This window comes from Actinoplanes sp. NPDC048988, from assembly GCF_043197815.1.
Lineage (GTDB): Bacteria > Actinomycetota > Actinomycetes > Mycobacteriales > Micromonosporaceae > Actinoplanes.
Window position 1 is genome coordinate 1 of sequence record NZ_JBICTW010000007.1, and the last position, 55,306, is coordinate 55,306.

Sequence of the window (55,306 nt, forward strand, 5' to 3'; positions counted from 1 at the left end):
CCGGTACTAATAGGCCGAGGGCTTAACCACCTTAAACTTTTTGCTCAACGCGTCCACTGTGTAATTCACAGCAAACGAACAACCACCCCCAAACACGTGTGTTGGGGTTGCTGGTTTGTTCCGCTGATGGTTGTTTCGGTGGTCATAGCGGAGGGGAAACGCCCGGTCTCATTCCGAACCCGGAAGCTAAGCCCTCCAGCGCCGATGGTACTGCACTCGGGAGGGTGTGGGAGAGTAGGACGCCGCCGGACTCAACGTGAAACAGTAGGCCCACCCGGGATCGGGTGGGCCTACTGTCATTTCCGCGCCCTTTTTGAAAGACGGTCGGGGTAAAAGGGTCGTGTGCGGCTCGGTGCCCGAAGGAGCGCAGGGTGGCTGGATGGTCGGGGCTGCTCTGTGATCAGAAAGTGGCGATGGGGTTTGCTGGGCTGCCCGATGTGGCGGCCAGGCGGAGCGGGGCCACGGTCAGGTGGAAGTCCCACTGGTTGAGGACGGCCGCGGTTGTGGCGCAGGCCTCCAGGTCGCAGTTGTCGAGGAGCCACAGGCCCATGGCGACCAGGCCCACGGCGTGGACCGGCATGAGGATGTCCCCGTAACCGGAGGGCTGGACGTCCTGTGGAGTGTCCGCGCCGATCAGGGCGACCTCCCGTTCGTACAGCCAAGGCAAGCAGGAAGCGTGCCAGCCGGCTTGGGTGAAGCCGGCGTTGTCGCCGGTCTCGCGGCGGGCTCGGCCGTAACCGGTTCGCAGGAGCACGGCGTCGCCGGGGCGCACCTGTACGCCCTGGCGGCGTTCGGCCTGCTCCAGGTCGGCGGGGAAAGCGCCCTCGCCCGGTTCCAGCCATGGGACGCCGCGGACCGCCGCGATGTCGAGGAGGACGCCGCGCGTGACGATGCCGTCGGCGGCCGCTGTCACTGCTGCCCACGCCGCGCCGGTGTCAGGGTCCACCGCCGAGTGGGGGCGGCCGTTGTAGAGCCGGCCGTCCCAGAAGAGATGGCTCGGGGCGTCCAAGTGGGTGACTGTATTGCCGTGGTAGGTGACGGCCAGCCGCTCGTTGGTGAAGCCCCAGCGGCGGTCGCTGTGGAACCGGGCCGGCATGTTCTCGGCGCCGGGCATGTCGACGGCGTACGGAATGGTGTTCGTCGACCGTTCCATGTCGCCGGGGGTGGTGATCTGCCAGGCGCAGGACACGCTCCGGCCGTGGCGGACGGACCGGGCGGCGGCCAGGCGGACGCCGTCGGTGATGTGGTTGAGGGTGCCCAGCTGGTCGTCGGCGCCCCAACGGCCCCAGTTCGACAGCGTCTCGAAGTAGCCGAGAGGGATCGTCATTCCAGCAGCGTACGACGGGTTCTACGCCGTCCAGGCACCAAGCTTGGCCGGGTTGCGGATCGCCCAGACCCGGGTGATCCCGCTCGGGGCCAGTTCGAAGGCCAGGACCGTCACGGTGACGCCGGAAAGCTGGACCACGAGGCCGGGGTGGCCGTTCACCGTGCGTTCCAGGATGTCCATGCCGGGCATGACGCGGAACAGACTGGCGGCGTGCCGGGCGATCTGGTCGCGGCCGTGCAGCGGATGCCGCACCGTGCTGACCTGGCCGCCGCCGTCCGCGGTCACGACGGCGTCCGGGTCGAGCAGGGCGATCAGGGCGCCGATGTCCTTCGCCTCCCACGCCTGCTTGAAGGCGCGGACCACGCGGGCCTGACCGGACGGCGGTGTGCGGGGCACCCGGGATTCGCCGACGCGACGGCGGGCTGATGAGGCGAGTTTGCGGCAGGCCACCGGCGTACGGCCGAGGACTGTAGCTATCTCGGCGAACGGGTAACCGAAGACGTCGTGGAGGAGGAACGCCACGCGCTCGGCGGGGGTCATGGCGTCCAGGACGATCAGGAAGGCCATGGTGAGGGACTCGTCCTGGGTGACCCGGTCGGAAAGGTCCGCGTATCCGGCGGGCAGCGGCTCGGGGATCCAGGCGCCCACATAGCGTTCGCGGCGGGAGCGGGCCGAACCCAGCAGGTCCAGGCAGACGCGGCTGGCCACAGTGGTGAGCCAAGCGGCGGGGTTGTCGATGGCGTCCCGCTGGGGGTGGGTGAGCGCATACCACCGGGCGTACGTCTCCTGGACCACATCCTCGGCATCGGCCAGGGAGCCGGTCATGCGGTAGGCCAGGGTGAGCAGTTGACGGCGCTCGACGGTGATCGCGCTCATGTTCGCCATGTCTACCCGACGCACGGCACAATCGCGGAGGCTGCGTCGTCGAGTAGGCATGCGGAAGACTTTCACTTTCCTTGCGGCGGCGCTTCTGCTGATCGTCATCGCTCAGTTCGTGTTCGCCACCACCGGGGGGTTCCACGCGAGCTCGTACCGGCTGCACCACGCCATGGGGTACGTCATCTTCTTCGTACCACTGATCATGGCGATCGTGGCCGCGGCGGGGCGTCTGCCGGCGCGGCTCGTGTGGGTGTCCCTGCTCGTCGTGGGGCTGGACTCGTTGCAGGTGGTGATTGCCGAGATCGGCGGATCGTGGACGGCGCTGCACGGGCTCAACGGGCTGGCGATCCTCGCCTCCTCAGGGTGGCTGCTGAAGAGTGCGGCGCCGCGCGGAACTCCCCACGCGGGGCGTAAGTCCGATAGCGTCGCTCCCCGATGACCGACGTATTGCCGATCGACGATCTGGCCGCCTTCGTCGCCCGCGCCATGCCGACGTTCGCCGAACGGGTTCCGGAGCCGACCGCTCTGCTGCTGGGCCGCCTGGCCGCGCCCGCCGAGGAGAGTGCGAGGCCGCCCCACCCGCGGCACCACGCGGAGCCCGAAGTGGTGGGCACGCTGCGGGTTCTTGGCCCGCTCGCGCCGGAACGGCTGCTGGGTGCCCTCGAACGGGCGATCGCCCGCCACGACTGGACCGCCGCCTCCACGGGCTACCTGCCCAAGCCCGTGGAAGCCCGCTTCGCCTTCGTGGCGTCCGGCGGCGCCGACAGCGAGGCGGTCACCGCGGCCACCCTGCTGGAACGCCTCCGGCCGGGCCTGAGCGCCCGCGTGACCGACCTGGTGCGAACGCTCAGAACGCACCCGGCCGTCGCGCCCCTGATGGACGCGGCCGGTGCTCAGACCGAGGCCGCCATCGCGAGGCGGCACGGGGCCGTCCACACCGGTCTGGCCGTCGCGGTGGCCGGGGCCGTCGTTCACCAGGCCGACCCGCCGGGCCTCGTGTCGAGGCCCGCGGCCGTGGTCGGGCTGGCGCTGGGTGCGGCGGTTCCGGTGCTGCGGGAGATTCCGATGCCTGAGGCGTACGCGGCGGCGCTGCTCGAGAAGGTGAGGGCCGGATACCTCTTGCCGCGCCACATGTTCGGCTCGGTGACGGTGGCGGGACACCGGTTCGGGATGGTCGAGGGGGCGTTTCCCGCTGTCGGCGACTTCTCCGGCAACGGGCTGGCCGTGGCCGCGGGCGGCGGGGTGGTCGTGCGCACCGGCGTCGCCGACGGGCACCTTCGCGTCGAGTTGGCGGTGCTGGCCGAAGCTCCGGCCGAGGTGGAGGACGGCTGGGAGGAGGTCGTCGAGCTCAGCTGGCACGCGGCCGAGGGCCAAGCCTCGATCGTCTCGCCCGACGGCACCGTCGGTGGGCGACTGCGCCACCAGACGCCGCCGTGGCCGGGCGACTACCGGGTACGGGTCCACGCCGTCGACCGGGACAGCGGCGACACCGAGTTCGAGCGGTACAAACTCGTGGTCTGGGCCGCCCCGCCGGCCCCGCAGACCGTGCACAAGCGCACCGACGAGCTCGGATACCGGCTCCGCGGCGAAACCGGGCCGGCCCGCGAGGCCCGCCCCGAGCACGCCTACCGCTGGGTGCGCCGCAGCCGCCTGGCCGTGGCGGCCACGGTCACCGTCGTGACCGGGGCGACGATGGCCGCGGCGCTGCGCGCGTTCGGCGCCGACCCGGACCGGCCGGAACCGATCGACGTCATCGAGCGCGACCTGTCCCTGCGGCGGTCGGTGGATCCGTGGGTGGCGGCGTTCGACGCCGGTGACGCCGTCGTCCTGGTCGAGGACAACGGCTACCGAGGAGCTGACCCCGGCGTGCTGGGCGCCGCGTCGGCCGGTGGGCGGGCGGCGAGCATGTTCTGGAACGTCAACGCCATGACGCGGCTGTCGTTCGCCGAGCGTGGCGAGCTGCTGGCCGCCTTCGAGCCGTTCGGCGGCGAACAGACGCCGCCCGCGGTGACCGAGGCCCTGGCCGGCATCGACTTCGCTGAGCGGGGATACCGCACGGAGAAGGGTCTGGCGGCTGTGGAACGCTTCACCGGCCGGGGGATCACCGCCGCCGACGTGACCCGTGTGTTCGCATCGGGCTCTGGATATCGCATCGAGGAATGAGGGTGGCCGCGTGCCGCACATCGAACTGCCCCCGCTTCCGGGCATGGTGGGCCTGCTGGCCGCCTACCCGGAGACCGCCGGGGCGCTGAACGGGCTGGCCGAGACGCTCTTGCGGGGGCCGTCCCCGCTGACCCCGGCCCAGCGCGAGACCATCGCCGCCCACGTCTCCCGCGGCAACGACTGCACCTTCTGCGCCGAGACGCACGGCGCCGTGGCCCGCCGCTTGGCCGGCGCCGCCGCGGACGGTGAAGGCGCGGACAGTGAAGGCGCGGACAGTGAAGGCGCGGACGGCGCAGGCGGGGGTGGCGTGGGCGGCGGCGGCGCGGACGGCGGTGGCGGCGGGGAGCTGATGGAGGCGCTGCTCGCGCTGGCGGACAAGGTGCGTGTCAGCGGGCGGGCCGTCACCGGCGACGACGTGGAACGGGCCCGGGCGGCCGGGGCCGACGACCGGATGGTCCACGACACGGTGTTGATCGCGGCGGCGTTCAGCATGTTCAACCGCTATGTGGACGGGCTGGGCACGCTGGCGCCCGGGGAGCCGGCGCACTACGAGCGGCACGCCGGCTTCCTCGCCGAGAGGGGATATCTGACTTGATCAGCGGGGCGGCAGCTCCTGCAGCGCCCAGCTGTTGCCGTCGGGGTCCTTGAAGTGCACGAACCGGCCCCACGGCTGCGGATCGACGTCGGTGCACTCCACGCCCACCTCGACGAGGTGTTTGTGGGCCGCGTCGGCGTCGGGGACGACGATCTGGATCTCCTGGGTGCCGGGTGTCTTGTCGGTGATGCCCTCGCCCACGCAGATCGAGCAGGCCGAGCCCGGCGGGGTCAGCTGGACGAACCGCAGGCTGTCGCTGACCCGCTGGTCATGGTCGGCGTTGAAGCCGACCCGCACGTAGAATTCCTTGGCCCGGTCGACATCGGTCACCGGCACGGGGACGAGCTCGATTTTCCAGTCCATGCCCTCACCGTAGGGCGGGGGTACGACAGTTTCCGCCCGGGTGACAGTCGTGCCAGGCCCAGCGGTTGGTTGAGTTCGGCCGGCCGGGGTAATGCCCGCTCATGATCATCCCCCCTGATCTGCCGCTACCCGGGCACGGTGCCACAGCTGAACGCTTCCGCCTTCTGGCCGAGCTCGGCCGCGAGGATCTGGTCAAGGCCCGCCTCGGTGAGGGCCACGCCGACGCCGTCGCCATCCGCGTCGAGCTGGGCGACCTGGAAAAGCCCGAAACCCCGTCCGGCGAGAGGTGGGGCGTCTGGGCGGCGGCGCCTTCGTCCGTACGGGCTGAGCGCACCTCCGGAGGCTGGCGCCTGACCGGTGAGCGCCCGTGGTGTTCCGGGGCCGCGTGGTGCACCGACGCACTGGTGACGGCCGCCGCCGAGGACGGGATCCGGCTGTTCGCGGTGCGGAACGAGCCCCCGCACGCGGTGCCGGTCGACGGAACGTGGCCCGCGATCGGGATGGCCGGCAGCGACAGCCGCACCGTTCGCTTCGACACCGCCCCCGCCCGGCCCGTGGGAGAACCCGGCCGATATGTGGACCGTCCGGGTTTCTGGCACGGCGGCGTCGGGGTGGCGGCCTGCTGGTACGGCGGTGCCGTCGGCGTGGCCGACCGCCTGCTCGCCGCCACCGACCTCGGCCCGCACGGCCTGGCCCATCTCGGCGCCGTCGACGTGGCCCTGGGCGCGGCCCGCGCGGTCCTGGCCGGGGCCGCCGCTCAGATCGACGCCGACCCGGCGGGCAACGCGCACCGCTTGGCGCTGAGGGCCCGGGCGACCGTCGAGGCCGCCGCCACCGAAGTCCTCGACCGTGTGGGCCGCGCGCTGGGCGCGGGCCCGCTCGGCCGGGACGAGGCGCACGCCCGCCGCGTGGCCGACCTGACCGTCTACCTCCGCCAGAGCCACGCCGAGAAGGATCTCGAACAGCTCGGCGCGGCCCTGTTGTCCGGAAGCGGCAAGCCGTGGTGACCGAGATCAGCGGGGCGGGGACAGCCGAGGCGACCTGGCGCGGCTGGACGGCGATGAACGAATGGCCGGTGCTCACCGGGGAGCCGGGGCCGCTTCCGCCGCTCGTGGTGGCGCCCCATCCGGACGACGAGATCCTGGGTGTGGCCGGGCTCATGGCAACGCTCGGCGACGTCACCCTGGTCGCCGTCACCGACGGGGAGGCGTCCCACCCGGATTCGACCGTCCATACCCGGGAGCGGCTGGCCGGGATCCGCCGGAACGAGACTGCGGAAGCGATGAAGCGGCTGGGACTCGGCACGTCACCGGTCGTACGGCTCGGGCATCCCGACGGCGAGGTCGGCGAAGCGGCCCTCACCGACACACTGACCCGGCTGCTCCGGAAGGACCAGTGGTGCCTGGCCACCTGGCGCGGCGACGGTCATCCCGACCACGAGGCGGTGGGCCGGGCCGCGGCCGAAGCCTGCGCCCGGACCGGTGCCCGGCTGCTCGAGTATCCGATCTGGACCTGGCACTGGGCCGCGCCGGGCGACACCCGTGTGCCGTGGGAGCGGGCTCGCCGCGTACCGCTGAGTCCTGAGGTCCTGGCCGCCAAACAGGCCGCCGTCGAGGCTTTTCCGAGCCAGATCCGTCCACTCGGGCCGGATCCGGCCGACACGGCCATCCTGCCCCCGCACGTTCTCGCGCGGTTCGCGCGCCCGTTCGAAGTGGTACTGACATGACGACACCCATCAACTACTTCGAGCAGATGTACGCGGCCGACGCCGACCCCTGGAGTTTCGAGTCGCGCTGGTACGACGCCCGCAAGCACGCCCTGACCGCCGCGATCGCCCCCGCCCGCCGGTACCGGTCGGCTTTCGAGCCCGGATGCTCCACCGGCCGGCTGACCGCCCGGCTGGCCCCGCGATGCGACAAGCTGCTGGCCGTCGACGCGGTCGAGAGCGCCGTGACGACGGCCGCCGAGAGACTGGCCGGGGCGCCCGGAGTGACGGTGGAGCGCGCGACCATCCCCGCGGAGTGGCCGGGCGGGACGTTCGACCTGATCGTGCTGTCGGAACTCGGCTACTACTTCGACGACGCCGACCTGGACACGCTGCTGACCCGGGCGGTGGACTCGCTCGAACCCGGCGGTGACCTGATAGCCGTGCACTGGCGCTGGTCGGTCGAGGAACACGCCCGCTCCGGCGACGACGTGCACCGGGCCCTCGCCGCCCGGCCCGAACTGGCGCGCCTGTCCCGGCTGGAGGAGGCCGACTTCCTGCTCGAAGTCTTCTCCCGCACCACCGAGGCCCGATCGGTGGCCCAGCGCGAGGGCCTGGCGTGAAGCGCCTCGCGGTGATCGTGCCGGCGCACAACGAGGAGTCCCTGCTGCCGGCCTGCCTGCGGGCGCTGCGGGCGTGCCCGTCCCCGGTCCCGGCCGAACTCATCGTGGTGGCCGACGCCTGCACCGACGGCACCGCCGCGGCGGCCCGGACGGCCGGAGCCCACGTGCTCACCACGAACGCGCGCAACGTCGGCGCGGCCAGGGCGGCCGGCGCCGCGTACGCCATGAGAGCCGGAACCGACGGCCTGTGGCTGGCCACCACAGACGCCGACAGCCGGGTACCACGCCGCTGGCTGAACTGGCAGCTGACGCACGCCCGAGCCGGCGCCGACCTGCTGCTGGGCACGGTCCGCGTCGACGATTGGGGCCGCTGGCCGGAAACGTTGCGCACCGTCTACGAGACCGCCTACGGACGGGCCACCCAGCCCCACGTGCACGGCGCCAACCTGGGCTTCGCCGCCACCACCTACGCCGAGACCGGCGGCTTCCCGCCCGTCCCCGTCAACGAGGACCGCGAGCTGATCGCCCGTTTCCAAGCCGCCGGTGCCCACATAGCAACCGACCCCGCCTGCCCGGTGACGACCAGCGCCCGCCCCATCGCCCGCGCCCCGCACGGTTTCTCAGCCCACCTGGCAACCTTGGCCGCCGGCCTCCAGCCGACATAGCCGCTGGTCGCCTGTTCCGCACCGAGCAGAGGTGTACTGGTTCAATGCCGCCTGGTTTCACCTCTCGACACGAGAGAAGACAGCAGGAACTTGTTCGGGCAGGAAGGCGATCCGGCTGTGGGCGTATACGGGGGTTCTGGCCATGGTGGCGGTAGGAGCCGGAGTGGTCGGGACGACAGCGTCGGCGGCGCCGTCCCAGCCGGCGTATCAGGCCGCGGTGGGGGCGTTCTCCTGTTCGAAGTGCTCCTGCCAGACCGCCCAGCGGGTCTCCGGGCCGAGGGCCTTGGCCCTGTACATGGCCAGGTCGGCTCGGTGCACGATGACGTCGTGGGTCAGTTCGCCGGGGGCCGAGACCGCGATGCCGATGCTGGCCCGCAGCGGGATCAGCTTGCCGTCGATGATGACCGGGGCCAGGGACGAGGCGATGCGGCCGGCCACGTCGTACGCCTGCTCGGGGAAGTCCAGGCCGGGCAGGACCACTGAGAACTCGTCGCCGCCGAGGCGGCAGGGCAGGCCCCAGTCGGGGACGCAGGCGCGCAGGACGCGGGCGAACTCGACCAGCACCAGGTCGCCGGACTTGTGGCCGAGGGTGTCGTTGATGGCCTTGAAGTCGTTCAGGTCGATCACCATGACGGCGCTGTGCTTGCCGGTTCGGGCGTCGCGGTCCAGGGCGCGGTTCGAGGTGGCCCGGAACGGTACCCGGTTGGCCAGGCCGGTCAGGCCGTCGGTGACCGCCCGCTCGTCGCTCTCCCGCTGCACCAGGGTCTGGCGGACCAGCACGATCACGCTGATGAGGGTGCCGCCCAGGGCCAGGCCGCCCCACGGCCACAACGATCCGGACCGGGCCGCGGCCGTCAGCATCAGGCCGTTGGCGACGGCGATCGCGGCGAACGGCATGTAGCGCGCGACCCGGAACCTCCGCCGGTATTCGCGCCGCTCCTCAGCGCCGCGGCTCTGCTCCACCGCGGCCGCCGCCAGCAGGGCGTCGGCGGTCAGCCAGCAGATGAACTGCCACGGCGAGTGCGTGTCGATCAGCTCGTGGCTGCGCAGGTAGCCGTGGACCGCGTCGCCCGCGAACAGCACGAGCGCGCCGGCCGTCAGCATGCGCAGCGCCCGCGGCGTGGAGCCGAGCGTGCCGCGCAGCAGCACCCGGGCCACGCTGAACAGCAGCGCCAGGTCGGCGATCGGGTACACCGCGGCCGGCACGATGACGCCGCCGGAGAAGCCGTGCTGGGAGATGTAGGCGCCGAACGAGAAGTACCAGAGCAGCATGCAGCCGCCGACCAGCACCACCGAGGCGTCGAGCGCGGTCTTCCAGCGCTCGCGGCGTGACGTCGCCGGCAGCGGGAACAGTTGCAGCGCCAGCAGCAGCGAGACGACGAACGCCACGTGCGTCACATCGTCCATCATCGTCGTGCCGGCGAGGGCGAACACGGGCGAGGCCACCAGCACCAGGAAGCTCAGCGCCACCGCCCGCCACGCCGGCCCCGCGGTGCGCGAGGCCTGGACGGCCGCGATCAGCCCGATCAGGCCGAAGACGCTACGGGCGGCCTCGGCCACCTGGTCGTAATGCTGGTGTCCGCTGAACAGCGCGCTCACCGAGAGGGCGAGCACCACCACGTACAGGAGACCCAGGCTGAGATACGCGGCCTTCCAGTTCCTCATGGTCCCCTCACGGATCCGCCACCACCGACCTGCCCAGCATCGGTAGTGGCGGAGCCGACTTGAGGATCCCTCAGTGGTCCCAGACCAGCGCGTCGCCGACCGGGCGCTGCGACCCGCCGCTGGGGGTGTTCACCACGGCGCCGTCGGCGACCATCGTGGTCGAGCCGCCGCCGTCGAGGTTGATGGCGTCGCGCAGCCCGAGCGCCTTGGCCACCTCGGCCGTCTCGTCCATCGTCGTGCCCACGCTGGTGGCCATCCGGCCGTCGATGGTGGCCAGCACCAGGTCGCCCCGCCGGTTGGTGCCGGCGATGGTGCGCGGGTTGCGGTCGAAGAAGCTGCCGGTGCCGTCCGGCACCACGACGGCGCCCTTCTCGACCAGGCGGTAACGCCCGTTCACGGCGTACGTCCCGGGTTCGAGGGCCACCCGGCGCCCGGAAGCGTCGGTCACCCGGTGCTTCACGGTCAGGCATCCCTTGGCCAGCGCGGTCAGCGCCGCCGCCTGCTCGCCGGCGGCCTGCACCGACGTCTGGCCCTTGGCCAGGGCGGTTCCGCGGGTGGCGGCGACGCGTACGACGCAACCCCGCTTGTCGAGCACGACCTCCGTGCCGTCACCGGACGGCGTGCGCGCGCCGAATTCCGGCGTGAACTCGGCGACGGCGGGCGACGGGTCGTTGATCTGCGCGATCGGCAGGGACGCCTTGGTGCGCGGGTTTACGACGGTTCCCTCGTACGACAATCGGCCCACCGCGAAGGTGTTGCGGCGCGAGTCGATGACGAGGTCGGCCTCGGTCCCGTCGGTGGTCGGCTCACTGAGCAGCCGGCCCCCGTACACCCCCAATCCCACCGGCGTGCCCGGGTAGAGCCGGCTCGCCGTGAACGTGAAGAACGAGGCGTTGACCCCGGCCACCGCGTCCTCGGCGGCGACCAGGTCGGTGACCGTCTCGGTGCGGGACAGATCGGCGCCGTACGTCGCCTTGAGGTGCCCCCGCGCCCGGTCCGGGTCGATGGTCAGGACGTTGACCCGCCACGGGCCCTTGGTGGTGGTGTTGATGTCGCCGGCGGCCGCCGGCTCGGTGCCGCGCACGATCCGGGTGAGCGTCACACCGCGCTCGAGCGTCCGCACCGTACGCGTCTCGGCCAGCCCGGAGTCGCCGAGCGGGAGCGAAGGGGCGGGAGGGGCCGGGTGACCGGCCGGGACCAGCGCCGCCACCAACACGCCCGCGACCAAACCAGGAATCATGATCGATATCCTGCGCACCAGATCCGACATCCACCTGACCAACCGATGAAGACCCGGCAAGTCTCCGGCAAGCGCACCGCAAGCGGGCGGCCCGAGGCTGGCCGGCATGAACACACTGCTGGGAATTTGGGCCCACCCGGACGACGAAGCATATCTATCGGGTGGATTGATGGCGCTGGCCGCCCAGCGCGGCGACCGGGTGGTCTGCGTGACCGCCACGCGGGGCGAGCACGGCACGAGTGACCCGCGGCGGTGGCCGCCTGCGCGCCTGGCCGCCGAACGGGCCACGGAGCTGGCGCGCTGCCTGCGGATCCTCGGTGTCACCGAGCACCACTGGCTCGGCTGTCCCGACGGCGGCTGCGCGGACGTCCCGGCCGCCGAGGCGGTCGCGAAGCTGGCCGCCCTGATCGGCGAGATCCGCCCCGACACGGTCGTCACCTTCGGACTCGACGGCAACACCGGCCACGCCGACCACCGCGCGGTCGCCCGGTGGACGGCCGCCGCGTTCGCCCGGGCGGCCGCCCCCGGCGCCCGGCTGCTGCGCAGCGCGGTCGGCGAGCGCTGGCACCGGCGCTGGGCGCCGCTGAACGACGGCCTGGGCATCTTCGAACCGGGCTACCCCGTCGTGGTGCCGGACGGCGCCCTCACCGTGGACCTGGTGCTGGACGACGCGACGGTGCGCCGCAAGGTGCGGGCGCTGGCCGCCCAGCGGACGCAGACGGCGGCCCTCATCGGTGCCGTGGGCGTCGACCGGTACACCGAGTGGGTGCGCGAGGAGTCCTTCGTCGCGTGGGCGCCCCCGAACTCGGGGCACACCCCGTGCCCGTCGTGCTGGTGGGACCTCACGACCGCCCGCTGGCAGTGCGCCTGCTGACCGTCATTCCACGATCCGGGGAACGACCGTACGGACCTCGACCGGAGCGCCCGGGGCGCCGCCGGGACGGGACTTGTACTCGCCGATGCCCACGCAGGTGAACAGCAGGGTGACCAGATCGCCGGGCTCGTGCAGCAGGGCGGGCACCTCCGAGTCGAGGAAGGTCATGCCGGTGGCGGTCGCGCCGGTGGCGTAGGCGGCCAGGTGCAGCCGCCCCTCGACGAGGCCGGAGGCGAGCTGGGCCGCCCGGTAGGACCGGTCGTCCAGCGCGTCGCCGGGCCGGGCGGCGATGACCACGTACGCGGCCTCGGCCGCCAGCGACTGGCCGAGGCAGACCCGTTCGAGCTCGCCGCGAAGGTCGCCCGTGACGACCGGAGTGAGGCTGGGCCACCGGTAGAGGCCGGGGGCCAGGCCGTCGACGCCGTGCGCCACCACCCAGTGCGGCACGTCGACGCCGCGGGTGGCCGCGGACATGGCCCACTCCAGGTCGGCGCGGGGCACCGTTTTCGTGCGGTCCATGCGGCGCTGCGAGCCGCGCCGGCGGATCACCTCGTCCAGCGTCTGCTCGCCCGGGTGGGTGCCGACCGTGACGGCCGCCGGCCAGGGCGCGCCCAGGGTGTCCCGGTCGCCGGCGTGCTGGGCCGCGGTCACCAGGGGGAACTCGACCGGCGGGAGCTCGCCGGCAGTGGCCGGGCCGGTCGGGGCGACCGCCGGCGTACCGTCGCCGAAAGTCAGCAGGGCCACCGGGAACTCGTGGGTGCCGTCGGCGCCGACCAGCTCGCCGACCCGGGTGTCGGGGAACAGCGTGCGCAGGCGCGGTTCCAGGCCGGCCGAGGCGGTCGCGGCGTCCAGCTGGGCCAGCAGGGTCCCGGCGTCCCAGTAGACGTGCCGGAAGCCGCGCTCGGCGTAGCGCCAGCCGGTGCGCCACGGGACACCGGTGACGATCAGGGTGGTGGCGTCGCCGCCGGCCGGCGGGGCGATCTGCAGCAGGGCGTGGGCCATCGGGTCGTACCAGTGCACGCCGTCCGGAACGCCGGCGACGCCGCGCGCGGAGACGTACAGCTCGAGCGGGAAACGGGCGCCGGCCGAGCCGGCGGCGCGGAACACGAAACGGCGGCCGTTGCGCACGGAGGTCCGCACGACACCGGCGCCCAGGAACAGGATGCGGCCGAGCTGCGCGGCGTCGAGCGCCTGGGGCGGGGAAGCCGCGCCGGACAGGACGGCCGTGGCCGGGACGCCGGAGGCGGGCAGGTCGCGGGGAAGCTCGACAGTGGGCAGGCCCGGCCCGTACGTCTTGTAAGGCGGTGGGAAGGTCTCCGGATCGTTCGGGGTGAGGTCGTGACGGACCCGGGGGTCGTCGACCGGGGCGTCCCATTCGCGGTCGGGCTGGTACGAAGTGAGGCGGTGCAGCAGGCCGGCGCCGGAGTCGAAATCCATTCCGACAGACTGCCACCGATCAGCGGAATGGTTGAGCCCGCGTACTCAGGCCCGGGCCGCCTCGATGGCGAAAGGATGACGGGCATGTGGAAAACCCCGTTCGTCGTCGCCGTGCTCACCCTCGCCGCCTGGGCGGCCTGGCTCGGTTGGGAGAGCGGCTACGTGACCGACCCGTCGACCGAGTCGGTGAGCGGGCCGTACGCGTGGTGGCAGGTCGCCGGATGCGTACTGACCCTCATCGTTCTCGCGGCGGTCGCCGCCCGGTGGGCCCACCCGCTGATGGTGGCGGCGGTGATGACGGTGGTGTTCACCGCCGCCTGGTCGGCGAAGGCGGCCACCTCCGACGAATCCGGCCTCTGGCTGGTCGGCGCGATCCTCGTCGCCGTGGGCCTGGCCGCCGGCTCGGTGGCGGTCGCCTTCGCCGGCCGGTGGCTGGCCCGTACCTAGGCCGGCGTGGCCTCGGCCGCGATGAATTGCCGGTCGTGGTAGACGAGCCGCCCGCCGACCGGTCCGAGGAAGACCTCGTGCACGGACGCGACGACGACTGTCGAATCCCCGACCGGGAGGCGGTGCAGGGGCGTCGCCCGCAGCGAGGCCAGGGCGTGGCGCAGCGCCGGCTCGCCCGTGGGCAGAAAGGTCCAGCCCTGCTCCTCGGTGAACCGCGGGCCGCCGCTGCTGGCGAAATGCCGCGCCACCTCGGCGCTCGCGGGCCCGAGCAGGTTGACGACGAAGCTCTCGGCCTCGAGGAGGGCGTGGGCCGACCTGGTACCCATGGCCGAGAACGACAGGGCCGGCGGATCCACCGACACGGAGGCCACACTCGAGGCGGTCAGCCCGACCGGCCCGGACGGCCCGATGGCGGAGATGACCGCGACCCCGGTCGGATAGCGCCGGAAGGCCGCCTTGAACTGCTCCGCTGTCACAGTGTTTCCTTTGTTGTCCGTGCCACCGCCGCAGCAACGTTAAAACCTGAAGTGGGGTTGAAGTCAATGGCGCCCTTGGACGGCATGAAAGCGCTGGTCATCGGCGGTGGAGGGACGGGCATAGGCCGGGCGATCACGCGGGCCTTCGGTGCCGCGGGGGCCTCGGTCGCGGTCGCCGACATCGACGCCGCCCGCGCCGGGGAGGCGGCGGCCGAGCTCGGCGACCGGGGTCTCGCGCTCAGCGGCGACGTGCGCTCCCGCTCCGACGTCGACGATTTCGTGGCGCGTACGGTCTCCTCGTTCGGCCGCCTGGACACCCTCGTCACGGTGGTCGGGGGTCAGGTGGCGTTCGTGCCCGCGGTCAAGCTGCACGAGATGACCGACGAGGACTGGGATGTGGCGTACGAGATGAACCTGCGCTACGTCGCCCGGGCGGCCCGCGCCGCGATCCGCGCCTTCCTGGCCCAGGGCGGCGGCGGCTCGATCGTCAGCGTCGGCTCGGTGGCCGGCATCATGGCCGCCCCCGAACAGGCCGCGTACGGCGCCGCCAAGGCCGGACTGGCCAGCCTCGCCCGAACGGTGGCGGCCGAGTACGCCGCCGACGGCATCCGCATGAACATCGTCGCGTGCGGCGCGTTCGCGACCGCCGTCGCGAACACGAACCAGGCGGCGGAGGACGTGCCGGAAATCCCCATGCGCCGCCTGGGCGCCCCGGCCGACGCCGCCGCGGCCGCCGTCTACCTGGCCTCCCCGGCCGCCTCCTACGTCACCGGCCAGACCCTCGCCGTCGACGGCGGAGTGACCGTACGCGGCCCGTTCCCCAGCTGAGGCCCTGCTGGCACGATGGGCTGGTGTCTGCCGAAGAGGGATCCACGGTTCGCCGTCGCCGCCTCGGCGCGGAGCTCAGGCGCTGCCGCGAGGCCGCCGGGCTGACCCAGGAGCGGGTCTCGCGCGAGTTCGAGTGGCACGCGGCCAAGGTGACCCGCATCGAGGCCGCGCGGGTTGCGGTGACGGCCCGCGATGTCAAGGACCTCCTCGCCCTCTACGGCGTGGAGGACCGGGAGTACCGCGAGTCTTTGATGCAGCTCGCCCGGTCGCCACGGGAGCGGGCGTGGTGGTGGGAGTATCGCGACATCGTGCGGGCCCACCCGTTCGTCCAGCTCGAAGCCGACGCGTCGGTGATGCACAACTGGGAGCCGGTGGCTGTGCCGGGGCTACTGCAGACCGAGGCGTACATGCGGGCGCTGTTCTCCCTGGTGTACGACAGTCAGCCGGCTCGGGCCGACCGCGCGGTCTCGCTTCGTCTCGGCCGCCAGAGGCGGTTGACCGGGGCACGCCCGCTCACCCTGTTCGCGGTGATGGACGAGTCGGTGATTCATCGGAGAATCGGTGACGGGACCGTGATGACCGAGCAGCTGCACCATCTGGTCGCCATGTCGCGGCTGCCGACCGTGGACGTCCGGATCCGGCCTTTCGACGCCGGCGAGCACGCCCTGCTGGGCACCTCCATGGCGATCCTGGAATTCTCCGGGGCACCCGACCTGGACGTCGTCTACATCGAGCAGTATCGGGGCACGCATCGGTTCGTACGGCAAGCGGCCGAGGTGGCGCAGTGCCGGCACACCTTCGCCCGGCTCGTCACCAGTTGTCTCGACCAGCGGCAGACGGTCGAGCTCATCGAGCGTGTCGCCGGGCTCGGCGGCGGGTCGCGGTTCTGATCAGGATGGCCAGGGCGCGGGAGCGGCTGCTGAGCGTGGTCGCGGACCCCGGGCCGGGGCCCGAACGTGGCGACCGGCGTCAACGGTTTCCGCGGCCAGCGCACGCCCGAGCGGGGCGCGGCGACCGCCCTCCGGCTGGCGGCCCCGCCCGACGGCGGCCCGGCCGGCGCGTTCTTCGGCGGCGCGGGGGTGGTGCCGTGGTGAAGTGATGCATGACGATGGAACGCATGAGAGCGGTGGTCTTGCACGAGGGTGAGCTCGGCGTCGCCGACGTTGCCCGTCCGGCGCCCGGGCCGGGCCAGATCCGGCTGCGCGTCACCCGGGCCGGCATCTGCGGTTCCGACCTGCACGTCCGGGTCGACCCGGACGTGAGCGCCGACGTGGCGGCCGAGGTCGGCTACCCCGACTTCATGCGCGCCAAGCAGCGGGTCGTCATGGGTCACGAGTTCACCGGCGCCGTCGACGCCTACGGTCCGGGCTGCCGGCGGCGCTGGCGCCCGGGCCAGGCGGTCGTCGCCCTGCCGCTGATCCGGCACGGCGACGACATCCACATGATCGGTCTGTCGACTCGGGCCCCGGGCGCGTACGCGGAGTACATGCTCGTCGCCGAGGACGCCGCCATGCCGGTGCCGGCGGGCCTGCCGGCGGATCTGGCCGCGCTGACCGAGCCGCTGGCCGTGGCCTACCACGCGGTCCGCCGGGGCCAGGTGTCCCGGCGTGACACCGCGGTGGTCATCGGCTGCGGTCCCATCGGCCTGGCGGTCATCCTGATGCTCAAAGCTTTGGGTGTACGCCACGTCGTGGCCAGCGACTACTCGGCCGGCCGGCGGGAACTCGCGTGGTCGTGCGGCGCCGACGTCGTGGTCGACCCGGCCCTGGAATCCCCGTGGAGCATGCTCGGCACCGGGCCGGTCACATCGGCGCCGGAACTGTACGGCACCGGTTTGGACGCGCTGCACGCCCTGCGTACCGTGCCGGGTCTTCCCTGGTGGTCGGCTCTGAGCGCGGCCCAGCGCCTGGGCGCCGGCCCGCGCGGCGCGGTCGTCTTCGAGTGCGTCGGCGTGCCCGGCGTCATGGAGGAGATCGTGACCCGGGCCCCGTTCCGATCCCGGGTGGTGGTGGTCGGCGTGTGCATGCAACCGGACACGTTCCGCCCCACGATGGCCAGCAACAAGGAGATCGACCTGCGCTTCTCGTTCTGCTACGACCCGGCCGAGTTCCGCGCCACCCTGCACCTGGTCGCCCGCCGCAAACTGGACCCGCGCCCCCTGCTGACCGGCGTGGTCGGCCTCGACGGCGTGGCGGACGCCTTCGACGAGCTGGGCCGGGCCGGCCGGCACGCGAAGATCCTGGTCGACCCGTGGCTGCAATAGGCTGACAGCCATGCGGGTGTCCTTCGGCAGCGACGACGAGAACGACACGAGCCGGGCGGTGCTCCAGGCCCTGACCGACGACGGCCACGAGGTGGTGCGCCCGTCCTTCGCGACCTGGCCGCAACTGGGCCGGGCCGTCGGATCGGACGTCGTCGAGGGCCGAGCCGACTACGGCGTCGTGATGTGCTGGACCGGCACGGGCACGGCCATCGCCGCCAACAAGGTCCCCGGCGTCCGGGCCGCCCTGGCCTGGGACCCGTGGGTGGCCCGGGGCGCCCGCCTCTGGAACGACGCCAACGTCCTGGCCATGAGCCTGAAACGCCTGGCCCCCGACGTGGCCGTCGAGGTCCTGCGCGCTTTCCTGGCCGAGCCCACCCCCGACCCGGACGAGGCCGAGAACATCAAACGGCTCGGTTGATGCTTACCGTGCCGGCGGTGGCGTGACTCCAACCCGGCGGCCGATTCTCAGACCACATAGCCGTTCTCGAGGTAGACGGCTGTTTCGGCTGCGCGGGCTCGGAGGGCGGCCACGATGCGGCGGGCCAGCAGGCCGGAGAGGCGTTCCTCGGCCTCGCGCTCCGTCGACCAGGCCCAGCCGTGCAACTCCTCGGGTGGTACGCGGATCCGGGTGGCCTGGTCCTCGGTGAGGGTGCCGCCGTCGAAGACGAGCATCACGCCTTCGGTGCGGCCCTCGCGGGGTGGCACCCAGTCGGTGACCAGCAGGCGGCCCGGTTTCAGGGTCAGGGCCAGCTCCTCGGCCAGCTCGCGCGCCACGGCCGCGTGCGGGGACTCGTCCGCCTCCACGACTCCGCCCGGGATTTCCCAGTACGGCTTGTAGGTGGGCTCGACCAGCAGGACCCGGCCGGCGGCGTCGGTCAGGAGGGCGGCGGCCCCCATGCGCTTGCGCGGCAACGTGGCGGTGTAGTCGGTCGAAGTCACCGGGTCAACGTATCGGCTACCGGCACGGCGACTTCACCTGTGCGCTGTGCGGCACGGCGCTCCCGGCGTACTGGAACCTCAGCCGTTTCGATGGTGACGCTTGACGAAGGTGTAGCCGGGGGCCAGCTCGCCCGCGCCGATCTGGGCGTTCTCCACGGCCTGCTCGTGGGCGCTCAGCTGCTTCTCCGACGGGTGGGCGCCGGGCGGCAGGCGGCGCACGAAACCGCGTACCCAATGGTCCCGGCGCTCGGCGCCGTCGCCGTGCTCGCCGTCCTCGTCGGCGAACTCGATCGGCTCGACCAGCGGGGCGTAGAACAGCATGTCGGCCGTCTTCTGGCCGTCGGCCGGCGGGTAGGACGGGTAGCCGGACGAGTCGACGCTGCCCTCGACGCGGGTCAGGAAGCCCTCCCGGATCAGCTGGTCGACGGCGTTGCGCAGCAGGAAGGCGGCCTTCGCGCCGCGGCCCAGCCCGCTCAGGGAACTGACCCGCTCCTCGGGCAGGACGGCGCTGCCGTCCTCGAAGACACGGCCCTGACGCCGTACGGCGTTGAGAACGTGACCGCGGTTGGATTTGCCCGGATCGAACTCGCGCGTCACCACCTTCGGGTCGTACTCGTGGAAGTAGTCGACGCCGTCGACCCGCACCGGTTCGTCCAGCGGCGCGGTCCGTACGACGACGGCGTCCTTGGCCTTGTGCCAGGTGACCGTGACCAGCACGCCCGGGCGCACGTCGGGCGGCCAGGAGATGCCGGTGAACTCCCACTCGACGTCCTGCCGCAGCGTCGACGTGAACTCGGCCCGCACGGCCGTGGTCCCGAGCTGGCGGTGCTCCATCACGACCGTGACGGTCTCGCGGTCCCGCAGCTCACGGACACACTCCTCGGGCGCCGCGCAGACGCCTTCGTCGATGTCCGTCCGCCACAGCGCGAACCGCCGCGTCGCCGTCCTCATCCCAGCCCTCCCCACACCCCGGCCGGGTCGAAGATACCCGCACCCAGGCACAATGCGCCGATGGACCCGACGACGCTGTACCGGCGGGCGCGCCGCTACCTGATGCGGCGCCAGGCCGGCAAGCTCCTGGTGGAGATCGAGCGCCTCGACCCGGACGACCTCCCGCCGGCCGATACCCTGGCCGCCGCCCTGCTCGCCTTCCCCGACGAGCTCTTCGTCGCCGAGGTCCGCCACTGGCTGGCCCAACCGGATCTGACCGCCGCGCCGCTTCCGTACCGGCGGGTCCTCACCGCGGAGGAATCAGAGGCTTGGCGTACGGAGGTGCGGCGCCGCTGGGGCGTGAGCGACGCGGGCGTCTGGCACCCCATGCTCGGCGCCGGCGTGCCGCCGGACGTGCTCGTGCTCGACGAGTCGATGTGGGACGGGGAAGGCGCCGCCGAGGTCCGCCGGGTTCTCCGGGAGCTCGGCCGTACGCGCGTGATCGAGCTCCGCGAGGCCGGCGACGTCGACTGCCTGGTCGAGGTGGACGACGACTTCGCCCCTGTCTACACGGGCGCCGAGGGCGTCTGGACCGACCAGCACCACGACTGGATCGCGTACGCCTCCCACGAGTGGACCGTCGCCTTCGGCGGCACGCTGGCCGCCCGCCTCCGCGAATGGCCGGGGGCCGCCGGCCGGAAGTGGCGGATGTGGTCGTGAACGAGCACACGGCGGAGAATGTCATCGCCCGGCTGCTGCAGGCCCTGGCGGAGCAGGTCGCCGCGTCGCCCGGGCTGGCCGAGGCGGCGGCGGAGGCGCTGGCGGACCTCAGCCGAGCCGAATCCGAGACGGTTTTCGGTGAGGCGGGTCTGCTGGTTCACTACGGCGCCGACACGGAGGCGCTCGAGGCCCTGATTCGCGAGATCACGGCCGTGCAGCGCCGCGAGGTCGCGCAGGACGCCCCGCTCCGGCCGGGCGACGAGGTGCGGCTGGTGGGCGAACTGCCGGAGAGCTTGGCCGGGTACGACGGGACGCGGCTCCGGGAGACGACATTCACCGTCCGGTACGTCAGCCGGGCGCCGACCATCGCCATCCAGTCCGACCTGGCCGAGGACTACCTGGTCGCCACCGTCCCGGCCAGCGCGGTGGAACGCCTGCCGAGTCGTCGTCGAGGGCCGGGCTGACGATGCATGGGTCGAGGCGGTCAGGTGATGGCGATCAGGACGGCCTGGTTCTCGGCGGCGGCGGCCCGGTAGAAGTCGCGCAGGGTGGTGAAGTTGGGCTCCAGGTAGTGGCCGAAGTCGGTGGGGTCCCAGGCGTCGGGGTAGATCTCGGCCTCGGACAGCGCCTTGGGGTTCCAGCGGGCGCGCAGAATGTCGGGGGTGATGGGGGTCAGAGCGTCGGCGACCGCCCGGACCTCGGCGGGGCGCAGGAGGCGCGGTGGGCCGTAGCCGTTGTCGTCGCCGACCACCGTGCCGCCGAGAAGGGCCGAGCCGGCGCCCTCGGTGATGTCCCAGGTGGTGCCGGTGAGCAGGAAATGCAGGGCGTGCCAGGACTTGTCGAGGTCGATCTGGCCGGGGCCGTCGCCGTACAGCAAAGCGTCTATGGCCTCGGGGTCGTCCAGGACGGCCTCGACTTCGTCGTTCGGCAGGCGGCGGCCTACGAATATCATTCCCACGCGGAGAAGGTACAGGCAGCGGGGGGATACGGGGTCAGCGGTGAGACGCCTTTCCGGAACGGTGGCGGTGACGGCGGTGCTGGTGGCGGCGATGGCCGGTCCGGCGTACGCGGCGGCGGCGCCCGAGCGGGTGTGCCGGGTCGGGGACGGCCGGCTCAACGAGATCTCGGGGATGGCGGCCACCGAGAACGGTTTCGTGGTCGTCAACGACGGGGCCGACGATCCGGCCGGGCGGCGGATCTTCTTCCTGGACGGGCGCTGCAAGGTGGTGCGGACGGTCGCGTATCCGTCGCGCCCTCGGGACACCGAAGACCTGGCGCTGGGCGCGGACGGCACGGTGTGGGTGGCCGGCATCGGGGACAATTCGGCCGTACGGGAGACTGTCGGTCTGTGGCGGCTGGCGCCGGGTGGGCGTAAACCCGAGCTTTTCCGCCTGAGATATCCGGACGGGGCCCACGACGCGGAGGCGTTGCTGCTCAGCCCGGACGGTACGCCGGTCATCGTGACCAAAACGCCGCTGGGGGCGGGGGCGTACGTGCCGGCGGGGCCGCTGAAGAAGACGACGGCGCTGAAGCGGGCCGGCGACGTCCGGCTGCCGATGACCACGACGAGCAATCCTTTCTCGCTGGCCGGGCGACTGGTGATCACCGGAGGGGCGGTGAGCCGGGACGGGACGAGGGCGGTTCTGAGGACGTACGCCGACGCGTTCGAATTCGACGTACGCGACGGGGACGTGGTCGCGGCGATCACCGGGGGAGTGCCGCGCCAGACGGCGTTGCCGGACGAGCCGCAAGGCGAATCGATCGCCTACAGCCGTGACGGCGATGCCCTGCTGACGATCTCGGAGGGCGCTAAACCCGAGATTCTGCGCTATCGGCTGACAAATCCGGCACCGGCCTCGGAGCCCGCGCCGGCTTCGGCGTCCCCGTCGACTCAAGCCGTGAATTCCGCACCAGCGACGGCGGCGGCTCCGGTCTCAGAATCGTCCGCCCGCGTGCCGGTCGGCATCGTGATCACCGGCGCGGTCCTGGCCCTAACCGCGGTCGGGGTCTTGATCGCCCGGCGCAGAAGCCGCGGAACGGGCTAGCCGCGGTCGGGGTCCTGGTCGCCCGGCGCAGAAGCCGCAGAAGCCGCGGAGCGGGCTAGTCGCCCAGGGCGGCCATGCAGCCCGCTGACAGGAGCAGAAGGACTGTCACGATCACCAGGGCGCGCTCCCACGAGGTCAGGCGGTCCCACAGCCGGGGCCTGGGCTGGCCCGGCCACTCGCGGTCGGAGTGGCGCGGTGTGCGGCGCATCGGGCAAGTCTCCGCGCCTTGATGATCGGCTAGATCGGCATTTCGGACGATGGTGCATCGTCGAAAGAACCAGTTCGGTGCGGTCGGAACCGGGCCGGGGACCGTACCGGACGCCCGAGTAGGGCATTCTGTCCACCATGGATCCCTTGATCGCCACCCTGCACCGCTACCTCCAACAGGCCCGCGAGGCGCTGGTGTGGAAGCTCGACGGCCTTTCCGAGTACGACGCCCGGCGCCCCCTGGTGTCGACCGGCACCAACCTGCTCGGCCTGGTCAAGCACATGGCCGGCGTCGAGGGCGGCTACTTCGGCGAGACGTTCGGCCGCCCGTTCGCCGAGCCGATGCCGTGGATGGACCCGGACGCCGAGTGGAACGCCGACATGTGGGCCACCCCGGAGGAGTCCCGGGAGGCCATCATCGCCCTGTACCGCCGGGTGTGGGCACACTCCGACGAGACCATCGCCGCCCTGCCGGTCGACGGCCCCGGCCGGGTCTCGTGGTGGGGCGACGAGCCGGTGACCCTGCACCAGATCCTGGTCCACGTGACCGCCGAGACCCACCGCCACGCCGGCCACGCCGACATCGTCCGCGAGCTCATCGACGGCGCGGCCGGCGTCCGCGAGGGCCTGTCCAACCTCCCACCGGCCGAGCGCGACTGGTGGCCCGGCTACCGCGACCGCCTGGAGAAGGCCGCGCAGACCTTCCAGCGTTAGGCGGTCGCCACGTAGTAGGCCACCCGAACCTCGCGGGTCGTCAGGCCGCCGGTCTCCTTGCCCGTGCGGACCGTCCAGGACTTGCCGGACTGGTTGATCCCGGTCCGGCTGCTCCGGCCGGCCCACACCACCAGACCGCCGTCGCAGCTGTGGAAGCCGACGAGGTCCGGGTTCTCCTCCTGAACGCCCCAGCTGCCGCCGTTACGGATCCGGCACTTCGCCCCGTTGTCGAGGTCGAGGCGGAGGGGAGCCGGCGTGCCGCTGTGTTCCGCCGGTCCGGTCGGTGACGCCGCGCCGCCGGTTGCGCCCTCCATCCGGTATCGCACCACCCTTCGGCTCATCGGATCGCTCAGGCACAGCATCGAAGCTCGCCCGGTCTCCACCCAGCGGGCGTCGGCCATCGCCGCGCTGGGGCTGCAGAAGTAGATGTCGCCCTTCTTCGCGACCGGGCTGGCGATGTTGTAGCTACAGTCGACGCCGCCCGCGTTCGTGTCGTCCACGACGCTCCATCCCGGGGCCACCTCGCCGCCGGCCGTCACCGGCGTCAGGTCGCGGACCGTCGTGCCCGGCGCCAGCCGGCCGAGGTATTGCTTGAGGGCGGCGGCCGCGTGATCCAGCGCCGGCCCGTGCTCGGTGACCTTGATGTGGCCGCACCCGGCGGTCAGCGTGGCGACACCGAGATAGACGGCCAGCGCCGGGGTCATCGTGCCTTCGATCAGCCCGTCCAGCGCGTTTTCGTCGAACTTCAGCTCGGCGATGGCACCGGCCAGCGGGCCGACGAGGGTGGGGGCGGCGATCCGCAGCATCGCGTCGTTCGTGATGGTGCAGCTTTCGCTGTTCAGTCGCACCTGCTGCCAGACCTTGGCCACGGCGGTATTACCGAACGGGCTTCCGAGGTACGGGGTATCGAACGTGACCAGACCGCCGACGCGATCCCGCACCCGGTCGTTCTGGGCGGCGTACAGCGACGCCAGTCCGCCCATCGAATGCCCGACCAGAATGACCTTGCGGTCACCACCACTCTTCTTGCCGTACGCCTCGGAGACCGCGGCAATGTACTCGGCCAGGCAGCCGGCCACGAGCCGGTCGGCCGCCCAGGTGGTGCTGTTGTCGCCGTAGTCGAAGTAGAACGGCTGGATGCGCTTCCCGGTGCGCTTCTCGAGTTCCCGGCCGGTGCCCCGTCAGCGCGCCCCGGATCCTCATGCGGCCGGCCGCCCGTCCACGAGCATCCACTGCGGCCCGAGATGGGCCAGCGTGAACGTCCACTCCGCATCGGTACCGGCGGGCGGCGTGGCGACCTGTCCCCGTAACCGGGCGGTCCTCCCGTCGAGATAGCGAAAGCTGCCGAGGTCGAATGTGATGGACCCCAGCGAGGCCAGCTGCCCGGCCGCGGCCGGTTCCAGCGCCTGTCCCGGCGGCACGGCCAGCGCGCGGCGGAGTTGCGCTTCGTCACCGGAGGTCAGTTGCTTCGACAACGCCGTCGCACGGGCACTGTCGAGCGGCGCCGCGCTGGCCGCCACGCTCGGGACCGCGACCGGCTTGCCGGCGGTCACGTGGTCGTCGCGCAGAAGCCCTCACCCCACGACGGCGGCCGCCGCGACCACCACCACGCCGCCCCCGGCGAGTCCTTCGGCTCCGAATGCCACCGCGTCTCCGAACTGTCAGACGATCCCGTCCGGTCCGACGCCAACGTTCCGCTTGCTGGCATGAATCGGCCCAACGACCGGCGGCCCACTCCGCCCGCGCTACTCGCCTCTGACGTTCAGTGCTCGCCCGCCGCCCATTCGGCCGAACCCGTTCGGTTCCCGCCCAGCTCGGATCCGCTGCGCGACGAGAAGTCCCACGTCCAGAACCCGAGCGGGAGGTTTTCGGTTTCCTGGGCCGACTGTTCCAGGTTGGCGGCGACAGGGAGGAGGGCGATCGCCGCCGGGTCGCCGGAGTCGGCCAGCTGGCGCATGACCGCGGACTGGCGGCGGGCCCGGGTGACGATGACGGCGCCGAAGGATGAGCGGTCGCCCTCGTAGCCGTAGGCGTCCAGCAGGAGGTGCAGGCGGCGTGAGCGGTCGGCGTCCCCAGGCCGGCCACGGAACCCGGCCGCCGATCACCTCGCCGGGCAGGTACCCGAGGATTTCGCGGCCCTCGCCGTCGAAGCCGAGGGCCCGTGGGGCACCCTCGAAGCCCACGCTTTCCAAGTGGCGCAGCAGCGCGTGCACGGTCGCCGTCCACGGCGACGCTCGCTTGTGGACTGCGTCACCGACGCGGGTCGCGCCGACGGTGTTGCCGCCCGGGAGAACTTCCTCGTTCACCGTTGTTTTCCATCGGATTCCGGGCCGGGGCGACACCGAATTCCGGCCCTTGTGGATCAGTCAGACCACCGTGACAGATCTAGGACAGATCAAGCTTATAGATGCATCTGCATGTTTCGCTCCCGGAGGTCATCTCACGGGGAGGTCATCGAACATGTCGTATGCGCGTCGTTTCGCGCGGGCCCGCTGGCTGGCGGGCTTCAGCGCCTTTCTTCTGGTCGGAACACTGGCGCCGCCGGCGTCGGTGCCGGCCCTCGCCGATCCCGGCGACGTTCCTCAGGTCACCGCGGGACAGGGGCCGCAGCAGCGCGGAGTCCCGGCCGGCGCCGCCGGCGAGGTCGCCCTGGCCGAGAATGAGCGGCCTCCGGTCGTACCGCCGCTGGTCGAAGCCGGCGGCAAAGCCGAGAGAATAGGCAAGGCCGCACTCGCCCGGGCCGCTGCGGCGGCGCCGGGCGAAGCTTTTGTGGATGTGTTGCTGCGGCCCGGATTCGTGGTCGGCGACACCTCGCTCGTCACCTACTTCAACCTCAAGGACCAAGGGTTCGACTCGTGGCGGGTCGACCTGTACGACACCGAGTCGCAGACCAAGCAGGAATCGGCGGTGCTCGGCCGCGACAAGCTCGGCAACGACGGCTGCGGCGAGCTGCGCAGCTACTGCAAGTCGCTGGGCGCCGAGGAGGGCTGGCAGCTCGACGCGACGAAGAGCTACTTCGTCACCATCACGGGGCTCTACCCGGACGGCGAGGTGCCGTCGGCCAACTCGGAGAACGCGCAACCGCGGACGACCATCGACCCGCCCGCCATCCCGGACCGGCAGGCCGCCGGTTGCGGGTGCTCGGCCGCGCTGGGCATGACCAACGCCAGCCAGGCGGTGCGCGCGATCGGCGTCAACACCGGCACCGGCGGGTTCACCCTCACCGAGGGCGACCTGTCGATGGTCTCGTTCGGCGTCCCGTTCGGCTCGACCCGCGGGTACTCGTCCCTCAACACCGGCGCCTCGGCCTTCGGGCCGGGCTGGGCCTGGGTGTACGACCTGAAGGTCACCCCGGTCGACGGTGGTGTCCTGGTCCGCGCCGAGGACGGTTCGGACACGGTGTTCAAGGCCGACGGCGCCGGATACGTACGGCCGCCGGGTGTGCGGTCGACGCTGCGCCGGGCCGGCGACGGCTGGGAGCTGGTGACCCGCGAGAACATCGTGTTCGCCTTCGACGCCCAGGGCCGGCTCACCTCGATCCTCAACCCGCGTCAGGTGGGCCTGCGGTTCGCGCACGCCGACACCGGCATCACGGTCACCGACGCCTCCGGGCGCAAGGCCGTGGCCAAGACGGCCGGCGGGCTGATCCAGTCGATCACGCTGCCGGACGGGCGTAAGACCCAGTACTTCTACACCGACGGCTTGCTGACCAAGGTGATCGACGCCGCCGGCCAGATCTGGCAGTACCGGTACAACGCCGCCCGCCTGCTCACCCAGGCCGTCGACCCGCGCAAGGTGGTGACGTTCACCAACGAGTACGGCGCCACCGGCCGGGTCACCCGGCAGCTGGACGCGCTGGGCGCGGCCACGACGTTCGAGTGGAACGCGGCCAAGCAGGAGGCGAAGACCACCGACGCCGACAACGTGGTCGTCTGGGACGGCTACAAGGGCAACGTGCTGCTGCACTCGCAGCGCGGCAACGGCGACACCAACAATCACCGGTACGACTCGACGCTGAACCGCAACCTGGTCGTCAACGGCAACCAGAACCAGCACGAGTCGCAGTACGACGCGGCCGGCAACCTGATCGAGCAGTTCGCGCCGGGCCGGAAATTCAGCACCAAGACCCAGTACGACGCCCGCAACAACCCGACCACCCACGTCGACGCCGACGGGCAGACGTGGAAGGACGAGTACAACCAGTTCGACGAGCTCATCAAGAGCACCGACCCCGAGAACCACTCGATCACCTACACGTACGACGACCGGGGCCGGCCGCTGACCGTCACCGACCGGCTGGGCAAGGTCTCCAAGCTGGAGAACATCCCGAACGGTGAAGTGAACGCCGGTCTGACCAAGGCCACCGTCTCGCCCGAGGGCCGGCGGATGGAGTACGGCTACGACAAGGTCGGCCGCAAGGTCACGGAGACCGATCCGCGGGGCACCGTGGCCGGCGCCAAGCGGGAGAACTACACCACCCGCTCGGTCTACGACGAGCTCGACCGCATGGTCGCCGTCTACCAGCCGTCCAAGAAGAACCCGGAGATCAGCGAGTACGACGCGGCCGGCCGGCTGAAGAAGTCGACGACGGCGGGCGGGGTGTCCACCTCGTACACCTACTTCGACAACGGCCTGCCCAAGGCGACCTTCGAGGCGCGCCGCACGCTGCTCTACACGTACACGCCGGCCGGCCGGCGGGCCACGGCCGCGATCGACATGAAGCACGAGGCCGACCTGGTCACGAGCTGGACGTACAACGTCAAGGGCCTGGTCGAGTCGGTCACCTCGCCGCGCGGCAACGTGCCCGGGGCGACCAAGGCCGACTTCACCACGAGCTACAAGTACGACCACAACGACAACCTGATCCAGATGCGCCGGCCGTACCCGAACGGCCAGGTGGTCGTGAAGGACTTCAAGGTCGACGACCTCGATCGCAGCGTCGAGACGGTCGACGAGTTCGGCAAGTCCTCGACGTCGCAGCGGGCCAACAGTGGCCTGGTCACCGGCACCAGGGACAGCCTGGGCCGGACCGCGGCGATGGAGTACGACAAGACGGGCCGGCAGACCGGCATCACGGACTCGGGCGGGGCGCGGACCAAGACCGAGTACGACGCGGCCGGCCACAAGATCAAGGAGATCTCGCCGACCGGCGGCATCACCACGTTCACGTACACCGACGACGGTCTGATGGCCTCGGTCACCGAGCCGCGCGGCAACGTCGAGGGGGCCGACAAAGAGCGGTTCACCTCGCATTTCGAGTACGACCTGGCCGGCAACCCGGTCAAGAGCGTCGACGCGCTGGACAACGTCAGCACGACGAAGTTCGACGCGCTGAACCGGACGGTCTCCACCACCGACGCCAACGGTCACGTCACCCGCTACACCTACAACGACGACGACCAGCCGCGGACGGTCACCGCGCCGAACGCCGAGTTCGACTCGGACGATCCGGAAGAGGACTCGACTCTCTACCGGTACGGCGAGGACGGCGCGCTGTCCTCGATCACCGACCCCAAGGGCAACACGACCTCGGTCTACTACGACGAGGCGGGGCGGCTGCTGCGCACCAGCGACCCGATCGGGCGCAGCACGTACGCGAAGTACGACGCCGACGGCAACCGGATCCAGACGCTGACCGTCGGGGACGACGACGACCTCGACGACCTCAGCCCGGCCGAGATCGCCCAGCGGACCATCGTCGACGAGTACGACATCGTCAACCGCCTGGCCAAGCGCACGCTCGGCACCGGCGGCCCGGTCTACCAGTGGGGCTACGACGCCAAGGACCGGACCACCTCCTACGGTGACCCGACCGGCGTCCGCTCGGTCGTCTACGACGACGAGGACCAGATCAAGTCGGTCACCCGCAAGGAGGCCGGCCGCGCCGACGAGACCTTCTCGTACGACTACGACGCGCGCGGCAACATCAAGAGCCGGCAGTACCCGGACGGCACCACGGTGGCGTACGACTACGACGCGGCCAGCCGGATCACCAAGCAGACCGCGGCCGGCGCCACCTGGTCCTTCGGCTACGACGTGGCCGGCCGGCGGACCACCACCACGCTGCCCGGCGCGACCGGCCTGGCCGAGAAGCGGGTCTACGACGACGCGGGCCGGCTCACCTCGATCGGCACCGAGCGCACCGGGGCGGCCGTGCCCGGCGTACAGGACCCGGTCTCCAAGTACGACCTGACGCTGGACAAGGTCGGCAACCCGAGCCGGGTGGTCACCACCCGCGGCGGGGTCGCCGAGTCGGTCGCCTACAGCTACGACGAGGCGGACCAGGTCCTCTCGGCCTGCTACGGCGTGGCGTCCTGCACCGACAAGACGGTCAAGCCGGTCGGCCGGATCGACTACCGGTACGACCTGAACGGCAACCGCACCAAGCAGGTCCGCACCGGCACGGCCGGCAACGACGAGACCGAGTACGAGTACGACGACGCCGACCAGCTCACCGAGGAGGAGGTCGAGGGCCCGTCGCACGAGCGGGAGACCGAGTACCGGTACGACGACCGCGGCAACCAGATCAAGGCCGGTGGCGACAAGTTCGAGTACAACCTCGACAACAGCCTGGCCAAGGCCACACTGGCGTCGGGGCAGTCGACCACGTTCACCTACGACGCGAGCGGGCTGCGGCAGTCCTCGACGTCGGCCTTCAAGCAGCAGACCTCGACGCAGCGCTGGTCGTGGGACGTGGCCGGCACGCTGCCGCAGATCGCCATCGACACCGTCGAGCAGGGCGGCGCGGTCACCGAGAAGCGCGGCTTCACGTACGGGCCCGACGACGAGCCCCTGGCGCTGCTCGACCCGGCGAGCGGGGTCCACGCGTACACCCACGACTGGCTGGGCGGCACGGCGAACCTGCTGGCGCCGAACGGCACGCTGGAGAAGGGATACGACTACGACCCGTTCGGCAAGCCGCGGGTCGGCCCCACCCTGGCCGGGCAGCAGCTGCCGGGCGAGAGCATCGAGAACCCGCTGCAGTACGCCGGCGCCTACCAGGACAACACCTCGGGCGACGGCAACTACTTCCTGCGGGCCCGTAACTACAACCCGGGCACCGGCCGGTTCGACAGCCGGGACCCGATGCCCACCGGGCCGGGCGCCGGCTCGGCCTACACGTACGCCGCGAACAACCCGGTGGCGTACAGCGACCCGACCGGTCTGGTGCCGGACGCCGGGCCCACCACCACGTCGGCGACGCCGGCGGCCGCACAGGGCCCGTCGCCGGAGGATCTGGCCAAGGCCAACCAGCTGCAGTCCAAGAGCACGCTCGACGTGATCCTGGAGGCCGGCGGGCAGATCCTGATGGAGTTCCTCGGGATCAACGACATCCTCAACTGCCTCAAGGGCGACCTGGTCGCCTGCGTCTCGATGGTCGTCGGGGCGCTGCCCTGGGGCAAGATCTTCAAGGCCAAGAAGATCGCCGAGGCGATCTACAAGGCCGGCAAGGCCGTGGTCACCTTCTTCCAGGAACTGAAGTGGGCCAAGGCGATCATCAAGGGCGCCGAGGACGCGGCCAAGGCGGCCAAGGAAGCGGCGGCGGCAGCGGCCAAGGCGGCGGCCGACAAGGCGGCGGCGGCCAAGGCGGCGGCCGAGAGAGCGGCCAAGAAGGCGGCGGCCGAAGCCCAGGCCAAGGCGAAAGCCCTGGCCGCCAAGGCGAAGGCCAAGACGAAGAAGGACGCGGGCGACGGGGCCTCCTGCCCGATCCCGGTCCGGCACAGCTTCGTCGCCGGCACCACGGTGCTGTTGGCCGACGGCACCAGCAAGCCGATCGAGGAGGTGGAGCCGGGCGACACCGTCCAGGCGACCGACCCGGAGACCGGTGAGACGGGTGACCGGCAGGTCACGCACACCATCCGCACCGACGACGACAAGGAGTTCGTCGACGTCACGGTGGCCGACGCCGGCGAGGACGGCGCCGACCACACGATCACCACGACCGAGCACCACCCGTTCTGGTCTCAGACCCGCCAGAAGTGGGTGGACGCGGGCGACCTGCGCGAGGGCGAGCTCCTGCGCACGTCGGCCGGCACGTACGTCCAGGTCTCGGCGGTCCGGTCGTACGAGCACCGGGAGATCACGTACGACCTCACCGTCGACGGCCTGCACACATACTACGCGGTAGCCGGCGAAACCCCCGTACTCGTCCACAACAACAACTGCGGAAACGCCAGCCCCAACGCCCGGGACCACGTCGAATGGGTCGGCGAGGGACCGGACATGCGTACCGGCCCGCGGGCCCGGCCGGCGCAGCAGAGGGCGTACGAATACGAGTCGGGGGTGTCGGGTGCCCGCTCGGACATCGCCACCGGCCGGGCGCAGGTGCCCCGCCTGTCGATGCCCGGACGGGACGGAGACGTCACGGCGAAGTTCGACGGCATCGACGGCAACGAGGTCATCGACCGCAAGAACGGTGTTCTCCCGTGGACGTCGGACTCTATGATCGACGAGGCCAGGCGCCAGGCGGGAACGTCCGCATATCACGGACTGCAGGCGGTCTGGGAAGTTCCCAACGCCAACGTGATGGCTCAGGCCCAGCGATGGCTCAGCGACGCCGGCGTCTCCAACATCAATGTGAGGATAGCCCCGTAATGAACGTCGATCCCATCATTCTGGCCATGGTGAGCTGCGTGCAGATGCTCGACACCGCGGAGCCGGACGAAGTCGATTCGAGCTTCGCCGTGAAGGTGCAAGAGGTGATGGGGGAGTACCTGACGGAGATCGATCGCTCCGACGAGCCGGAGTTGCGGGCCACGCTGCTCCGGCTGGCGGGAGAGGTCTCCGCCCGGGAACCTGAGATCGCGAAGCATCTGACGCGGTGGGCCAGGAACCTCAGCGATTCCTGACGATCCGTGATGGGGGATTTATCGGCGCCCTTCCCGTTCCGGCGGGAAGGGCGCCTCTCGCGCATCGTGAACTGTTAGCACCCACCTCACATCGGCCCCGCGAGACTGACCCGGCGTCGTCCAGCGTGGACCGTGAGTGAGGAAGGTGGTCGCCATGCGCGTACATACTCTGCTGGCCGCCGTCGTGGCCGGGGCGCTGATCGCGCCGGCCGGGGCGCAGGCCGCGATCCGGAAACCGAGTCTCGACACCTCGTTCGCCCTGACCGGGGTGGCCTACGACGACTTCGGGCCGGGGGACGAGATCACCGCCCTGGCGGTGCAGCCGGACGGGAAGATCATCGCGATGTCGCCCGGTAACGCCGACTTCAACCTGCTGCGCCTGACGCCCGACGGCTTTCCCGACCCGTCCTTCGGCGTCTGGGGGCGGGTCAGCACCGATGTCGAGTCCAGCGGTTACTGGAACTATCCGTCGGCGCTCGCCCTGCTGGCGGACGGGCGGATCGTCGTGGGTGGCTCCGTCAGTCCCGAGGGTCATCAGCTTCCCCTGCTGGTGACGTACGCCGGTGACGGCACCGTGCTGAGCACGATCCGGCCCGACCTGGGGCAGGGCGTGACCGATGCCCGGGTGACCGGGCTGTCGGCGCTGGCCGGCGGCAAGCTGCTCGTCGCGTTCGACGCGGCCACCGAGGACGGCAGCGCCCCGCCCGTGCTCACCCGGCTGCTGCCGGACGGCACGCCCGACGCCACGTTCGGCACCGGCGGGGTGGTGCGGGCCGACGTCGGCGAGCGCGACTTCGACCAGGTGAACGGCATGGCTGTCGCCCCGGACGGCCGCATCGTGGTGAGCGGCTCGACCATGTGGTGGAGCACCCTGCCCGAGCCCACCGGCGACATCATGCTGGCCCGGTTCACCCCGAACGGCGCCCTCGACCCCTCCTTCGGCAACGGCGGCCGGGTGACCCGCGACATCACCGGGCCGCAGGGCATCGACGGCGGTGGCGGGCCGACGGTCACCGCCGACGGGCGCGTCCTGGTGACCGCGTGGACGCAGAAGGACGACACCCGGCGTACAGCCCTGCTGCGTTTCCTGCCGAACGGCCGCCCCGACCGCAGCTTCGACCGCGACGGCCTCGTGACCACCGCCTTCGGCCGGCTCAACTCACCGGTCGTCGGCGCCGGCGGCCGCATCACGGTCACCGGTGAACAGAACGACGACGTCCTGCTCGCCGAGTTCCGCGCGGACGGCCGGCTGCTCTGGTCGGACACCACCGACGTCGACGGCGGCCGAGAGCGCGGCAGCACACTGGTGGCCCAGCCCGACGGAAAACTCCTCGTCGGCGGCCTGGGCCAGACGGAGTCGGTGGCGGTCTTCCGCTTCAACCGATGAGTTCCCCCGCTCAGCCTTTCCGGACGGACGCTCTTCATGTGGTGTACGGGGTGTCAGACCGCGGCGGCGAGTGAGAGCCCGAAGCGGCCCTCGGGGTCGGTCCACCACTGGTCGAGGCTGAAGCCGGCCTCGGCCAGTTCCTTCGCGACGCCCTCGCGGCGGAACTTGGCGGAGATCTCGGTGCGGATCTCCTCGCCCGTAGCCAGCTCGACGACCAGGCCGACGGCCGGGATGGTGACCCGCATCGGCCAGCGGGCCCGCAGGCGCATCTCGATCCACTCGTTGCGGTCGTCCCACAGCGCCTGGTGGGAGAAGGCGTCGACGTCGAAGTCGGCCCCGAGCGAACCGTTTATCACCCGCAGCACGTTCCGGTTGAACTCGGCCGTCACACCCTGGGCGTCGTCGTAGGCCGGCACCAGCACCCGCGGGCTCTTGACCAGGTCGGTGCCGAGCAGCAGATGTTCACCGGGACGCAGCACCTCGCGGATCGCGGTCAGGAACTTGGCCCGCTCGGCCGGTTCGAGGTTGCCGATGGTGCCGCCGAGGAAGGCGACCAGCCGGTCGGGGCCGTCCGGCAGATGGCCGAGGTGACGGCCGAAGTCACCGACGACGTTGTGCACCCGCAGCGACGGGTAGTCGGCCCCGATGCGGGTGGCCGCGGCGTCCAGGGCGGAGGCCGAGATGTCCATGGCCACGTACGTCTCGAGCGCGGCGAGCGCGTCGATCAGCAGCCGCGTCTTGGTGGAATAGCCGGAGCCGAGCTCGATCAGGGTCCGTACGGCGGGCAGGTCGCCGCCGTGGGCGGCGAGGATGCCGCGCTCGGCCCGGTACGGGTAGTACTCCGGCAGCTCGGTGATCTGCTCGAAGAGTTCGCTGCCCCGGGCGTCGTAGAACCATTTGGGCGGCAGCCACTTCGGGGCGGCGGTCAGCCCGGCCACCACGTCGGCGCGCAGCGAGCGTTCCACGTAGGCGTCGTCCAGGTACACATCGGTGGTCGTCATGGCGCTCCCAGGGGGGTGAGGACGAGGTCGCCGGCGGTGGCGACGAGCAGGTGACGGTCGGGCACGGCCCGCCATTGCGGCGAGTCGTCGAGCGGCTCCGAGCTGACCAGCACGCCGTCGCCGCGCCGAACGGACAGCGAATGACCGACGGTGGTGGCCACGATGGTCACGCCGTCGGTGAGCAGCAGGTTGAGCCGGGACCCGGGCGCCACCGCCTCGACGTCGGCCACGGTCGCGGCGACCGCCTCGGCCGGGGACGAGGACCGCAGACGGTCGCGCACCAGGGCCCACAGCAGCGCCGCGTCGGTCGGGGCTTCGAGGGTGAGCAGGTCGATGGCCGGCAGCGCGGCGGCGAGCTTGGCCACCGAGCCGGGCCAGCCGGCCACCTTGCCGTTGTGGCTGAACAGCCAGGGTCCGCTGCCGAAGGGCGCCGCCGCCGTCTCCACCACCGGCATGCCCTCGGTCGCGCTGCGCACGGCGGCCAGCATCCCGGTCACCGTCAGCGACGCCGCGAGCGAGGGCAGGGTGGTGTCGCTCCAGAGCGGAGTGGCCCGCCGGTAGCGGACCGGGCCGGGGAACCAGCCGACGCCGAAGCCGTCGGCGTTGATGGTGCCGCCGCCTCGCATGTCGCGGGGGGCCCACGACTGGTGGGCCAGCGAGTGCGGCGGGTCGAAGAGCAGCCGGGCCGGCGGGATCGCCGGCCCGGCGTAGGCCAGGTGACGGCACATCAGGCGTCCCGAGCCGCGTCCGGGGAGGCGTCGCGGGCCAGGCGGAAGCCGCTGAAGATCTGGCGGCGGATGGGGTAGTCCCAGTTGCGGAACGTGCCCCGGATGGCCGACCGGTCGGTGCCGAACGAGCCGCCGCGCAGCGTCTTGTAGTCGGGGCCGAAGAAGACCTCGGAATACTCGCGGTACGGGAACGGGGCGAACCCGGGATAGCCCGCGAAGTCGGTCGAGGTCCACTCCCACACGTCGCCGATGAGCTGGTGGACGCCGAGCGGGGACGCGCCGTCGGGGAACGCGCCGGCCGCCGCCGGCCGCAGGTGCTGCTGGCCGAGGTTGGCGTGCCGGTTGTCCGGGGTCTCGTCGCCCCAGGGGAAGCGCCGGGACCGGCCGGTCGCCGGGTCGTAGCGGGCCGCTTTCTCCCATTCGGCCTCGGTCGGCAGCCGCTTGCCGGCCCACGCCGCGTACGCCTCGGCCTCGTGATAGCAGACGTGCACGACCGGCTCGCCGGCGACGATCGGGGCCGTGCGGCCGAACGACGTGGCCACCCAGCCGTCGCCGTCGCGACGCCAGTGCAGCGGCGCGGTCAGCCCGGCCGCCTGGCGATGGTCCCACCCGGCCGGGCTCCACCAGCGCGGATCGTCGTAGCCGCCGGCCGCGATGAACGCCGCGTACTGGGCGTTGGTCACCGCGGCCCGGTCGATGTAGTAGGCGGGGACGTCGATCCGGTGGGCCGGCCGCTCGTTGTCGAGCGCCCACGCCTCGGTGTCGGTGCCCATGTCGAACGGGCCGCCCGGCACCAGCACCTCACCCGTGACCGGCGAGGAGACGGCCGGCGGCGGGGGAGCGGTCAGGACCGGAGCGCCCACCCGCAGCTGGTGGGTGGCGAGCATGGTCTCGTCGTGCTGCTGCTCGTGCTGCACGATCATGCCGAAGGCGAAGCCGTCGACGGTCAGCCGGCGGCCCTCCAAGCGGGCCGCCTCGAGCACGTCGAGCGCCTTGTCGCGCACCTGCGCCACGTACCGCCGGGCCTCGGCCGGGCTGAGCAGCGGCAGGGCGGGACGGTCGGCCCGGGTGTGCTTGAACGCGTCGTACAGCTCGTCGATGTCGGGGCGCACCGGCTCGCGGCCGCCGACGTCGCGTACGAGCCACAGCTCCTCCTGGCTGCCGACGTGGGCCAGGTCCCAGACCAGGGGCGACATCAGCGCGGAGTGCTGCCGGATCAGGTCGCCGTCGTCGACGGCCTCGGTCAGCAGGGTGGTGCGCTCACGGGCGCGGATCATGTCGGCGGCCACGCGGTCGCGCAGCCGTTCGGTCTCGATGGTCATGTCAAAGCCTCCTGGAGCCGCGAAGCGGACTCGACGACATGCGGGTCCAGGCCCGAGCCGCCGAGACGGCGGCAGGCCCGGTCGAGCAGGGCGGCGGCGGCACGCCGCAGGGCGGGGTCGGCGACGCCGAGACGCGCGGCCTCGGTCCAGCGGCCGGCGGTGGAGGCCGCCAGGTCGAGGGTGTCGCCCGGGTCGTCCATGAGCGCGGCGATGACGGCGACCGGCACGATCCAGTCGCCGCCGGGCTGCGCGTCGAGGTAGCGCACCTCGAGGTAGCCGCGCGGCCGCACGGGCGGGAAGAGCAGGCTGAGGTGGTAGTCGACGTCGTCGTGGGTCGGCTGCCACGGCAGCGCGCCCCGCGCCCAGTCGCGCAGGGTCAGGCCCCGGGGCGCGTCCCAGCAGTCGCCGTCGCGGCGTACGCAGGTCAGCGGCGCGTCGAGAGCGTAGCGGGCCCAGTCGCCGGCCGGGTCGTCGCCGAAGGCCGGTACCGGATGGGTGAGCCGGGGGTCCATCGCCCACCAGGCCGCCATGCGGGCCGAGGCGAGCCCGGTGTCACGCCCGGCGTGCCGCCGGGAGTTGGCGAACGCGGCCACCATCGCCGGGCCGATGGCGGAGACGGCCGCCCACCGCAGGGAGTCCAGACCGGGGTCGAGGCAGACCTGGAGCCCGGCCGTGCCGCACATCATGACCCGCCCGTCCGGGCCGCGGGTGTCGAAGGCCTGCTCCATCGCGTCGTAGCGCGGGGTCCGCACCAGCCGCCGGGGCTCGCGGTAGGGATCGGTGCCGTGCTCTCCGAGGGAGAGGCCGGACTCGGCGAGCAGTTCGGTCAGGAACGCCGTGTCGGTGTTCACCGCGGCGTGCAGCGCGGGAAGGGAGGTGGCGGGGGCGGAGGAGATCTCGACCTGGCCGCCGGGCTCGACGGTCACCGCGCCGCCCGCGGGAAGCGGGTCGGGTGGGACGGACGAGCCGAGGGTTTCCGGCGTGTAGCGGCCCAGGGCGTCGCGGATCTCGGTCGGGGTCAGCGGCGCCGAGGGCGCCACGGTGTGATGCAGGGTCCATTCCAGCTCGGCGCCGATGTAGGTGGGCGGGCCGGTCTTGAAGCAGATGGCGCGGATCCGCGCCTCCACCTCGTCCTGGGTGCGCAGCACGGTTGCTGTCACGGCGCGCGTGGTTTCGGTCATGACCCGACGCTAAGGCCGGGGTCCGACACTTTCCCGCGACGGATCCCACATGACCTTGGATGAACCCGCGCCGACCTGGGCAATCTCCTCGAAGTGATCTGGCTCACAGGTGGAGTTAAGGCGCATTTAAGGCGGTGAGCTGCGAAAACAGAATTTCTGAACCCTTCGATGCCGGTCTTCGTACTGAGGTGCGGCCACCTCTCACGAACAAGGAGCCGTCATGGCGGGGACCGGAATCGACACCTCGATCCTGCACCAGGGCGCGCACAGCGCGTCCTACTTCGATCTCGCGCGCACCGCGGGCGAGGGCGTGGAGATCGTGGACTTCTGCATCCCCTGCAACCCGTACTTCCCGACTCCCGAGATGTTCGACGAGCTCAGCCGCGACCTGAAGAACATCCTGAAGTACTACCCGAGCGACTCCACCAGCATCACCAAGAAGCTGTGCAGCGTCCTCGGCCTCCATCCGCAGACGGTCGCCATGGCCAACGGCTCGACCGAGCTGATCACCTGGATCGACCACCTGCTGATCAAGGAGAGCGTGGCCATTCCGATCCCGACCTTCGGCCGCTGGACCGACCAGCCGCTCGAGACGGGCAAGCGGGTGGACATGTTCCCGCTCCAGGAGCGCGACGGCTTCCGGCTCAACCTCGACGACTACGTGCGCTTCATCCGCGACCGCGGCTCCCGCGTGGCCGTGGTCTGCAACGTCAACAACCCGGACGGCTGCTACCTGCCGCGCCGCGACGTCATCCGCTTCATGGACATGCTGGGCGACCTCGACCTGGTGGTCATCGACGAGTCGTTCATCGACTTCTCCGACATGGAGCAGTACCCGTCGGTCGGTCCCGACGCGGTGATCCGCCCCAACACGGTGGTGCTCAAGAGCCTGGGCAAGAACTTCGGCCTGCACGGCATCCGCTTCGGCTATCTGATGGCCAACCCCTCGATCGCCGGCAAGATCGGCAAGGCGCTGCCCAAGTGGAACCTCAACTCGCTGGCCGAGAAGGTGGTCTCCATGATCCAGGATCATGAGGAGGAGTACGAGGACAGCCTGCGCCTGCTCAGCCGCGACCGCCGGGCCATGGCCGGCGAGCTGGCCCGCGTTCCGGGCCTCACGGTCTTCCCCTCGCAGGGCAACTTCATCCTGGTCAAGTTGCCCACCGAGTGGTCCGGGGTGGCGCTGCGCGACTACCTGGTGGCCAATCACGGCGTCTACACCCGCGAGTGCGGCAACAAGCTCGGCATGACCAGCCAGTTCATGCGCCTGGTGGTCCGCCCGGCCCGCGACGTCGACCGGCTCATCGACGGGATGATGGACTACGGCCGCCAGTTCCGGGTGCGCGACACCAGCTGGTCGAGCGGCCTCGACGACGCCCCCAGCAACCTCATCCAGTACCCGTCGCACCGCTCGGGCGGCGAATACACCGCCCGCCGGGCCGCCAACGCGTAGCGGTCATATATGCGTCACCGGCCTTTCGCCGGGTGGTGACCCTCGTGACAGGGTGGCGGTCGAGATTGGACGCGTCCCACTCGACGTCGAGGAGTCGTATGCTGACCCGCCGCCACGTCCTGTCCGGAGCCGCCGCGGCGGCCGGGCTCGCCGCCCTGCCGCCCGCGTCCGCCGATGCGTCGCGGGCCGCCGACCTGTTCCCGCTCGGCGTGGCCAGCGGCGACCCCTTGCCGAACGCCGTGATCCTCTGGACGCGCCTGGTCCACGCCCGGCTTCACAAGCACGTCGAAGTGGAATGGCAGATCGCCCACGACGAGCGCTTCCGCCGCGTCGCCCGGCAGGGCCGCACGATCGCCCGGCCCGAGCTCGCCCACTCCGTGCACGTCGACGCGCGCGGGCTCGACGCCGGCCGGGAGTACTTCTACCGTTTCCGCGCGCTGGGCCGGATCAGCCCCGTCGGGCGGACCAGGACGGCCGGGCGTGGTCACAGCCTGCGCCTCGGCATCGTGAACTGCCAGGACTTCCAGAACGGCTACTGGCCGGCCTACCTCGGCCTGGCCGCCGAGGACCTCGACGTCGTGGTCCATCTGGGCGACTACATCTACGAGTACGACCCGAGCAGCCGCTTCGCCGACCGCCGGCACACCGCGCCGCAGACCGCCGGCCTCGACCAACTGGTCACGCTCGACGACTACCGGGCCCGGCACGCCCAGTACAAGAGCGACCCGGCCCTGCAAGCCGCGCACGCCGCCTTCCCGTGGATCGTCACCTGGGACGACCACGAGACCGAGAACAACTACGCCGGTCTGATCGACGAGATCGACGACACCGGCGCCGAGCACCAGACCGTGGCCCAGTTCGCCCGGCAGCGTGCCGCCGCCTACCAGGCCTACTACGAGCACATGCCGATCCGGGCCGACCTGCGCCCGGGCAGCACCGACCTGCGCATCTTCCGCCGCTTCGACTTCGGCCGGCTGCTGCGGCTCAACGTGCTCGACACCCGGCAGTACCGCACCGACCAGCCCGGCGGCTTCCCCGGCGACTTCGGCCTGGCCGAGGCCGGCCTGGCCAACGCCACCGGCTCGCTCACCGGCGAGGCCCAGGAGCGCTGGCTGCGGGCCGGGCTCGACCACTCGCCGGCCCGCTGGAACGTGGTCGCCCAGCAGGTCATGATGAGCCGGATCAAGTTCCCCAACCCGACCGGCGCCCCGGTCCCGCCGATCGTGGCCAACCTCGACCAGTGGGACGGCTACGCCCCGCAGCGCACCCGGTTCCTCAAGCACCTGGCCGCCGCGAAGGTCGCCAACCCGGTCATCCTGGCCGGTGACATCCACTCGACCTGGTTCAGCGAGCTGCGCACCGACTTCGACAAGCCGGAGCAGCGGCCGGTCGCCGTCGAGTTCACCGCCACCTCGATCAGCTCGGACTTCCCGATCGCCTTCGACGGCCCGCTCAAGGCGGTCAACCCGGCCCTCAACCCGCACGTCAAGTACTTCGACGGGTCGCGGCGCGGCTATCTGCGCTGCGTGGTCAACCCTTCGGTGTGGCACACCGACGTGCGTACCGTGGAGACGATCGACGTCCCGGACGCGCCGGTGAGCACCAGCGCCTCGTACGCGGTGGAATCGGGGAGCTCGGTGCTGACCCGATAGGGTCGGCCCTGATGCGTACGAAAGAGCAGCTGACCGAGGCCATCCGCGGCGAGCGCCGGGCGGTGCTGGTCGTCAACGCGCACTCCCGGCGTGGGCGGCAGCTCTACGAGGGCGCCCGCTCGCGGCTCACCGAGGCCGGTTTCACGCTGCTCAAGGCCTATCCGGTGGACCGGCCGCGGGAACTGCCGGAGATCCTGGCCGAGGCGATCGGGCTCGGGCCCGACCTGCTGGTGGCGGGCGGCGGCGACGGCACGATCAGCACGGCGGCCCGGCTGCTGGCCCACCGCGACATCGCCCTGGGCCTGCTTCCGCTGGGCACGACGAACAATTTCGCCCGTACGGCGGGGATCCCGCTCGGCCTCGACGACGCGATCGCGGTCCTCGCCGAGGGCAAGGTGATCGACCTCGACCTGGGCCTGGCCGGCGACCAGGCGTTCACCAACCACGTCGGCGTCGGGCTGTCGGCCGAGGTCATGCTCAAGGCGCCGCCGCTGCTCAAGCGGGTGCTGGGCAAGGTCGCCTACCCGTTGACGGCGCTCGGCCTGCTCACCCGGCATCGCCCGTTGCGCATCACCGTGCGTACCGGGGAACGCAGTCATGTCTTCACCAGTCATCAGGTGTACGTGGCCAACGGCGGGCATCACGCCGGCCGCCCGATCACCGGCGACGCCAACGCCGACGACCGGCTGCTCGTCGCGTACCCCGTCGGTGGCCCGGCCAGGATCGAGCTGGTGCGCGAGACGGCGCGCAACGCCGCGACCGGCCAGCGCCGCAGCCTGCGCGAGGAGCCCTTCCTCGCGGTCGACGAGCTGTGGCTCGAGACCGACCGGCCGGCCCGGGTCGAGGTCGACGGCGAGCCCGGCGGCACCACGCCGCTGCGGATCGGGCTGGCCGCGAACGCGCTTCGGGTGATGGCCCCCCTCGGCGTTCCGGACAAATAAAAAATTCTTTGGTGTACGACTGCACAACAGCGGCCCGGGGGACGTCTTAGTGTTCGTGACCTTCGAGCAATTCGCGATGGCCCGGCTTCCCAGCCTGATGCGGTACGCGGTCGTCCTCACCGGCGACAACGATCTCGCACAGGATGTCGTTCAGGAGGTCCTGGCCCGGGCGCAGGTCCGATGGCGGCGCATCAGCGAGGCGGACTCGCCGGAGGCGTACGTGCGGCGCATGGTGCTCAACGAGTACCTGTCGTGGCGGCGCAGCTGGGCGGTTCGGCACGTGCACGCGGTCGGGGAGCGCCTTGTCGAGATCGACGACGCCCGCAGCATGACGAACGACCATGCCCAGGATGTCGTCGAGGCCGACGCGCTGTGGAACAGGCTGGCCACGCTCGGGCGCAAGCAACGAGCGGTGCTGGTGCTGCGCTACTACGAGCAGCTGGACGACGACTCCATCGCCGATCTGCTCGACTGCACACCCGCCACCGTGCGCAGCCACGCGTCGAGGGCATTGAAATCGCTCCGGCTCTCGGAGCACGCGAACCGGATCCCCGTCGAGGAGAAGTCGTGACTGAGCAGCACGAGGACCAGCTCCGTGTGGTCTTCGAGAAGTATTCGCACCAGACCCCCGACCCGGCCGCCGTCTACGCCCGTGTGGAGGAGCTCGCCGGCAAGTACAAGCGCCGTCGCCGGGGTGCCTACGCCGCCGGTGGCGCCGTGCTCGGCGCCGGCCTGATCGCCGGCGTGCTCAACCTGCCGGCCTTCCTGCCGGGCGACCCGGCCAACACCGGCGGCGCCACGCTCCCGGCCGCCGCTCCGGCCGTGTCCCCCTCGTCCTCCAGCGGCCCCAGCGAGGCCGAGCTCCAGAACTACTACAAGGCTTACTTCGAGGCCGGGTACGGCTACGACGACGCCCTCAGGCTGGCCAAGCTCTGGAAGCTGAACACCGACCCGGGCAACGTCAAGGCCGAGGCCGGCCGCCGCCTGCTGCTGGGCGAGACCCTCCCGATCAAGCCCACGCCCCACCCCGAGGTGAGTGAGCCGTCGAGCGAGGTGATCGACAAGAACCAGAAGCAGTTCGACGCCTTCTTCAACGCCGGCTACACCTGGGACGAGGCCGAGAAACTGGCCAAGCTCTGGAAGCTGGCCGACCCGACCGACGCCAAGATCGAGGCCGGCAAGCGGCTGCTCGCGGGCGAGACGCTGCCGGTGAAGCCGACGCCGGCCAACGTCGAGGCGGCCAAGGAGGCGAAGAACGTCAACGCCTTCTTCGCCAAGGGCTACGACTACGACGACGCGGTGAAGCTGGGCAAGCTGTGGAAGATCTCCACGGGCGACGCCAAGGCCGAGGCCGGCAAGCGGATCCTCGCCGGTCAGACGCTGCCGATCCGGCCGTGACGGCGGAGCTGCGCCGGCGTATCGGCTTCGAGATCGAGCTGATGGCGCCGCGCGGTGCCAGCCGGCGCACGCTCGCCGACGACCTGGCCGCCCGGCACGGCGGCCGGGTCCGCCCGGTCTGGCACTCCGACAGCGAACCGTCACTGGTGCCCGGTCTGGGGCGGTTCCTGCACCTTACGCAGGGTTTCGAGGTGGTGCGGGCCGACGGCACGCTCCTGTGCACGCTGGTCGACGACATCACCCTGCTCGACGGGCTCAACCCGCGCTCGCCGGCGCTGCCCGGCTGGTACCGGGTGCTGAGCGACGAGCCGCGCCTGCTGCGGCTGCTGGCCCGCCAGGCCGATCCCGCCGCCCCGCTCGAACGGGTCCTCGACGCGGCCGGCGAGCTGTGGGGCCGTACGCCGGAGCCGATCGCCGACGTCGTCCGCCTGGACGACGAAACGGGGGCGACGATCGCGCTGGCCGCTCCGCAGGGCGCCGAGCGTGAACGGCCCTGCGAGATCGTCACGCCGCCGCTGGCCCGCGACCACGAGCGAGCGCTCGGCGAACTGCTCGGGCCGGCCCGCGAGCTGGGCTTCACCGTGCCGAACGAGGCGGCCGTCCACCTGCACGTCGACGGCGCCCCGTTCCGCCGGCCGCCGGCCCTGGCCAACGTCGTGCGGCTGTTCGCGCACTGGCGCGAGCCGCTCCGCGAGCTCCTGGGAACCAATCCGGCCTGCCGCCGGCTCGCCCCGCTGCCCGCGTCCCTGGTTGCCGCGGCCGACGGCGTGCCCGGCTTCGACGACCTGGCCAAGGCGGCCGCCGAGGGCGGCCTGACCAAGTACTTCGACGTCAACTTGACCCAGCTCTTCGCCGACCAGCCGATCCGCGACACCGTCGAGATCCGGATCCTGCCCGGAATGATCTCGACCGACGAGATCCTGAACCGGGCGGCGCTGGTCGAGCTGCTGCTGGACCGCTGCGAGGACCCCGAGCCGCTGCCGGTCAGCGCGGTCCCGTCGGTCGAGGACCTGCTGCATTTCGCCGCGGAGGCGCTGGCCGCCCACCGGTGAGACCGTGGTCCCGGGAAGTTCGCACAATCGGCGAACCGGGGCGGGGCCGACGGCGAAGATGAGGGCGTGAGGCAGCACGCGTGGTGGTGGCTGCTGGCCGCCGCCGCGGTGATGCTGGGCGGTGCCCAGCTTTTCGGGCCGGCCGGCAAGAGCGTCACCAGCGGGGTGATCGCGCTGGCCGCGAGCGCCGGCGTCATCCTGGGCGTACGCCTGTACCGGCCCGAACGGGCGGTGGCCTGGCGCCTGCTGGCGGGCGCCGCCGTGTGCGCCGGCCTGGCCATGCTGAGCTGGGCCGGCTCGGCGACCTGGAACGTCGTCGACCTGCTGCACCCGGCGACGTTCCTGCTCGCCTTCGGCGGGCTCGCCCTGCTGCCGCCGCGCGATCCGGTCACCGGGCGCTCGGGCGGGCTGGCCGACACCGGCGTCATCGTCTGCACGGGCGTGCTCGTCGCCTGGGTCCTGCTGTACGACCCGTACGTCTTCGACGCGGGCACATTCCCCGCCCCGGAAATCCTCGCCTACCCGCTGGCCGATGTGCTGCTGCTCGCCCTGGCCCTGCGGGTCTTCGCGTTGCAGGAACGGCTGACCCGCCCGCACCTGCTCGTGCTGCTCGCCACGGTGCTGTTCGTCGCCGCGGATGTCCGTCTCTTCCTGGTCGCGGTGGCCGGCACGGTGCGCGGGCCGGACCTGAGCATCACCGGGTGGGGTGCGGCGTTCGCCCTGGTCGCGGCGGCCGCCCTGCACCCGGCGATGGCCTCGCGCCACGCGGTCCCGGTGCCCAAGGCGGGGTCGTGGAAGCTGATGGCGGTGCACCTGGTGCTGGTGCTGATCGGGCCGGCCGCCACGGCGTACGCGCTGATCCGCGACATCGACGAACATGAACTGGACGTGCTGGACATCGGGGTGCCGGTGACCTTCACCGCCGTGATCACCGTGATGCTGCTGGTCCGGACGACGCTCACCCTGCGGCTGGCCCGGCGGCAGGCTTCGGCGATGCGGCACATGGTGCTGCACGACGGGCTCACCGACCTGCCCAACCGGCATCTGCTCACCACCGGGATGGCCTCCTCGCGCGCGCTGATCCTGTTCGACCTGGACGGCTTCAAGGACGTCAACGACCGCCTCGGTCATGCCCTCGGCGACGAGCTGCTGGTCGCGATCGCCGCCCGGCTGCGCCCGCTGCTGCGCCCGGAGGAGGTGCTCGGGCGTACGGGCGGTGACGAATTCGCCCTTCTCCTGCCGTCCCCCGACGTCATCGAGGTGACCGCCCGGGCCGCGGACGTGCTGGCCGCGCTGCGCGGCCCGTTCGAGGTCAGTGGGCACACCCTGCACGTCACCGGCAGCGCCGGCATCCGCCTGGTGGAGCCGGGCGCCGACGCGGCCGAGGCGCTCAGCGACGCCGACCTGGCGCTCTACGCCGCCAAGGCGGCGGGCAAGGACCGGGCCGAGCTCTTCGACCCGCGCTTGCGCCAGGAGCAGATCGACCGGGTACGTATGGTGGAGCACCTGCGGGCGGGCCTGGAGAACGACGAGTTCACGGTCCATTACCAGCCGATCGTGGCCCTGTCGAGCGGCCTCATCGTGGCCGTCGAGGCTCTGGTGCGCTGGACGCCCGCCGGGCGCCCGCCGATCGGCCCGGACTGTTTCATCCCGGTCGCCGAGGACAGCGGCCTCATCGTCGAGCTGGGGGAGCGCGTCCTGCGCCGGGCCTGCGCCGACGCGGCCGTCTGGCACGGCCGCTACGGCGTAGCCGTGACCGTCAACGTCTCCCCACGCCAGCTGACCGACCCGTCGTTCACCGGCAAGGCCAACCGCGCGATCGCCGACAGCGGCCTGCCGCCGGCCGCGCTCACCCTGGAGATCACCGAGGGGGTGCTGATCGGCTCGGGCGTGCAGGCCCTGGCCCACCTGCACGCGCTGAGAGCCGAGGGCGTCCGGGTGGCGATCGACGATTTCGGTACGGGATATTCGTCGCTGGCCTACCTGCGCGACCTCCCCATCGACACTCTCAAGATCGACAAGTCCTTCATGCCGGCCGACCCCACCGACCGCCGCCAGACGGCCCTGGTCCGGGCGGTGGTCGACCTGGCCCGCAGCCTGGACCTGACCACCGTCGCCGAGGGCGTCGAAACCGCACACCACGCCGACCTGCTGCGCTCCCTCGGCTGCGACCGGGGCCAGGGCTACCTGTTCGCCCGCCCCGCCCCCGCCGCCCAGATCACCGACCTGCTGGCACGACCCTCCCACGCGACCGGCCGACAGATATTCCTTTCGGTCGAGCGATGAGTTCGGGGCTCATCGGCGAGGCCAACGCCGTGCAAACCTTCGAAAACATGGGCGCCGCCACCTGGTTCCGCTACTTCATCGGCGTGGTCGAACTGGCCGGCGGCATCGGCCTGCTGATCCCGCGCCTGGCCTTCCCGGCCGCCGCCGGGCTCATGCTCCTGATGGTCGGCGCCTTCATCACGCAGGTCTTCATCCTCCACGGCGGCCCCGTCGCGATCACGCCCGTGGTGCTGTTCGCCCTGTTCCTGTTCATCGCCTGGGGCCGCCGGGGCGCGGCGCGAAAGCTTAGGTAACTGCCGGATGGGGTGGGCGCGACCACCGAGTTCTAGCGGGTGGGGAAGTAGTTGCCGTAGATGTGGAGGCGCTTGTTTTCGTTGCCGACGGTGGTGTCGGCGAAAGCCTCGTACGTGTCCCGGGTGGCGTCGCGGTCGGCGATGGCGCCGTTGTAGCGGGCCGTGAAGACGTACGCGCCGGCTGGGAGGGTTTCGCCCTTGGCCAGCGTGAAGCGGTAGAGCAAGGCGCCGTCGTCGCGGGTCAGGGTGGCGTTGACGCGGGGGTCGGGGGAGGTGACCTGGCCGGTGGTCAGGCCGGTGGCGGGCTCCAGGCGCAGGACCAGATCGAGGGTGGTCAGGGCGGTTCCGGCTTTCAGGGTGACCTGGCTTTGGCCGTCGGCCACGACCGAGCCGTCAGACCACAACGTGCCCTTCTCGATCTGGGTGTCGCCGGGGTGGCCGCGTACCTCCGCCGTGCCGGTGGAAGGGATGACCGGCGGCGAGGTGGGCGGAGGCGACGACTTGGGCGGCCGCGTCGTCGCGGTGGCGGTGGCGGCGGGCGACCGCGTCGCGGACGGGGTGGTGGGCGACGGCGCCGGGGACGGGGTGGTGGGCGCCGGGGACGTGGTGGTGGGCGCGGCGGCCGGTGGCGGAGCGGCCGGTGGGGCCGGGTCGTGTTCGCCGGCCAGGGCCCACTGGGCCACGCCGCCCAGGCCCAGGACCGTGGTCACGGCCGCGGCGGCGCCGGCCAGGTGGAGGCGGCGGCCCCGGGGGGACGAGGTGGCCGCGCGGTTGGCCGCCATGCGGTTCAGCATCGCCGTACGGTCGGGGGTGTGTTCCGCGCCCGCCCGCTGGAGTTCGGAGCGGAGGAAGTCCTCGGTCACCGGGCCACCTCCCATCCGCCGAGCTGGTCGGGCAGCCGCAGGTCGTCCAGCAGCTCGGCGAGCTGCTTGGCGCCGCGTGAGGTCTGGCTCTTGACCGTGCCGACGGCGATGCCGAGGATGTCGGCCACCTCCTGTTCCGGCAGGTCGAACGCGTACCGCAGCACCACGCAGGCCCGCCGCCGGTAGGGCAGCCGGCGCAGGGCGCTGCGCACGTCGAGGACCGTGGGCACGTCCGGCGCGGGCTTCGGGCGCGGGAAGCCGAGCAGGTCGAGGCCGCGGCGGGACCGGCCCTGGCGGCGGATCCAGTTCTTGGCCAGGTTGGCGACGATCCCCTTGGCGTACGCGGCGGGGTCGTCCGCGGCCGCGACCCGTTCCCAATGCCGCCACACCTCGGTGAGCGCGTCCGCCGCGAGGTCGTCGGCGGCGGTGGGGTCGCCGGTCAGCAGGTAGGCCAGGCGGGACAGCTCGACGTGGTGGGCCTCGAAGAAGGCGTGGAAGGCCTGCTCGCGCACGGCACCGCCCTCCCGAAGATCCGAAGGCCCGACGATAGAAGGCCTCGCGAGCGCCGGGCAAGCCGGGTTCCGCTCTTGTGGCCCGTTTCCCTACTTTTCGCCGTTTCGCTGCCGATGGGGCCTGTGGAGGAGGGGTGCATGGGTCGCGATCCGGGCGCGGACGAGGGGTTCACCATCATCGAGACGGTGACGGCGCTGACCCTCGTGATGATCACGATGGCCGCGGCCGTGCCGTTCTTCATCTCCAGCTTCCAGGCCGTCGCGCGGCAGCGGAACCAGCAGAACGCGGTCCAGCTGGCCAACATGGCGATCGAGCAGGTCCGTGGGCTCAAGGGCAGCTCGCTGTTGACCGGCCGCAGCGCGATCAAGGTCAAGCAGCAGTTCAGCGCGGCCCCGGCGATCGTGCAGCCCTATCTGGCGAAGACGTTCGCCTCCTCCGACCCGCTGCTCGGCGCCACCGCCACCTCCGGTGACGACGCCGCCGTACCGACCGAGACCCGGACCCTGCTGTGGGACGGTGTCAACTTCGACCGCACCATCTATGTCGGCTCCTGCGACGTGCGCGTCAGCGGCGACTGCGTCGGCTACGACCCGGACAAGAACCCGCCGTCGTGGCTCAACACCCCGGACGACCTCCAGTTCTTCCGGGTCGTGGTGCTGCTCGAGTGGAACAACAGAGCCTGCGGCTCGGGCCGCTGCCAGTACGTCACCTCGACGCTGGTGGCGCGGGCCGCGGAGCCGACGTTCGACATCTACCGGCCGTCGCCGACGGGGCCGAAGCCGCAACAGACCGCCGTGTTCTACAAGGGCTTCGACCGGTCGGTCGAGCTGAAGGTCGAGGGCGGCCAGCTGCCCAACACCTGGAGTGTGGTCGACCCGCTGCCGGCGGGATTGACCCTGGCCGGGAACGGTTTCGTCACCGGCGCCACGACCGCCGGGCCGCTCATCCAGGACTACCGAGTGAAGGTCACCGAGGCGCCGCCGCAGGAGCGCAACGTCACGTTCCCGGTCACCTTCCAGATCGTGCTGATGCCGACGGTGACGGTGGCGACCACGAGCAGCCGGGCCGGCGATCCGGTCTCCGTGCAGGCGACCGCGGCGAACGGCTGGGGGACGAAGACCTTCACGGCGGACGGCCTGCCCCCGGGGCTCGACATCTCCGACACCGGACTGATCACCGGGACCGCGACGGCGGACGGCACCTATCCGGTCACGGTCACGGTGACTGACGAGAACCAGGTCACCGGGACGACGAAATTCAACTACGTCGTCTATCCCGGCCTCGCCCTGGCCGCGGTGCCCGACCAGACGGTGGCCCTGGGTTCGGCGGTCAGCATCAGTCCGGTGGCCTCCGGCGGCTACGGCACTTACACGTACGCCGTGACCAATCTGCCCGTCGGGGTGACCCCGAATACGAGCACCGGCGTCATCTCCGGTGTCGCCACCGTGCCGGGCCGCTACCTTCCGGCGATCACGGTCACCGACGCTCTCGGCAACAAGGCGACGCAGTCGTTCGTGCTGACCATCACGACGACGACGCTGCTCTCCTTCACCTCGCCCGACCCGCTCGCACCGGACCAGACATCGCCCGCCGGCAAGCAGGTGAACCTCAAGGCCACCGACAACGGATCGGTGCTCGGCCTGAGCCCGCGCATCACGGCGACCGGCCTGCCGCCGGGGCTCGAGCTCAACCCCTCGTCGGGCAACATCAGCGGCAAACCGGACACACCTGGTACGTACGTCGTCACGCTGACCTCGGCGAACCTGCTGCCGCCGCAGACGTCGGTCCTCACCTTCATCTGGACGATCACGTGAACGCTGAGCGGGAAGAGAAGGACGGCGGCTACAGCCTGCTGGAGCTGATCGTCGCCATGGGGATCATGAGCGTGGTCCTGGTGGTGGTCTTCGGGGGCATCATGCAGGTGTACTCGGCCGTCAACCGTACGGAAGGCACGTCCTTCGCCCGTGACCAGGTCGCGGCCGCCTTCCGCCGGCTGGACACCCAGTTGCGGTACGCGAGCTGGGTGTCCCTCAAAGCGGAGGTGCCCGTCGGCGGCCGCTACTACCTGGAGTTCGCCCTGCCCACCGGGTGCCGTCAGCTCGTCTTCGACAAGGACGTGCTCACCCTGGCCAGCTGGACGGCGCCGGGCAGCCCGGGGAAGGCCACGGTCGTCGCCGGCGAGCTGGCGCAGATGCCGGACACGCCGCCCTTCACGGTGATCACCCCGACCCAGCAGCCGTACGCCACGGCCAGCGCCGGCGCCGACGCCATGGGTTCCGGTTACACGCCCGAGTTCTACCAGATCCGGCTGCGTCTCAACGCCACCGTCGGCACGACGACCATCCCGTTCGACACGCTGTTCAGCGCGGAGAACACCACGCGTAACACCAACTCGGAGAACCCGTGCAGCAGCGGGAGGCCGGCGTGATCAGGATCCCCCGGACCGACGAGCGCGGCTCGATGCCGATGGCGCTGCTCATCATCACGATCGTCCTGGCCATGTCGGCCGTGATCGCCCCGGTCGTGCTGCGGCAGATCACCTCGACCCGCAACCTGCAGGACCGCAACAGCGCGCTCAACGCCGCCCAGGCCGGCATGGACATGATGATGGCCAAGGTGCGGGCGGCCGCGAAGATGACGGACAAGGGCGTGAACAGCGGCCTGTTGGAAAACCTCCCCGGTTGTACGCTCTCCGGCGACGCGATGGTGCCCGGCACGACCGAGAGCTTGAAGTACGAGGTGTCGCTGGCCTATTTCGACCAGGAGAGCAAGCCGCTGTCGTGCCCGCCGACCAGCGTGCCGACGACCGCCGCGGTGACGTCGACCGGCACCAGCCGGAAGGTGAGCCGGACGCTGACCGCGACGTATCTCTTCACCACCAGCAACACCAACATTCCCGGTGGTCAGCTGCGCATCGACAGTGTTCCGGCCGGGGTGAAAGGCACCCAGTGCATCGACGCCGGGCCGAGCCGGTCACCGGTCGCCGGCACGAAGCCGACGATGCAGGCTTGCGACGGCAGCAGCCGCCAGCAGTTCGGTTACACCGAGGACCTCTACCTCAAACTGATCAACTCGGAGTCGTCGGACAACAAGGCCAACTACGGAATGTGCCTGGACTCGGGCTCGGCCCATAAGAGCGGCGACCCGGTCGTGTTCGGTCCGTGCCCCGCGAGCCAGGACTCGAAGTTCGCGTATCGGACGTTCCAATGGGCGCTGGACGGCACCAGCCGTTTCACCGTGACCAATCTGACGAAGGGGACGGCGGACTCCTCGCTCTGTATGAACGTGACGACCCCGGCCGCCACGGGCGGTGGCATCTCCATAGGACGATGTATCGAGTCGGACAACAAGACCATTGACTACACCAGGTATATCTGGCGATCGGGCGCGGGCGTCGGCACCGGCATGGCCGGGGACGACACCGCCCAGCTCGTCAACTACGCACAGTTCAGCCGATGCCTCGACGTGACCGATCAGAGTTACGGCTCGACGTACATGATCGCCTGGTTCTGCAAGCAATCGCCGAACGGCGTCGTCGACTGGAACCAGCGGTGGGTCCACCCGGTGCCGACCCCGCCAGCGGTCTACAAGACGGGCCCGATCGTCGTTACGTACCTCCGGAAAGGGTATGAAAGCGACAAGAATTACAACAAGCCTTTCTGTCTCAAGTCGCCCCTCAATACAGCGGCGAACGCCTACACCACTGTGGTGCGCTGCGACCCGGACGCCACGGTGATACCACCCGAGCTGCAGTGGACCGTCTACCACGCCACCGGCGACTACGGGACGAGCTACCGGATCAAGGACTCCGCCGGCTTCTGCCTGACCCCGACCGACCAGAACGCGAAGCCGCGGGACGTGCACGGGGACGGCACGAGCAAGGTGAAGGTGGCCGTCTGCAACAGTTCCGAGCTGCAGAAGTGGAACGCTCCGGCGAACATCAGCAAGCCGACGCCGCTGACCGATCTGATCGAGAAGTAATAAGTCTATTGAACATGTAGGAATGCTGGGTATGCTCCCGGCCATGGACGCATCGACATGTATTCAGCCGTGAGCGCGGTTCCGCTCACGCTGGACGGGGTGGGCAAGGCGTTCACGGCCGACCGGCGGCGGCGACCCGTGCTGGCCGGGGTGTCGCTCGAGGTGGCCGCGGGTGAGGTCGTCGCCCTGCTCGGGCCGTCGGGGTGCGGGAAGTCGACGCTGCTGCGGCTGGCCGGTGGGCTCGACACGCCGAGTGAGGGGTCGGTCCGGGTCGGTGGCCGGGCCGTCGACGGCATCGAGCCGCGGTGTGCGGTGGTGTTCCAGGAGCCGCGGCTGCTGCCGTGGCGCACGGTCGAGAAGAACGTGGCGTACGGGCTTCCGCGCGGGGTGACCGGGGAGCGGGCGCGCCAGGAGGTCGCGCACTGGCTCGAGGTCGTCGGGCTGGCGGCGTTCGCCCGGCACCGGCCCCGGCAGATCAGCGGCGGCATGGCGCAGCGGGCCGCGCTGGCCCGCGCGCTCGCGCGGCGGCCGGGGGTGCTGCTGCTGGACGAGCCGTTCGCGGCGCTCGACGCGCTCACCCGCCTGCGGATGCAGGACCTGCTGGCCGAGGTGCAGAAGGCCGCCGGAACCACCGTCCTGCTGGTCACCCACGACGTGGACGAGGCGCTGCACCTGGCCGACCGCGTGGTCCTGCTCGGCGCGGACGAGAAGGGCGGCGCGAACGAAAGGAGCGGCGGCGCGGCCGGCGTGCGGCTGATCCGGGAGGTGCCGGGGGAGCGGCCGCGGGATCGTGGTGACGCCGACCTGGCCGCGCTGCGGGTCGCGCTTCTCGGTGAGCTCGGCGTCCACACCCCCGTGCGTTTGTGATCGAGAGGATGAGCGAGATGCGGAAGATACGGGCGGCGGCCGCCGCGGTGGCGGTCACGATGCTGCTGGCCGGATGTGTCGAGGGGGAGGACGCGGGCGCCGAGCAGAGCCAGGGGGCGACGCTGCGGCTGGATTACGCGTACTACAACCCGGCCAGCCTCGTGCTGCGGGATCAGAAGTGGCTCGAGACCGAACTGGCCGGCAAGAACGTCACCGTCACGTGGCAGCTGTCGGCCGGCAGCAACAAGGCCAACGAGGCGCTGCGCGGCGACGCGATCGACGTCGGCTCGACGGCCGGGGCGGCCGCGCTGGTGGCCCGGGCCAACGGCTCGCCGATCAAGACGATCGACGTCTTCAGTCAGCCCGAATGGGCGGCCATCGTCGTCGGCCAGAACTCCCCGATCAGCTCGGTGGCCCAGCTCAAGGGCAAGAAGATCGCGGCCACCAAGGGCACCGACCCGTACTTCTTCCTGCTGCGCTCGCTGGAGAGCGCGGGACTGAAGCCGAGCGACGTCACAGTGGTGAACCTGCAGCACGCCGACGGGCGGACCGCGCTCGAGCGCGGCAACGTCGACGCCTGGTCCGGCCTCGACCCGATCATGGCGCAGAGCCAGCTCGACCAGGGCTCCAAGCTGATCTTCCGCAACATCGACTTCAACTCGTACGGAGTGTTGAACGCGACCGAGAGCTTCCTGCGGAAGCAACCCGAGCTCGCGCAGGCGGTCGTCAACGCGTACGAGCGGGCTCGCAAGTGGATCCTCGACAACCCGGACGGCGCCGTCGCGCTCTACGCCCGCGAGGCCAAGATCTCGCCCGAGGTGGCGAAGCTGGTCCTCACCGAGCGCACCGAACTCGACATCGACCCGGTGCCGGGCGCGGCCCAGAAGGCAGTCTTCGAGAAGATCCTGCCGGTCCTGGTGGCGGACGCCACCGTGAAGAGCGAGGCGTCGGCCCGGGAAGCGATCGACTCGCTGTTCGAACCCAAGTTCGCCACGGACGCGTCGTGACGCTGCTGGCCACCAAAAGGAACCTCAGGCCCGGCCGTGGCGCCGTGGGCCTGGTTCTGCCGCTGGCCCTGCTCGGTCTCTGGCAGGTGGTCGCGACCTCCGGTGTCTACTCGACCGCCCAGTTGCCGCCGCCCACCGACGTCGCGACCGCGTTCACCGAGTTGCTCGGGCGGGGCGAGCTCTGGCACCACATCGCCATCAGCACCCAGCGCGTCCTGATCGGCTTCGCGGTGGGTGGCGCCGCGGGGCTCGCCCTGGGTGGGCTGGTGGGTCTTTCCCGTACGGCGTCGGCCGCCCTCTCGCCGACCATCCAGGCCGTCCGGGCCGTGCCGTCGCTCGCGTGGGTGCCGTTGCTGCTTCTCTGGCTCGGTATCGGGGAGACGCCGAAGATCGTGCTGGTGGCGATCGGGGCGTTCTTCCCGGTCTACACGACCGTGTCGGCCGCGCTCGCGCACATCGATCCGCAGCTGGTGGAGGTCGGACGGGCGTACGGAAGGAAGGGCCTCGGTCTTCTCGGCACAGTGCTCTTCCCGGCGGCGACTCCGGCCATTCTGAGCGGCCTGCGGCTCGGTCTCGCTCAGGGGTGGCTCTTCCTGGTCGCGGCCGAGCTGATCGCGTCGTCGATGGGGCTGGGTTTCCTGCTGATCGACAGTCAGAACACCGGGCGCACCGACATCATGCTGCTCGCCATCATTTTGCTGGCGGTGATCGGCAAGCTCTGCGACACGGTGCTCGGCGTGGCCGAAAGCCGCTTGTTGCACAATTCAGGGCGTGGCAAGAGCTCTGGATGACGCGCAACCCCCGCAGGCCTCGGTCTCCGTCGATCATTTCACCAACATGTACCTGGTGAAGGACGACCCTTGGGACCTGGCGACCAAATGGCACGACCGGCGTAAGTACGCGGTGACGATGGCGAGCCTGCCTCGCGAGCGCTACCGGCGCTGCTACGAGCCGGGCGCCTCGATCGGCCTCCTCACCCGGATGCTGGCCGAGCGCTGTGACGAGGTGCTGGCGGTCGACTCGGTCGTCGAAGCCGTGGCCGCGGCCCGGGACAGCCTGGCCGACCTGCCGAACGTCCGCTACGAGCAAGCCAACCTGCCGGCCGGCCTGCCCGAGGGCACGTTCGATCTGATCGTCGTCGGCGACCTGCTCTACTACCTGTCCGCCGAGGACCTCGACCGGCTGCTCGACGGGCTCGTCGAGCGGCTGGAACCGGGCGGCGACCTCGTCTCGGTCCACTTCAGCAACCGGGCCGACGGCGGCAACTACGACGGCTTCAACGTGCACGCGGCGCTGGCCGCGCGGCCCGGGCTCGAGCGGCTCGTGCACCACGACGACGAGTGGTTCCTGCTGGACGCGTTCCGCCGCCGGTGACGCCCGGCCCGTGACGCCCGGCACAGTGTCGAGGTAAGGACCGCGGAGTAGGT

General features: G+C 71.3%; 56 protein-coding genes and 1 rRNA gene. 37 read left to right on the plus strand and 20 right to left on the minus strand.

The window, feature by feature from the left end; all coding sequences use genetic code 11:
• The first annotated feature begins 134 nt into the window (after window positions 1-134).
• Window positions 135-251, plus strand: a 5S ribosomal RNA gene (gene rrf, locus ACGFJ7_RS22860).
• Window positions 252-400: 149 nt separating this feature from the next.
• Here rrf and ACGFJ7_RS22865 read toward each other — a convergent pair.
• Both ACGFJ7_RS22865 and sigJ read right to left on the minus strand, forming a co-directional pair.
• Complete coding sequence (locus ACGFJ7_RS22865) at window positions 401-1,327, minus strand: cyclase family protein (RefSeq protein ID WP_392643642.1); 927 nt, start codon at window positions 1,325-1,327, stop codon at window positions 401-403.
• Between the two features lie 21 nt (window positions 1,328-1,348).
• Window positions 1,349-2,203 (minus strand): RNA polymerase sigma factor SigJ, encoded by an 855-nt coding sequence (sigJ, locus tag ACGFJ7_RS22870; RefSeq protein ID WP_360256085.1) that lies wholly within the window; start codon window positions 2,201-2,203, stop codon window positions 1,349-1,351.
• Between the two features lie 58 nt (window positions 2,204-2,261).
• On the opposite strand from sigJ, the gene ACGFJ7_RS22875 reads away from it, so the two are divergent.
• Genes ACGFJ7_RS22875 through ACGFJ7_RS22885 form a run of 3 tightly spaced genes read left to right on the plus strand, consistent with a single transcriptional unit; the run spans window position 2,262 to window position 4,964 of the window.
• Window positions 2,262-2,645: a DUF6220 domain-containing protein gene (locus tag ACGFJ7_RS22875; protein ID WP_392643644.1), complete on the plus strand. Its 384-nt coding sequence runs from the start codon at window positions 2,262-2,264 to the stop codon at window positions 2,643-2,645.
• Window positions 2,642-4,369 (plus strand): DUF6461 domain-containing protein, encoded by a 1,728-nt coding sequence (locus tag ACGFJ7_RS22880; protein WP_392643646.1) that lies wholly within the window; start codon window positions 2,642-2,644, stop codon window positions 4,367-4,369. The genes ACGFJ7_RS22875 and ACGFJ7_RS22880 overlap by 4 nt, the downstream gene beginning before the upstream one ends.
• Before the next feature lie 10 nt (window positions 4,370-4,379).
• Window positions 4,380-4,964, plus strand: coding sequence for a carboxymuconolactone decarboxylase family protein (locus tag ACGFJ7_RS22885; protein ID WP_392643647.1), 585 nt, complete (start codon window positions 4,380-4,382; stop codon window positions 4,962-4,964).
• Here ACGFJ7_RS22885 and ACGFJ7_RS22890 read toward each other — a convergent pair whose 3' ends face one another.
• Window positions 4,965-5,327, minus strand: coding sequence for a VOC family protein (locus tag ACGFJ7_RS22890; RefSeq protein WP_360256076.1), 363 nt, complete (start codon window positions 5,325-5,327; stop codon window positions 4,965-4,967). It lies immediately after the preceding gene.
• Window positions 5,328-5,428: 101 nt separating this feature from the next.
• Here ACGFJ7_RS22890 and ACGFJ7_RS22895 point away from each other — a divergent pair, with 101 nt between their 5' ends.
• The 4 genes from ACGFJ7_RS22895 to ACGFJ7_RS22910 are packed head-to-tail and all read left to right on the plus strand — an operon-like array spanning window position 5,429 to window position 8,320.
• Complete coding sequence (locus ACGFJ7_RS22895; protein ID WP_360256073.1) at window positions 5,429-6,334, plus strand: acyl-CoA dehydrogenase; 906 nt, start codon at window positions 5,429-5,431, stop codon at window positions 6,332-6,334.
• Complete coding sequence (locus ACGFJ7_RS22900) at window positions 6,328-7,053, plus strand: PIG-L family deacetylase (protein ID WP_360256071.1); 726 nt, start codon at window positions 6,328-6,330, stop codon at window positions 7,051-7,053. Before ACGFJ7_RS22895 ends, ACGFJ7_RS22900 begins: the two co-directional genes overlap by 7 nt.
• The gene (locus ACGFJ7_RS22905) at window positions 7,050-7,655 is read left to right on the plus strand and encodes a class I SAM-dependent DNA methyltransferase (RefSeq protein WP_392643650.1); all 606 of its coding nucleotides are present in this window, start codon (window positions 7,050-7,052) and stop codon (window positions 7,653-7,655) included. Before ACGFJ7_RS22900 ends, ACGFJ7_RS22905 begins: the two co-directional genes overlap by 4 nt.
• On the plus strand, window positions 7,652-8,320 hold the full coding sequence (locus tag ACGFJ7_RS22910; RefSeq protein WP_392643652.1) for a glycosyltransferase: 669 nt from the start codon (window positions 7,652-7,654) through the stop codon (window positions 8,318-8,320). Before ACGFJ7_RS22905 ends, ACGFJ7_RS22910 begins: the two co-directional genes overlap by 4 nt.
• A 207-nt stretch (window positions 8,321-8,527) precedes the next feature.
• On the opposite strand, the gene ACGFJ7_RS22915 is transcribed toward ACGFJ7_RS22910, so the two are convergent.
• Together ACGFJ7_RS22915 and ACGFJ7_RS22920 are read right to left on the minus strand one after the other, a co-directional pair.
• On the minus strand, window positions 8,528-9,985 hold the full coding sequence (locus ACGFJ7_RS22915) for a GGDEF domain-containing protein (protein WP_360256063.1): 1,458 nt from the start codon (window positions 9,983-9,985) through the stop codon (window positions 8,528-8,530).
• Window positions 9,986-10,055: 70 nt separating this feature from the next.
• Window positions 10,056-11,213, minus strand: a complete 1,158-nt coding sequence (locus ACGFJ7_RS22920) for a phosphodiester glycosidase family protein (protein ID WP_392644009.1) — start codon at window positions 11,211-11,213, stop codon at window positions 10,056-10,058.
• Window positions 11,214-11,331: 118 nt separating this feature from the next.
• Between ACGFJ7_RS22920 and ACGFJ7_RS22925 the strand changes: the two genes are divergently transcribed.
• Window positions 11,332-12,099 carry a PIG-L family deacetylase gene (locus ACGFJ7_RS22925; protein ID WP_392643654.1) on the plus strand — a complete coding sequence of 256 codons (768 nt, stop codon included), beginning with the start codon at window positions 11,332-11,334 and terminating at the stop codon, window positions 12,097-12,099.
• Window positions 12,100-12,102: 3 nt separating this feature from the next.
• Here ACGFJ7_RS22925 and ACGFJ7_RS22930 read toward each other — a convergent pair whose 3' ends face one another.
• Window positions 12,103-13,536, minus strand: coding sequence for a hypothetical protein (locus tag ACGFJ7_RS22930; RefSeq protein ID WP_392643656.1), 1,434 nt, complete (start codon window positions 13,534-13,536; stop codon window positions 12,103-12,105).
• An 84-nt stretch (window positions 13,537-13,620) separates the two neighbouring features.
• Between ACGFJ7_RS22930 and ACGFJ7_RS22935 the strand changes: the two genes are divergently transcribed.
• Window positions 13,621-13,983, plus strand: coding sequence for a hypothetical protein (locus tag ACGFJ7_RS22935; protein ID WP_360256054.1), 363 nt, complete (start codon window positions 13,621-13,623; stop codon window positions 13,981-13,983).
• On the opposite strand, the gene ACGFJ7_RS22940 is transcribed toward ACGFJ7_RS22935, so the two are convergent.
• Window positions 13,980-14,459 (minus strand): flavin reductase family protein, encoded by a 480-nt coding sequence (locus ACGFJ7_RS22940; protein ID WP_392643658.1) that lies wholly within the window; start codon window positions 14,457-14,459, stop codon window positions 13,980-13,982. The two genes, ACGFJ7_RS22935 and ACGFJ7_RS22940, sit on opposite strands and share 4 nt — an antisense overlap.
• A gap of 84 nt (window positions 14,460-14,543) precedes the next feature.
• Here ACGFJ7_RS22940 and ACGFJ7_RS22945 point away from each other — a divergent pair, with 84 nt between their 5' ends.
• From ACGFJ7_RS22945 to ACGFJ7_RS22965, 5 genes are all read left to right on the plus strand, one after another.
• Window positions 14,544-15,287: an SDR family oxidoreductase gene (locus ACGFJ7_RS22945; protein WP_360256104.1), complete on the plus strand. Its 744-nt coding sequence runs from the start codon at window positions 14,544-14,546 to the stop codon at window positions 15,285-15,287.
• Window positions 15,288-15,310: 23 nt separating this feature from the next.
• A complete protein-coding gene (locus ACGFJ7_RS22950; RefSeq protein WP_392643660.1) occupies window positions 15,311-16,177 on the plus strand; it encodes a helix-turn-helix domain-containing protein in 867 nt (288 codons plus the stop codon).
• A gap of 66 nt (window positions 16,178-16,243) precedes the next feature.
• The gene (locus ACGFJ7_RS22955; protein ID WP_392643662.1) at window positions 16,244-16,381 is read left to right on the plus strand and encodes a hypothetical protein; all 138 of its coding nucleotides are present in this window, start codon (window positions 16,244-16,246) and stop codon (window positions 16,379-16,381) included.
• 23 nt (window positions 16,382-16,404) lie between these two features.
• On the plus strand, window positions 16,405-17,550 hold the full coding sequence (locus ACGFJ7_RS22960; protein WP_392643664.1) for a zinc-binding dehydrogenase: 1,146 nt from the start codon (window positions 16,405-16,407) through the stop codon (window positions 17,548-17,550).
• A 10-nt stretch (window positions 17,551-17,560) separates the two neighbouring features.
• Entirely contained in the window at window positions 17,561-17,968 is a 408-nt protein-coding gene (locus ACGFJ7_RS22965) for an RpiB/LacA/LacB family sugar-phosphate isomerase (protein ID WP_392643666.1), read from the plus strand.
• Between the two features lie 47 nt (window positions 17,969-18,015).
• Here the strand turns inward: ACGFJ7_RS22965 and ACGFJ7_RS22970 are convergent, their stop codons facing one another.
• Window positions 18,016-18,489, minus strand: coding sequence for an NUDIX hydrolase (locus ACGFJ7_RS22970; protein ID WP_360256039.1), 474 nt, complete (start codon window positions 18,487-18,489; stop codon window positions 18,016-18,018).
• A gap of 78 nt (window positions 18,490-18,567) precedes the next feature.
• Window positions 18,568-19,440, minus strand: coding sequence for a hypothetical protein (locus ACGFJ7_RS22975; protein ID WP_360256038.1), 873 nt, complete (start codon window positions 19,438-19,440; stop codon window positions 18,568-18,570).
• Between the two features lie 60 nt (window positions 19,441-19,500).
• Here ACGFJ7_RS22975 and ACGFJ7_RS22980 point away from each other — a divergent pair, with 60 nt between their 5' ends.
• Both ACGFJ7_RS22980 and ACGFJ7_RS22985 read left to right on the plus strand, forming a co-directional pair.
• Window positions 19,501-20,139: a hypothetical protein gene (locus ACGFJ7_RS22980; RefSeq protein WP_392643668.1), complete on the plus strand. Its 639-nt coding sequence runs from the start codon at window positions 19,501-19,503 to the stop codon at window positions 20,137-20,139.
• A complete protein-coding gene (locus ACGFJ7_RS22985; RefSeq protein ID WP_392643670.1) occupies window positions 20,136-20,603 on the plus strand; it encodes a hypothetical protein in 468 nt (155 codons plus the stop codon). Before ACGFJ7_RS22980 ends, ACGFJ7_RS22985 begins: the two co-directional genes overlap by 4 nt.
• 20 nt (window positions 20,604-20,623) lie before the next feature.
• Here the strand turns inward: ACGFJ7_RS22985 and ACGFJ7_RS22990 are convergent, their stop codons facing one another.
• Window positions 20,624-21,091, minus strand: coding sequence for a YfbM family protein (locus ACGFJ7_RS22990; protein WP_360256102.1), 468 nt, complete (start codon window positions 21,089-21,091; stop codon window positions 20,624-20,626).
• A gap of 46 nt (window positions 21,092-21,137) precedes the next feature.
• Here ACGFJ7_RS22990 and ACGFJ7_RS22995 point away from each other — a divergent pair, with 46 nt between their 5' ends.
• On the plus strand, window positions 21,138-22,184 hold the full coding sequence (locus ACGFJ7_RS22995; protein WP_392643672.1) for a hypothetical protein: 1,047 nt from the start codon (window positions 21,138-21,140) through the stop codon (window positions 22,182-22,184).
• Window positions 22,185-22,239: 55 nt separating this feature from the next.
• Here the strand turns inward: ACGFJ7_RS22995 and ACGFJ7_RS23000 are convergent, their stop codons facing one another.
• A complete protein-coding gene (locus tag ACGFJ7_RS23000) occupies window positions 22,240-22,392 on the minus strand; it encodes a hypothetical protein (RefSeq protein ID WP_360256029.1) in 153 nt (50 codons plus the stop codon).
• Between the two features lie 137 nt (window positions 22,393-22,529).
• Here ACGFJ7_RS23000 and ACGFJ7_RS23005 point away from each other — a divergent pair, with 137 nt between their 5' ends.
• Window positions 22,530-23,105: a DinB family protein gene (locus ACGFJ7_RS23005; protein ID WP_360256027.1), complete on the plus strand. Its 576-nt coding sequence runs from the start codon at window positions 22,530-22,532 to the stop codon at window positions 23,103-23,105.
• On the opposite strand, the gene ACGFJ7_RS23010 is transcribed toward ACGFJ7_RS23005, so the two are convergent.
• From ACGFJ7_RS23010 to ACGFJ7_RS23020, 3 genes are all read right to left on the minus strand, one after another.
• Window positions 23,102-24,244: an alpha/beta fold hydrolase gene (locus tag ACGFJ7_RS23010; protein ID WP_360256100.1), complete on the minus strand. Its 1,143-nt coding sequence runs from the start codon at window positions 24,242-24,244 to the stop codon at window positions 23,102-23,104. The two genes, ACGFJ7_RS23005 and ACGFJ7_RS23010, sit on opposite strands and share 4 nt — an antisense overlap.
• Before the next feature lie 60 nt (window positions 24,245-24,304).
• Entirely contained in the window at window positions 24,305-24,658 is a 354-nt protein-coding gene (locus ACGFJ7_RS23015; RefSeq protein WP_392643674.1) for a hypothetical protein, read from the minus strand.
• Between the two features lie 209 nt (window positions 24,659-24,867).
• Window positions 24,868-25,062, minus strand: a complete 195-nt coding sequence (locus ACGFJ7_RS23020; protein WP_392643676.1) for a hypothetical protein — start codon at window positions 25,060-25,062, stop codon at window positions 24,868-24,870.
• 503 nt (window positions 25,063-25,565) lie between these two features.
• Here ACGFJ7_RS23020 and ACGFJ7_RS23025 point away from each other — a divergent pair.
• The 3 genes from ACGFJ7_RS23025 to ACGFJ7_RS23035 all read left to right on the plus strand — a co-directional run bounded on the left by ACGFJ7_RS23025 (window position 25,566) and on the right by ACGFJ7_RS23035 (window position 33,341).
• A complete protein-coding gene (locus ACGFJ7_RS23025) occupies window positions 25,566-31,700 on the plus strand; it encodes a polymorphic toxin-type HINT domain-containing protein (RefSeq protein WP_392643678.1) in 6,135 nt (2,044 codons plus the stop codon).
• Window positions 31,700-31,954, plus strand: coding sequence for a hypothetical protein (locus tag ACGFJ7_RS23030; RefSeq protein WP_360256019.1), 255 nt, complete (start codon window positions 31,700-31,702; stop codon window positions 31,952-31,954). The genes ACGFJ7_RS23025 and ACGFJ7_RS23030 overlap by 1 nt, the downstream gene beginning before the upstream one ends.
• 154 nt (window positions 31,955-32,108) lie before the next feature.
• Window positions 32,109-33,341 (plus strand): delta-60 repeat domain-containing protein, encoded by a 1,233-nt coding sequence (locus ACGFJ7_RS23035; protein ID WP_360256017.1) that lies wholly within the window; start codon window positions 32,109-32,111, stop codon window positions 33,339-33,341.
• 53 nt (window positions 33,342-33,394) lie between these two features.
• Here the strand turns inward: ACGFJ7_RS23035 and egtD are convergent, their stop codons facing one another.
• The 4 genes from egtD to egtA are packed head-to-tail and all read right to left on the minus strand — an operon-like array spanning window position 33,395 to window position 37,573.
• Complete coding sequence (gene egtD / locus ACGFJ7_RS23040) at window positions 33,395-34,342, minus strand: L-histidine N(alpha)-methyltransferase (RefSeq protein ID WP_392643679.1); 948 nt, start codon at window positions 34,340-34,342, stop codon at window positions 33,395-33,397.
• A complete protein-coding gene (gene egtC / locus ACGFJ7_RS23045; protein ID WP_360256012.1) occupies window positions 34,339-35,070 on the minus strand; it encodes an ergothioneine biosynthesis protein EgtC in 732 nt (243 codons plus the stop codon). Before egtC ends, egtD begins: the two co-directional genes overlap by 4 nt.
• Entirely contained in the window at window positions 35,070-36,392 is a 1,323-nt protein-coding gene (gene egtB / locus ACGFJ7_RS23050; RefSeq protein ID WP_392643681.1) for an ergothioneine biosynthesis protein EgtB, read from the minus strand. The genes egtC and egtB overlap by 1 nt, the downstream gene beginning before the upstream one ends.
• The gene (gene egtA, locus ACGFJ7_RS23055) at window positions 36,389-37,573 is read right to left on the minus strand and encodes an ergothioneine biosynthesis glutamate--cysteine ligase EgtA (RefSeq protein ID WP_360256007.1); all 1,185 of its coding nucleotides are present in this window, start codon (window positions 37,571-37,573) and stop codon (window positions 36,389-36,391) included. Before egtA ends, egtB begins: the two co-directional genes overlap by 4 nt.
• Before the next feature lie 220 nt (window positions 37,574-37,793).
• Between egtA and ACGFJ7_RS23060 the strand changes: the two genes are divergently transcribed.
• From ACGFJ7_RS23060 to ACGFJ7_RS23095, 8 genes are all read left to right on the plus strand, one after another.
• Window positions 37,794-39,026 carry a pyridoxal phosphate-dependent aminotransferase gene (locus tag ACGFJ7_RS23060; RefSeq protein ID WP_392643683.1) on the plus strand — a complete coding sequence of 411 codons (1,233 nt, stop codon included), beginning with the start codon at window positions 37,794-37,796 and terminating at the stop codon, window positions 39,024-39,026.
• Window positions 39,027-39,124: 98 nt separating this feature from the next.
• Entirely contained in the window at window positions 39,125-40,678 is a 1,554-nt protein-coding gene (locus ACGFJ7_RS23065; RefSeq protein ID WP_392643685.1) for an alkaline phosphatase D family protein, read from the plus strand.
• A gap of 11 nt (window positions 40,679-40,689) precedes the next feature.
• Window positions 40,690-41,619 carry a diacylglycerol kinase family protein gene (locus ACGFJ7_RS23070; protein ID WP_360255998.1) on the plus strand — a complete coding sequence of 310 codons (930 nt, stop codon included), beginning with the start codon at window positions 40,690-40,692 and terminating at the stop codon, window positions 41,617-41,619.
• Between the two features lie 55 nt (window positions 41,620-41,674).
• Entirely contained in the window at window positions 41,675-42,190 is a 516-nt protein-coding gene (locus ACGFJ7_RS23075) for a SigE family RNA polymerase sigma factor (RefSeq protein ID WP_245923704.1), read from the plus strand.
• Complete coding sequence (locus tag ACGFJ7_RS23080) at window positions 42,187-43,017, plus strand: hypothetical protein (RefSeq protein WP_360255994.1); 831 nt, start codon at window positions 42,187-42,189, stop codon at window positions 43,015-43,017. Before ACGFJ7_RS23075 ends, ACGFJ7_RS23080 begins: the two co-directional genes overlap by 4 nt.
• Window positions 43,014-44,069 carry an amidoligase family protein gene (locus tag ACGFJ7_RS23085; protein ID WP_392643686.1) on the plus strand — a complete coding sequence of 352 codons (1,056 nt, stop codon included), beginning with the start codon at window positions 43,014-43,016 and terminating at the stop codon, window positions 44,067-44,069. The genes ACGFJ7_RS23080 and ACGFJ7_RS23085 overlap by 4 nt, the downstream gene beginning before the upstream one ends.
• Before the next feature lie 66 nt (window positions 44,070-44,135).
• Window positions 44,136-46,355 (plus strand): putative bifunctional diguanylate cyclase/phosphodiesterase, encoded by a 2,220-nt coding sequence (locus tag ACGFJ7_RS23090; protein WP_392643687.1) that lies wholly within the window; start codon window positions 44,136-44,138, stop codon window positions 46,353-46,355.
• Window positions 46,352-46,648, plus strand: a complete 297-nt coding sequence (locus tag ACGFJ7_RS23095; RefSeq protein WP_360255986.1) for a DoxX family protein — start codon at window positions 46,352-46,354, stop codon at window positions 46,646-46,648. The genes ACGFJ7_RS23090 and ACGFJ7_RS23095 overlap by 4 nt, the downstream gene beginning before the upstream one ends.
• Before the next feature lie 32 nt (window positions 46,649-46,680).
• Here the strand turns inward: ACGFJ7_RS23095 and ACGFJ7_RS23100 are convergent, their stop codons facing one another.
• Entirely contained in the window at window positions 46,681-47,511 is an 831-nt protein-coding gene (locus ACGFJ7_RS23100; protein WP_392643688.1) for a hypothetical protein, read from the minus strand.
• Window positions 47,508-48,023, minus strand: a complete 516-nt coding sequence (locus ACGFJ7_RS23105) for a SigE family RNA polymerase sigma factor (RefSeq protein ID WP_360255981.1) — start codon at window positions 48,021-48,023, stop codon at window positions 47,508-47,510. The genes ACGFJ7_RS23100 and ACGFJ7_RS23105 overlap by 4 nt, the downstream gene beginning before the upstream one ends.
• Before the next feature lie 138 nt (window positions 48,024-48,161).
• On the opposite strand from ACGFJ7_RS23105, the gene ACGFJ7_RS23110 reads away from it, so the two are divergent.
• The 7 genes from ACGFJ7_RS23110 to ACGFJ7_RS23140 are packed head-to-tail and all read left to right on the plus strand — an operon-like array spanning window position 48,162 to window position 55,253.
• Window positions 48,162-49,838 carry a putative Ig domain-containing protein gene (locus ACGFJ7_RS23110; RefSeq protein ID WP_392643689.1) on the plus strand — a complete coding sequence of 559 codons (1,677 nt, stop codon included), beginning with the start codon at window positions 48,162-48,164 and terminating at the stop codon, window positions 49,836-49,838.
• On the plus strand, window positions 49,835-50,452 hold the full coding sequence (locus tag ACGFJ7_RS23115; protein ID WP_360255977.1) for a prepilin-type N-terminal cleavage/methylation domain-containing protein: 618 nt from the start codon (window positions 49,835-49,837) through the stop codon (window positions 50,450-50,452). Before ACGFJ7_RS23110 ends, ACGFJ7_RS23115 begins: the two co-directional genes overlap by 4 nt.
• Entirely contained in the window at window positions 50,428-52,005 is a 1,578-nt protein-coding gene (locus ACGFJ7_RS23120) for a hypothetical protein (protein WP_392643690.1), read from the plus strand. Before ACGFJ7_RS23115 ends, ACGFJ7_RS23120 begins: the two co-directional genes overlap by 25 nt.
• A gap of 57 nt (window positions 52,006-52,062) precedes the next feature.
• A complete protein-coding gene (locus ACGFJ7_RS23125; protein WP_392643692.1) occupies window positions 52,063-52,872 on the plus strand; it encodes an ABC transporter ATP-binding protein in 810 nt (269 codons plus the stop codon).
• A 17-nt stretch (window positions 52,873-52,889) separates the two neighbouring features.
• On the plus strand, window positions 52,890-53,879 hold the full coding sequence (locus tag ACGFJ7_RS23130; protein ID WP_392643694.1) for an aliphatic sulfonate ABC transporter substrate-binding protein: 990 nt from the start codon (window positions 52,890-52,892) through the stop codon (window positions 53,877-53,879).
• Complete coding sequence (locus ACGFJ7_RS23135) at window positions 53,876-54,670, plus strand: ABC transporter permease (RefSeq protein ID WP_392643696.1); 795 nt, start codon at window positions 53,876-53,878, stop codon at window positions 54,668-54,670. Before ACGFJ7_RS23130 ends, ACGFJ7_RS23135 begins: the two co-directional genes overlap by 4 nt.
• Window positions 54,651-55,253: a class I SAM-dependent methyltransferase gene (locus tag ACGFJ7_RS23140; protein WP_392643698.1), complete on the plus strand. Its 603-nt coding sequence runs from the start codon at window positions 54,651-54,653 to the stop codon at window positions 55,251-55,253. The genes ACGFJ7_RS23135 and ACGFJ7_RS23140 overlap by 20 nt, the downstream gene beginning before the upstream one ends.
• The last annotated feature ends 53 nt before the right edge of the window (window positions 55,254-55,306 follow it).

Coding starts and splice junctions, on each gene's coding strand:
- ACGFJ7_RS23110 (WP_392643689.1), top strand. CDS start 48,162: ATGGGTCGCGATCCGGGCGCGGACGAGGGGTTCACCATCATCGAGACG.
- ACGFJ7_RS22925 (WP_392643654.1), top strand. CDS start 11,332: ATGAACACACTGCTGGGAATTTGGGCCCACCCGGACGACGAAGCATAT.
- ACGFJ7_RS23130 (WP_392643694.1), top strand. CDS start 52,890: ATGCGGAAGATACGGGCGGCGGCCGCCGCGGTGGCGGTCACGATGCTG.
- sigJ (WP_360256085.1), bottom strand. CDS start 2,203: ATGAGCGCGATCACCGTCGAGCGCCGTCAACTGCTCACCCTGGCCTAC.
- ACGFJ7_RS22930 (WP_392643656.1), bottom strand. CDS start 13,536: ATGGATTTCGACTCCGGCGCCGGCCTGCTGCACCGCCTCACTTCGTAC.
- ACGFJ7_RS22890 (WP_360256076.1), bottom strand. CDS start 5,327: ATGGACTGGAAAATCGAGCTCGTCCCCGTGCCGGTGACCGATGTCGAC.
- ACGFJ7_RS22865 (WP_392643642.1), bottom strand. CDS start 1,327: ATGACGATCCCTCTCGGCTACTTCGAGACGCTGTCGAACTGGGGCCGT.
- ACGFJ7_RS23005 (WP_360256027.1), top strand. CDS start 22,530: ATGGATCCCTTGATCGCCACCCTGCACCGCTACCTCCAACAGGCCCGC.
- ACGFJ7_RS22965 (WP_392643666.1), top strand. CDS start 17,561: ATGCGGGTGTCCTTCGGCAGCGACGACGAGAACGACACGAGCCGGGCG.
- egtA (WP_360256007.1), bottom strand. CDS start 37,573: ATGACCGAAACCACGCGCGCCGTGACAGCAACCGTGCTGCGCACCCAG.
- ACGFJ7_RS23125 (WP_392643692.1), top strand. CDS start 52,063: ATGTATTCAGCCGTGAGCGCGGTTCCGCTCACGCTGGACGGGGTGGGC.
- ACGFJ7_RS23095 (WP_360255986.1), top strand. CDS start 46,352: ATGAGTTCGGGGCTCATCGGCGAGGCCAACGCCGTGCAAACCTTCGAA.
- ACGFJ7_RS22935 (WP_360256054.1), top strand. CDS start 13,621: ATGTGGAAAACCCCGTTCGTCGTCGCCGTGCTCACCCTCGCCGCCTGG.
- ACGFJ7_RS23060 (WP_392643683.1), top strand. CDS start 37,794: ATGGCGGGGACCGGAATCGACACCTCGATCCTGCACCAGGGCGCGCAC.
- ACGFJ7_RS23035 (WP_360256017.1), top strand. CDS start 32,109: ATGCGCGTACATACTCTGCTGGCCGCCGTCGTGGCCGGGGCGCTGATC.
- ACGFJ7_RS23020 (WP_392643676.1), bottom strand. CDS start 25,062: ATGCGCCAGCTGGCCGACTCCGGCGACCCGGCGGCGATCGCCCTCCTC.
- ACGFJ7_RS22895 (WP_360256073.1), top strand. CDS start 5,429: ATGATCATCCCCCCTGATCTGCCGCTACCCGGGCACGGTGCCACAGCT.
- egtC (WP_360256012.1), bottom strand. CDS start 35,070: ATGTGCCGTCACCTGGCCTACGCCGGGCCGGCGATCCCGCCGGCCCGG.
- ACGFJ7_RS23070 (WP_360255998.1), top strand. CDS start 40,690: ATGCGTACGAAAGAGCAGCTGACCGAGGCCATCCGCGGCGAGCGCCGG.
- egtD (WP_392643679.1), bottom strand. CDS start 34,342: ATGACGACCACCGATGTGTACCTGGACGACGCCTACGTGGAACGCTCG.
- ACGFJ7_RS22880 (WP_392643646.1), top strand. CDS start 2,642: ATGACCGACGTATTGCCGATCGACGATCTGGCCGCCTTCGTCGCCCGC.
- ACGFJ7_RS22960 (WP_392643664.1), top strand. CDS start 16,405: ATGAGAGCGGTGGTCTTGCACGAGGGTGAGCTCGGCGTCGCCGACGTT.
- ACGFJ7_RS22905 (WP_392643650.1), top strand. CDS start 7,050: ATGACGACACCCATCAACTACTTCGAGCAGATGTACGCGGCCGACGCC.
- ACGFJ7_RS22875 (WP_392643644.1), top strand. CDS start 2,262: ATGCGGAAGACTTTCACTTTCCTTGCGGCGGCGCTTCTGCTGATCGTC.
- egtB (WP_392643681.1), bottom strand. CDS start 36,392: ATGACCATCGAGACCGAACGGCTGCGCGACCGCGTGGCCGCCGACATG.
- ACGFJ7_RS22980 (WP_392643668.1), top strand. CDS start 19,501: ATGGACCCGACGACGCTGTACCGGCGGGCGCGCCGCTACCTGATGCGG.
- ACGFJ7_RS22990 (WP_360256102.1), bottom strand. CDS start 21,091: ATGATATTCGTAGGCCGCCGCCTGCCGAACGACGAAGTCGAGGCCGTC.
- ACGFJ7_RS22945 (WP_360256104.1), top strand. CDS start 14,544: ATGAAAGCGCTGGTCATCGGCGGTGGAGGGACGGGCATAGGCCGGGCG.
- ACGFJ7_RS23000 (WP_360256029.1), bottom strand. CDS start 22,392: ATGCGCCGCACACCGCGCCACTCCGACCGCGAGTGGCCGGGCCAGCCC.
- ACGFJ7_RS23030 (WP_360256019.1), top strand. CDS start 31,700: ATGAACGTCGATCCCATCATTCTGGCCATGGTGAGCTGCGTGCAGATG.
- ACGFJ7_RS22915 (WP_360256063.1), bottom strand. CDS start 9,985: ATGAGGAACTGGAAGGCCGCGTATCTCAGCCTGGGTCTCCTGTACGTG.
- ACGFJ7_RS23025 (WP_392643678.1), top strand. CDS start 25,566: ATGTCGTATGCGCGTCGTTTCGCGCGGGCCCGCTGGCTGGCGGGCTTC.
- ACGFJ7_RS23065 (WP_392643685.1), top strand. CDS start 39,125: ATGCTGACCCGCCGCCACGTCCTGTCCGGAGCCGCCGCGGCGGCCGGG.
- ACGFJ7_RS22975 (WP_360256038.1), bottom strand. CDS start 19,440: ATGAGGACGGCGACGCGGCGGTTCGCGCTGTGGCGGACGGACATCGAC.